The 57671-nt window shown below is 47.3% G+C and carries 57 protein-coding genes, 2 tRNA genes and 1 pseudogene (2 of these 60 running past the window's edge); 13 read left to right on the top strand and 47 right to left on the bottom strand.

The window, feature by feature from the left end; all coding sequences use genetic code 11:
* Together A4V09_RS04440 and A4V09_RS04435 are read right to left on the bottom strand one after the other, a co-directional pair.
* Positions 1–468, bottom strand: the 5' portion of a protein-coding gene (locus tag A4V09_RS04440) for an epoxyqueuosine reductase QueH (RefSeq protein WP_065541282.1). It extends 213 nt beyond the left edge of the window; the window shows 468 of its 681 coding nt (coding positions 1–468); it begins with the start codon at positions 466–468; the stop codon falls past the left edge of the window.
* A gap of 1 nt (position 469) precedes the next feature.
* Positions 470–1468, bottom strand: a complete 999-nt coding sequence (locus A4V09_RS04435; RefSeq protein WP_065541281.1) for a 2-hydroxyacid dehydrogenase — start codon at positions 1466–1468, stop codon at positions 470–472.
* 270 nt (positions 1469–1738) lie between these two features.
* On the opposite strand from A4V09_RS04435, the gene A4V09_RS04430 reads away from it, so the two are divergent.
* Together A4V09_RS04430 and A4V09_RS04425 are read left to right on the top strand one after the other, a co-directional pair.
* The gene (locus A4V09_RS04430; protein WP_065541280.1) at positions 1739–2509 is read left to right on the top strand and encodes an ABC transporter ATP-binding protein; all 771 of its coding nucleotides are present in this window, start codon (positions 1739–1741) and stop codon (positions 2507–2509) included.
* Position 2510: 1 nt separating this feature from the next.
* Positions 2511–3308, top strand: coding sequence for an ABC transporter permease (locus A4V09_RS04425; RefSeq protein WP_065544632.1), 798 nt, complete (start codon positions 2511–2513; stop codon positions 3306–3308).
* A gap of 63 nt (positions 3309–3371) precedes the next feature.
* Here the strand turns inward: A4V09_RS04425 and A4V09_RS04420 are convergent, their stop codons facing one another.
* From A4V09_RS04420 to A4V09_RS04400, 5 genes are all read right to left on the bottom strand, one after another.
* Positions 3372–3569, bottom strand: coding sequence for a type II toxin-antitoxin system antitoxin (locus tag A4V09_RS04420; protein WP_065541279.1), 198 nt, complete (start codon positions 3567–3569; stop codon positions 3372–3374).
* 35 nt (positions 3570–3604) lie between these two features.
* The gene (locus tag A4V09_RS04415; protein WP_369858343.1) at positions 3605–4591 is read right to left on the bottom strand and encodes an SPFH domain-containing protein; all 987 of its coding nucleotides are present in this window, start codon (positions 4589–4591) and stop codon (positions 3605–3607) included.
* Between the two features lie 204 nt (positions 4592–4795).
* Positions 4796–5734: a lantibiotic ABC transporter gene (locus A4V09_RS04410; RefSeq protein ID WP_065541278.1), complete on the bottom strand. Its 939-nt coding sequence runs from the start codon at positions 5732–5734 to the stop codon at positions 4796–4798.
* Positions 5735–5878: 144 nt separating this feature from the next.
* Positions 5879–6796, bottom strand: coding sequence for a SufB/SufD family protein (locus tag A4V09_RS04405; protein WP_065541277.1), 918 nt, complete (start codon positions 6794–6796; stop codon positions 5879–5881).
* Positions 6796–7536, bottom strand: a complete 741-nt coding sequence (locus A4V09_RS04400; RefSeq protein ID WP_065541276.1) for an ABC transporter ATP-binding protein — start codon at positions 7534–7536, stop codon at positions 6796–6798. The genes A4V09_RS04405 and A4V09_RS04400 overlap by 1 nt, the downstream gene beginning before the upstream one ends.
* 322 nt (positions 7537–7858) lie before the next feature.
* On the opposite strand from A4V09_RS04400, the gene A4V09_RS04395 reads away from it, so the two are divergent.
* Together A4V09_RS04395 and trpB are read left to right on the top strand one after the other, a co-directional pair.
* The gene (locus A4V09_RS04395; RefSeq protein ID WP_065541275.1) at positions 7859–8500 is read left to right on the top strand and encodes a tetratricopeptide repeat protein; all 642 of its coding nucleotides are present in this window, start codon (positions 7859–7861) and stop codon (positions 8498–8500) included.
* A gap of 33 nt (positions 8501–8533) precedes the next feature.
* Positions 8534–9757, top strand: coding sequence for a tryptophan synthase subunit beta (gene trpB, locus A4V09_RS04390; protein ID WP_065541274.1), 1224 nt, complete (start codon positions 8534–8536; stop codon positions 9755–9757).
* 112 nt (positions 9758–9869) lie between these two features.
* Here the strand turns inward: trpB and A4V09_RS04385 are convergent, their stop codons facing one another.
* The 11 genes from A4V09_RS04385 to A4V09_RS04335 all read right to left on the bottom strand — a co-directional run bounded on the left by A4V09_RS04385 (position 9870) and on the right by A4V09_RS04335 (position 20719).
* The gene (locus A4V09_RS04385) at positions 9870–10292 is read right to left on the bottom strand and encodes a DUF3887 domain-containing protein (RefSeq protein ID WP_065541273.1); all 423 of its coding nucleotides are present in this window, start codon (positions 10290–10292) and stop codon (positions 9870–9872) included.
* 2 nt (positions 10293–10294) lie between these two features.
* Positions 10295–11611 (bottom strand): sensor histidine kinase, encoded by a 1317-nt coding sequence (locus A4V09_RS04380; RefSeq protein WP_065541272.1) that lies wholly within the window; start codon positions 11609–11611, stop codon positions 10295–10297.
* 21 nt (positions 11612–11632) lie between these two features.
* The gene (locus tag A4V09_RS04375) at positions 11633–12337 is read right to left on the bottom strand and encodes a LytR/AlgR family response regulator transcription factor (protein WP_065544630.1); all 705 of its coding nucleotides are present in this window, start codon (positions 12335–12337) and stop codon (positions 11633–11635) included.
* Between the two features lie 139 nt (positions 12338–12476).
* On the bottom strand, positions 12477–13997 hold the full coding sequence (locus A4V09_RS04370; protein WP_065541271.1) for an ATP-binding protein: 1521 nt from the start codon (positions 13995–13997) through the stop codon (positions 12477–12479).
* Positions 13987–15354 carry a vWA domain-containing protein gene (locus tag A4V09_RS04365; RefSeq protein ID WP_065541270.1) on the bottom strand — a complete coding sequence of 456 codons (1368 nt, stop codon included), beginning with the start codon at positions 15352–15354 and terminating at the stop codon, positions 13987–13989. Before A4V09_RS04365 ends, A4V09_RS04370 begins: the two co-directional genes overlap by 11 nt.
* A 45-nt stretch (positions 15355–15399) precedes the next feature.
* A complete protein-coding gene (locus A4V09_RS04360; protein ID WP_242963954.1) occupies positions 15400–16257 on the bottom strand; it encodes a leucine-rich repeat protein in 858 nt (285 codons plus the stop codon).
* A 1-nt stretch (position 16258) separates the two neighbouring features.
* Positions 16259–16852, bottom strand: coding sequence for a hydrolase (locus A4V09_RS04355; RefSeq protein ID WP_065541269.1), 594 nt, complete (start codon positions 16850–16852; stop codon positions 16259–16261).
* Positions 16853–16872: 20 nt separating this feature from the next.
* Positions 16873–17913, bottom strand: coding sequence for an ABC transporter substrate-binding protein (locus A4V09_RS04350; RefSeq protein WP_065541268.1), 1041 nt, complete (start codon positions 17911–17913; stop codon positions 16873–16875).
* A gap of 9 nt (positions 17914–17922) precedes the next feature.
* Positions 17923–18723, bottom strand: coding sequence for an ABC transporter permease (locus A4V09_RS04345; protein ID WP_065541267.1), 801 nt, complete (start codon positions 18721–18723; stop codon positions 17923–17925).
* A complete protein-coding gene (locus A4V09_RS04340; protein ID WP_065541266.1) occupies positions 18720–19577 on the bottom strand; it encodes an ABC transporter permease in 858 nt (285 codons plus the stop codon). The genes A4V09_RS04345 and A4V09_RS04340 overlap by 4 nt, the downstream gene beginning before the upstream one ends.
* Before the next feature lie 2 nt (positions 19578–19579).
* The gene (locus A4V09_RS04335; protein ID WP_242963952.1) at positions 19580–20719 is read right to left on the bottom strand and encodes an ABC transporter ATP-binding protein; all 1140 of its coding nucleotides are present in this window, start codon (positions 20717–20719) and stop codon (positions 19580–19582) included.
* A gap of 233 nt (positions 20720–20952) precedes the next feature.
* Between A4V09_RS04335 and A4V09_RS04330 the strand changes: the two genes are divergently transcribed.
* The 3 genes from A4V09_RS04330 to A4V09_RS04320 all read left to right on the top strand — a co-directional run bounded on the left by A4V09_RS04330 (position 20953) and on the right by A4V09_RS04320 (position 22947).
* Positions 20953–21025: transfer RNA gene (locus A4V09_RS04330), tRNA-Thr, on the top strand.
* Positions 21026–21208: 183 nt separating this feature from the next.
* Complete coding sequence (gene ku / locus A4V09_RS04325; RefSeq protein WP_065541265.1) at positions 21209–22018, top strand: non-homologous end joining protein Ku; 810 nt, start codon at positions 21209–21211, stop codon at positions 22016–22018.
* Entirely contained in the window at positions 22015–22947 is a 933-nt protein-coding gene (locus tag A4V09_RS04320; RefSeq protein WP_065541264.1) for an ATP-dependent DNA ligase, read from the top strand. Before ku ends, A4V09_RS04320 begins: the two co-directional genes overlap by 4 nt.
* 187 nt (positions 22948–23134) lie before the next feature.
* Here the strand turns inward: A4V09_RS04320 and A4V09_RS04315 are convergent, their stop codons facing one another.
* The 9 genes from A4V09_RS04315 to A4V09_RS04275 all read right to left on the bottom strand — a co-directional run bounded on the left by A4V09_RS04315 (position 23135) and on the right by A4V09_RS04275 (position 32890).
* Positions 23135–23542 carry a zinc ribbon domain-containing protein gene (locus A4V09_RS04315; protein WP_065541263.1) on the bottom strand — a complete coding sequence of 136 codons (408 nt, stop codon included), beginning with the start codon at positions 23540–23542 and terminating at the stop codon, positions 23135–23137.
* A gap of 5 nt (positions 23543–23547) precedes the next feature.
* Positions 23548–24072 (bottom strand): flavodoxin family protein BilS, encoded by a 525-nt coding sequence (gene bilS, locus A4V09_RS04310; RefSeq protein WP_065541262.1) that lies wholly within the window; start codon positions 24070–24072, stop codon positions 23548–23550.
* Positions 24073–24153: 81 nt separating this feature from the next.
* Positions 24154–25242 carry an oxidoreductase gene (locus tag A4V09_RS04305; protein ID WP_065541261.1) on the bottom strand — a complete coding sequence of 363 codons (1089 nt, stop codon included), beginning with the start codon at positions 25240–25242 and terminating at the stop codon, positions 24154–24156.
* A 66-nt stretch (positions 25243–25308) separates the two neighbouring features.
* The gene (locus A4V09_RS04300; protein WP_065541260.1) at positions 25309–25974 is read right to left on the bottom strand and encodes a GerMN domain-containing protein; all 666 of its coding nucleotides are present in this window, start codon (positions 25972–25974) and stop codon (positions 25309–25311) included.
* On the bottom strand, positions 25971–26858 hold the full coding sequence (locus A4V09_RS04295) for a mechanosensitive ion channel family protein (RefSeq protein ID WP_065541259.1): 888 nt from the start codon (positions 26856–26858) through the stop codon (positions 25971–25973). Before A4V09_RS04295 ends, A4V09_RS04300 begins: the two co-directional genes overlap by 4 nt.
* A gap of 259 nt (positions 26859–27117) precedes the next feature.
* Positions 27118–29985 carry a 1,4-alpha-glucan branching protein GlgB gene (gene glgB / locus A4V09_RS04290; protein WP_065541258.1) on the bottom strand — a complete coding sequence of 956 codons (2868 nt, stop codon included), beginning with the start codon at positions 29983–29985 and terminating at the stop codon, positions 27118–27120.
* 117 nt (positions 29986–30102) lie between these two features.
* Positions 30103–31596, bottom strand: a complete 1494-nt coding sequence (locus A4V09_RS04285; protein WP_065541257.1) for an IMP dehydrogenase — start codon at positions 31594–31596, stop codon at positions 30103–30105.
* 162 nt (positions 31597–31758) lie between these two features.
* Positions 31759–32283: a flavodoxin domain-containing protein gene (locus A4V09_RS04280; RefSeq protein ID WP_065541256.1), complete on the bottom strand. Its 525-nt coding sequence runs from the start codon at positions 32281–32283 to the stop codon at positions 31759–31761.
* Between the two features lie 10 nt (positions 32284–32293).
* Positions 32294–32890 carry a TetR/AcrR family transcriptional regulator gene (locus tag A4V09_RS04275; protein WP_065541255.1) on the bottom strand — a complete coding sequence of 199 codons (597 nt, stop codon included), beginning with the start codon at positions 32888–32890 and terminating at the stop codon, positions 32294–32296.
* Between the two features lie 393 nt (positions 32891–33283).
* Here A4V09_RS04275 and A4V09_RS04270 point away from each other — a divergent pair, with 393 nt between their 5' ends.
* The 3 genes from A4V09_RS04270 to A4V09_RS04260 are packed head-to-tail and all read left to right on the top strand — an operon-like array spanning position 33284 to position 37335.
* The gene (locus tag A4V09_RS04270; protein WP_018596425.1) at positions 33284–33763 is read left to right on the top strand and encodes an NADH-quinone oxidoreductase subunit NuoE family protein; all 480 of its coding nucleotides are present in this window, start codon (positions 33284–33286) and stop codon (positions 33761–33763) included.
* Entirely contained in the window at positions 33760–35634 is a 1875-nt protein-coding gene (locus A4V09_RS04265) for an NADH-ubiquinone oxidoreductase-F iron-sulfur binding region domain-containing protein (protein WP_065541254.1), read from the top strand. The genes A4V09_RS04270 and A4V09_RS04265 overlap by 4 nt, the downstream gene beginning before the upstream one ends.
* Before the next feature lie 12 nt (positions 35635–35646).
* A complete protein-coding gene (locus tag A4V09_RS04260; RefSeq protein ID WP_065541253.1) occupies positions 35647–37335 on the top strand; it encodes a [FeFe] hydrogenase, group A in 1689 nt (562 codons plus the stop codon).
* Positions 37336–37756: 421 nt separating this feature from the next.
* Here the strand turns inward: A4V09_RS04260 and A4V09_RS04255 are convergent, their stop codons facing one another.
* From A4V09_RS04255 to leuB, 11 genes are all read right to left on the bottom strand, one after another.
* Positions 37757–38248, bottom strand: coding sequence for a GNAT family N-acetyltransferase (locus A4V09_RS04255; protein WP_065541252.1), 492 nt, complete (start codon positions 38246–38248; stop codon positions 37757–37759).
* Between the two features lie 51 nt (positions 38249–38299).
* On the bottom strand, positions 38300–39484 hold the full coding sequence (gene hydF, locus A4V09_RS04250) for a [FeFe] hydrogenase H-cluster maturation GTPase HydF (protein WP_065541251.1): 1185 nt from the start codon (positions 39482–39484) through the stop codon (positions 38300–38302).
* Between the two features lie 13 nt (positions 39485–39497).
* Complete coding sequence (gene hydG / locus A4V09_RS04245; RefSeq protein ID WP_065541250.1) at positions 39498–40919, bottom strand: [FeFe] hydrogenase H-cluster radical SAM maturase HydG; 1422 nt, start codon at positions 40917–40919, stop codon at positions 39498–39500.
* A 21-nt stretch (positions 40920–40940) separates the two neighbouring features.
* Positions 40941–41999: a [FeFe] hydrogenase H-cluster radical SAM maturase HydE gene (gene hydE, locus A4V09_RS04240; protein WP_065541249.1), complete on the bottom strand. Its 1059-nt coding sequence runs from the start codon at positions 41997–41999 to the stop codon at positions 40941–40943.
* A 3-nt stretch (positions 42000–42002) separates the two neighbouring features.
* Positions 42003–43238 carry a DUF1015 domain-containing protein gene (locus A4V09_RS04235; protein ID WP_065541248.1) on the bottom strand — a complete coding sequence of 412 codons (1236 nt, stop codon included), beginning with the start codon at positions 43236–43238 and terminating at the stop codon, positions 42003–42005.
* Between the two features lie 13 nt (positions 43239–43251).
* A complete protein-coding gene (locus A4V09_RS24165) occupies positions 43252–43419 on the bottom strand; it encodes a hypothetical protein (RefSeq protein ID WP_157123446.1) in 168 nt (55 codons plus the stop codon).
* Positions 43420–43657: 238 nt separating this feature from the next.
* The gene (locus tag A4V09_RS04230) at positions 43658–44821 is read right to left on the bottom strand and encodes a phosphoglycerate dehydrogenase (protein WP_065541247.1); all 1164 of its coding nucleotides are present in this window, start codon (positions 44819–44821) and stop codon (positions 43658–43660) included.
* Between the two features lie 2 nt (positions 44822–44823).
* Positions 44824–45906 carry a 3-phosphoserine/phosphohydroxythreonine transaminase gene (gene serC, locus A4V09_RS04225; RefSeq protein WP_065541246.1) on the bottom strand — a complete coding sequence of 361 codons (1083 nt, stop codon included), beginning with the start codon at positions 45904–45906 and terminating at the stop codon, positions 44824–44826.
* Positions 45907–46077: 171 nt separating this feature from the next.
* Entirely contained in the window at positions 46078–47763 is a 1686-nt protein-coding gene (gene ilvB, locus A4V09_RS04220; protein WP_065541245.1) for a biosynthetic-type acetolactate synthase large subunit, read from the bottom strand.
* Positions 47764–47798: 35 nt separating this feature from the next.
* Entirely contained in the window at positions 47799–49466 is a 1668-nt protein-coding gene (ilvD, locus tag A4V09_RS04215) for a dihydroxy-acid dehydratase (protein ID WP_065541244.1), read from the bottom strand.
* A gap of 47 nt (positions 49467–49513) precedes the next feature.
* Positions 49514–50596 (bottom strand): 3-isopropylmalate dehydrogenase, encoded by a 1083-nt coding sequence (gene leuB / locus A4V09_RS04210; protein ID WP_065541243.1) that lies wholly within the window; start codon positions 50594–50596, stop codon positions 49514–49516.
* 326 nt (positions 50597–50922) lie between these two features.
* On the opposite strand from leuB, the gene A4V09_RS04205 reads away from it, so the two are divergent.
* Positions 50923–50993: transfer RNA gene (locus tag A4V09_RS04205), tRNA-Gly, on the top strand.
* Positions 50994–51090: 97 nt separating this feature from the next.
* Here A4V09_RS04205 and A4V09_RS04200 read toward each other — a convergent pair.
* Complete coding sequence (locus A4V09_RS04200) at positions 51091–51336, bottom strand: site-specific integrase (protein ID WP_065541242.1); 246 nt, start codon at positions 51334–51336, stop codon at positions 51091–51093.
* A gap of 97 nt (positions 51337–51433) precedes the next feature.
* Here A4V09_RS04200 and A4V09_RS04195 point away from each other — a divergent pair, with 97 nt between their 5' ends.
* A complete protein-coding gene (locus A4V09_RS04195) occupies positions 51434–51652 on the top strand; it encodes a hypothetical protein (RefSeq protein ID WP_065541241.1) in 219 nt (72 codons plus the stop codon).
* 187 nt (positions 51653–51839) lie between these two features.
* On the opposite strand, the gene A4V09_RS04190 is transcribed toward A4V09_RS04195, so the two are convergent.
* Complete coding sequence (locus A4V09_RS04190) at positions 51840–52451, bottom strand: TraX family protein (protein WP_065541240.1); 612 nt, start codon at positions 52449–52451, stop codon at positions 51840–51842.
* 98 nt (positions 52452–52549) lie between these two features.
* Here A4V09_RS04190 and A4V09_RS04185 point away from each other — a divergent pair, with 98 nt between their 5' ends.
* Complete coding sequence (locus A4V09_RS04185) at positions 52550–53011, top strand: helix-turn-helix domain-containing protein (RefSeq protein WP_065541239.1); 462 nt, start codon at positions 52550–52552, stop codon at positions 53009–53011.
* A 67-nt stretch (positions 53012–53078) separates the two neighbouring features.
* On the opposite strand, the gene A4V09_RS24830 is transcribed toward A4V09_RS04185, so the two are convergent.
* The 7 genes and pseudogenes from A4V09_RS24830 to tgt form a co-directional block, all read right to left on the bottom strand.
* A complete protein-coding gene (locus A4V09_RS24830; protein ID WP_171285891.1) occupies positions 53079–53225 on the bottom strand; it encodes a hypothetical protein in 147 nt (48 codons plus the stop codon).
* Between the two features lie 94 nt (positions 53226–53319).
* Positions 53320–53490: pseudogene (locus tag A4V09_RS04180) on the bottom strand ([Fe-Fe] hydrogenase large subunit C-terminal domain-containing protein); the annotation flags it as partial.
* A gap of 187 nt (positions 53491–53677) precedes the next feature.
* On the bottom strand, positions 53678–54508 hold the full coding sequence (locus A4V09_RS04175) for an AraC family transcriptional regulator (RefSeq protein ID WP_065541237.1): 831 nt from the start codon (positions 54506–54508) through the stop codon (positions 53678–53680).
* Positions 54509–54606: 98 nt separating this feature from the next.
* Positions 54607–55482 (bottom strand): L-serine ammonia-lyase, iron-sulfur-dependent, subunit alpha, encoded by an 876-nt coding sequence (gene sdaAA / locus A4V09_RS04170; protein WP_065541236.1) that lies wholly within the window; start codon positions 55480–55482, stop codon positions 54607–54609.
* A gap of 9 nt (positions 55483–55491) precedes the next feature.
* Positions 55492–56160 carry an L-serine ammonia-lyase, iron-sulfur-dependent subunit beta gene (sdaAB, locus tag A4V09_RS04165; RefSeq protein WP_065541235.1) on the bottom strand — a complete coding sequence of 223 codons (669 nt, stop codon included), beginning with the start codon at positions 56158–56160 and terminating at the stop codon, positions 55492–55494.
* 121 nt (positions 56161–56281) lie between these two features.
* Positions 56282–56605 (bottom strand): preprotein translocase subunit YajC, encoded by a 324-nt coding sequence (gene yajC, locus A4V09_RS04160; protein ID WP_065541234.1) that lies wholly within the window; start codon positions 56603–56605, stop codon positions 56282–56284.
* Positions 56606–56720: 115 nt separating this feature from the next.
* Positions 56721–57671, bottom strand: the 3' portion of a protein-coding gene (gene tgt, locus A4V09_RS04155) for a tRNA guanosine(34) transglycosylase Tgt (RefSeq protein WP_065541233.1). Its footprint extends 186 nt past the window's final position; only the last 951 of its 1137 coding nucleotides appear in the window; the start codon falls outside the window, past its right edge; its stop codon occupies positions 56721–56723.

Here is a 57671-nt window from a genome sequence, read left to right as displayed (position 1 = left end):
TCCTATCTCATTGATCTTTGCCGCATTTTTCAGGGGACTGATGGACAGGGTTGTGGTGAAATAATCATATCCTCCCTCTGCCGCAAGTCTTGCAGCCTCCTCCATGCGCATTTCATAACAGGCAAAGCAGCGCCTGCCTCCCTCCGGGATATCTTCCATTCCTTCTGCCATGGCATAAAATTTCTCAGGGCAATACTCCCCTTTTAAAAACTTCGGCTTATGTACAAAAGGCATGGATCCTATGAGCCGCTCAAGTTCTTCCTCCCGCTTCTCATATTCCTTTTCAGGTGAAATATTGGGATTGAAGAAAAAATCGGTTATCTCAAAATACTGTGACAGATATTCCAGCACATAGCTGCTGCATGGAGCGCAGCAGCTGTGCAGGAACAAAGTGGGAACTCTTTCTTCCTTTTTTATCTGTTCCAGGACTTTTTCCAGTTCTCTCTGGTAGTTTCTTTTCCGGTCCATTTTATGATTCCCTTTTCAGAACTTCATTACTGTTTGTCTCCCCCTTTTCAAATGCAGACGCATTGTCCAGGGTAGTCTGGGAAATAGCTGCAAGGGCTTCCTGGGTAAAGAATCCCTGATGGGAGGTGATCATTACATTTGGGAAAGAGAGGAGCCTTGCCGTTGTGGAATGCTCCAGAATTTCGTCAGAACGGTCCTCAAATACGTTCTTTGTCTCCTCCTCGTACACATCCAGACCCACACCGAAGAACTTGCGGGCACGGATTCCCTCGATCAAATCTTCTGTCTTCACAAGTCCGCCTCTCGACGTGTTGACCAGTACCACTCCGTCCTTCATTTTTGCGATGGTCTCCCTGTTGATCAGGTGGTAGGTGCTGTCCATCAGCGGGCAGTGCAGGGAGATCAGGTCACTTCTTTTAAGCAGTTCATCCAAAGAGACATATTCGGCAAAATCCAGGTCCGGATTCTGGTATACATCATAGGCAATGACCTTCATACCAAAACCACGGCAGATTTTCGCCATAGCCGCACCGATCTTTCCGGTTCCCACAATACCTGCTGTCTTTTGGTAAAAGTTAAATCCCATCAGGCCGCTTAAGCTGAAATCATTTTCCCGGACTTTTACATATGCCTTATGGATCCTGCGGTTCGCTGTAAGGGCCAGCGCCATGGCATGTTCCGCTACTGCTTCCGGGGAATAGCCCGGCACGCGCATAACCCGGATGCCGTACTCTCCCGCTTTTTCCAGGTCCACATTGTTGAATCCCGCGCAGCGCATAAGGATCAGTTTTACCCCCGCCTCATGGAGCGCTGTCACAGTCTCTGCCCCCACGTCGGAGCTTACAAAGGCGCACACAGCGTCAAACCCTTTTGCCAGCGGCGCCGTCTTGGGTGCCAGATCTGTTTTCAGATAGTCGATCTCTATTCCCGGATAATTTTCCAGTTGTTTATCAAAGGATGCCCTGTCGTAGTTCTTGGTGTCAAAAAATAAAATTCTCATAGTTTTGCCTCCTGTTCTTGTCAAATCATGTTTCCGTTACCGGATAGGTTTCCCAATCCGTACTTATTTTATCAATAATCAAAGAAAAACACAAGTGCATCCCCTTCCCATATGTCAACCCCCGGCTTTTTATCATATGATACTGTATGTTACAAATTCACAGCCCTGCAATAAATGCAGTGCCGTGGACCGTAACTGCCAATTACCATCCCCAAAAACAGACAGTCTCACACCTGCCTGCCAATAGAAATAAGAAAGGAATGACAACTTATGGATACACCTCTTTTAGAAGTAAAAGATGTCAGTTATGCCTATCATACAAAGTCCGGTGAAACACCCGCTCTGTCCCATATATCTTTTTCTGTGGAAAAAGGAGAATTCCTGGCGATCGTAGGTCCGTCCGGCTGCGGAAAATCCACGCTTCTGGATATGCTCTGCGGTCTGCTCATCCCGGAAGAAGGTGAAATTCTTCTAAACAAAAAACCACTCAGTGAATCAGTGACAAATATCGGTTACATGCTGCAAAAAGACCACCTTTTTGAATGGCGCACCATTTACAGCAATGTACTTTTAGGACTGGAGATCCAGAAAAAGAACTCCCCAAATGCCAGAGACAAAGTCAATCATCTTCTGGCTGATTACGGCCTGGATAAGTTTAAAGAATCGCGCCCGTCCCAGCTTTCCGGTGGTATGCGGCAGCGTGCCGCGCTGATCCGCACGCTGGCTTTGGAACCTGATCTGCTGCTTCTGGATGAACCCTTTTCCGCCCTGGATTATCAGACACGTCTCTCTGTGGGGGACGACATTGGAAAAATCATCAAGCGGGAGGAGAAAACCGCTATTCTGGTGACTCATGATATCTCGGAAGCCATAAGCATGGCAGACCGGGTCATCATCCTCGGCAAACGTCCTGCTGCCATTAAAAGAATCATCCCCATTGTACTCACCATGGATAACCGCACGCCTTTCACCTCCCGCAGCGCTCCGGAGTTCAAGAATTATTTTAATGAAATATGGAAGGAGCTAAACCACAATGGCTGAAATGACTTCTATGTCCAGAGGACAGAGGAATTATCTGCGGAAATTAAGGCGTGATTCCCAGATCGTGCGGCTTATCCGCATCCTCATATTCCTGGCTTTTCTGGCGCTCTGGGAGGGCAGCGCAAGACTGGGCCTTATTGATTCCTTCATCTTCTCCAGCCCTTCCCAGGTGGTCCTAGCCATGTACCACATGATACTGGATGGAACACTTGCCGTACACACGGGCGTCACACTCTGGGAGACCATTGCCAGTTTCGCCCTGGTCACTGTGTTTGGTATTGCCATTGCGGTGCTTCTGTGGTGTTTTCCGAAGCTTTCCTCGATTCTGGAGCCGTATCTGGTAGTTCTGAACAGTCTGCCCAAATCAGCCCTGGCACCGCTTTTGATCGTGTGGCTGGGCAGCAACATCAAGACCATCATCGTTGCCGGTCTGTCTGTAGCCATCTTTGGGGCGATCTTGAATCTGTACACTGGCTTCTGCGGCACGGACCCGGATAAACTGAAACTGATTTCCACACTGAGGGGCACGAAAAAGGATGCCCTTTTTAAAGTGGTTCTTCCTTCCTCCGTACCACTGATCCTCAGCATTATGAAAGTCAATATCGGCCTCTGCCTGATCGGCGTGGTGATCGGAGAGATGATCGGAAGCAAACGGGGACTTGGGTATCTGATCATTTATTCCAGTCAGGTATTCAAACTGGATACCATGATCATGAGTATTGTTATTCTATGTATCATCGCTGCTGTTTTATACAGCCTGATCAACATAGCGGAAAAAAAATACAGAAAACATTTCTGAAAAAACACATGCAAAAAATCCAGGCATACACGGCTCATCAATTGGCCGCTGCCTGGATTTTCTTCATTCTGCCGCCGGTTCCTCTGTGGCGCTTTTCTGACTCCGCTTTCTGTGCTTCACGCATTCGGTCAGCAGATATTCGATCTGGCCGTTGACGGAGCGGAAGTCATCCTCCGCCCACTGGGCCAGGTCATTGTAAAGAGATGCGGAGAGCCGCAGGGGAACCTGTTTTTTTTGTTTTTCCTTCGGTTTGTTTTCCATGAAGGCATCACTCCTGTTACTGTTCACAGTCCCGCCTAATACAGGGAACCGCTGTTGACAATGGGCTGGGCATCTTTATTGCCGCAGAGGACAACCAGCAGGTTGCTGACCATGGCTGCCTTGCGCTCTTCATCCAGATCCACGATATCTTTATCGTTTAATTTCTGAAGGGCCATCTCCACCATGCTGACAGCACCTTCCACAATCTTCTGCCGCGCATCAATGATGGCTGCTGCCTGCTGTCTCTGCAGCATAGCTGATGCGATTTCCGGAGCGTATGCCAGATGTGTGATGCGCATTTCCAAGATCTCGATTCCCGCATCCACCACTTTCTGCTGCAGTTCCTCCTGCATGATACTTGCCACTTCCTGGCTGCTGCCCCGGAGAGAGCGCTCATCTCCGCCTTCGCTGGTGTCATAAGGATACCTTCTGGCTGCGTTTCTTGTGATGGCATCACACTGGATAGACAGATAGTCTTTGTAATTCTCCACATTAAATACAGCCTTTGTGGCATTTTCCACTTTCCAAATAACAACCGTGCCAATCTCAATGGGGTTTCCCAGTTCATCATTGACCTTTTGTTTTTTGTTGTCCAGTGTCATAGTTTTCAGCGAAACCTTTTTGTTGGCTTTTGCTTCCGTATTCTTCTGCTCCGCTTCAATGCCCATCCCTTTGAGAACTGTGGAACTGGCGCTGCCCACTGCTCTTACGGTTGGATTGATACCTGTCACAAAAGGATTGACCCAGTAAAATCCATTCCGGTTCAGGGTTCCGTAATACTTACCGAACAGTGCCAGAACCAGCGCCTCATTGGGGTTGATGACCTTCAGGCCCGCAAAGCCCACACAGGCCGCACAGAAAATCAGGATTGCCGCTGTTATCCCGATACCGGTAAGCGTGCCGCTGACCTCAGAAAGTACCGCTCCTGAAAGGATCATCAGCGCAACACTTCCCACAAGCGCCAGGATCAAAAGAAACAGCATCCCCATACCTGACTTGGGGTGCAGGACTTTTTCCTCCACATTCTTATTCCTTGGACTGATTCCGTCTTTTTCTTCCATGATCATTTCCTCCTCTTGAAAAGACTGCCTGCCGCAGTAATTAATTTGATATCTTTTTGATATCATCATAATACTATATTTTTCCTGCCTTGTCAATCAAAACCTTTCTCTGTGTATAAAACAAGACCATCCGCCCCGTTTCCGGTTTTCGATGGTCTTGTTTTCTTATACCTCTTCCAGTATATCAATGGTATTCAGTTTGTCACTGGCTTCCTCTTCCTTATGCCCCACCGTTCCGGCAACAATATAATAGCCGAACTTGGAATCGTAGAAAAACTCTTTTACCAATGAAAATCCCTCAATCTTCCCTGTGCTCTCCACATGCATCAGGGGGCCTGTACAGGAAATGACGTCATCTCCGATCTTCACATGCTCCTCGTCATAATATGTGATAGGCAAATCCCGGTCTATGAGCTCTTTCATCCTCTTCTCAATCTCCACCAGGTCAAAATTCTCCGGTTTTTCCGAATAATCCAGCATAAACCCATGGCGAATATCAGCCCGGACATAGCTTGGCCGCTCAATATCTCTCACTACATAGCCGAATAAATCCTCTGCACTGTGTGCCATTTTCCTGTAGATCAGGGATTTGAACACAATATCCGCAATATTCTGCGGCAGCGGGCCGAACAGGGAGGGCCGTGTCACAATGACCTCCTCGCCGATTCCGATCATCAGATCTGCATTCCTTTTCAGGATCGGATACAGGATCTCAAAATGCTCCACGATCACTCTCTTATGCTGAGAAGTCACTCTTATGACCGCCTCAGCGATCGTCTCCAGCTTCACATATTTTCTTGCTGCCCTGGCATCCACATGGAAGGTCCGGGGGGTATAGAATCCCACATCATCCGCATTCAGAAGGGGCATGTTGGTAATGTCGTATTCATCGTCCCCGTCCACAACCTGGATTCCCGGAAACATCCCCTGGATCATCATACTTTTTCCGGAGTCCTTGGCACCGATAATGCCGATGATACGGTCAAACGGGTTTAAATACATCTGGGAGATTTTTCTTCCCAGTTCCATCATTCTCCGGTTCCCTCTTGGTGCAAAGAAAAAATTATACAGATTGCACTCATGGCGTACATTGTTGTAAATCATAAAAACCTCTCCCTATAAATATGTTTTTTGTTCCCCAATGGCAATGCGCCGCTGTTACTAACCCAACTATAGCACAAAACCGGGCAGTTGTATACGGTTTTGTCCCGTATACCTGCCCGGCTGACGCTGCGGTCTTTTACTGTTTTACTTTAAGAAACCATTGATGATCTGGGCTTCCGCCTCTTCCTCTGTAAGGCCCAAAGTCATGAGTTTTACAATCTGCTCCCCTGCAATCTTTCCGATGGCTGCCTCATGGATGAGCGCCGCGTCGGAGCTGTTGGCGGTTATCTCCGGAATGGAGCTGATCTTAGCGTTCCCCACAATAATGGCATCACATTCTGTATGGCCGCTGCACGCTGCATTTCCGTTGAGCACAGACTGGAAAAGCTGGTGGGAATCATCCTTCGCCACGGAACGTGATATAATATTGGCACCTGAGTCTGCCCCATCCATATCCACAATGAACCGGCTCTCCGCATCCTGGGTCCCGTGGGTCATAAGGCGCTCCATAACCTTCAGGCTGGCGCCTTCCAGCAATTTTGCCCTGGTCATGCGCTTGGTGGAGTCCACACCTTTGATCTGCACGGTGTCCATTTCCATGACACTGTTCTCCCCAACCTCAATGATGGTCTCAGGGTTCATAATACGCTGGCCTTTGCCGTCCCCGCTGCCGTAATGTTTCTCCACATATTTCACTCTGGAATTCTTTCCGATGAAAAAGCTGTGAATTCCGTCGTGCTGGCTGGATGCATCTCCTCCGTTGTGAATGCCGCAGCCTGCAATGATGGTCACATCACAGTTGTCCCCCACATAAAAGTCATTGCAGACAACTTCCTGAAGCCCTGCCTGGCTCATAACCACCGGGATGTGGACACTCTCCTTTTTTGTACCGTCCTTGATGCGGATCGTGATCCCGTCCCCTTCTTCCCGGGTGGTGATCTCTATATGTTCCGTACTGTTTCTGCCTTCACTCTTTCCGTTTGCCCGGATGTTGTAGGCTCCCACCGGGATTTCGTGCAGCCCGGCAACTGCCTCTAATAACTGTTTCTGTATAGCGTCCATTATTTTACTCCCCCCTCCTTCCAGATTTTACAGCCGGAATAGTCATCCACACCCTCCAGCAAAGCGGGAAGCACTTCATCCCTGCTTCCCCGGCTCACCAGTTTTCCGTCCGCGATCACCAGGATTTCATCCGCAATGTTCAGGATCCTCTCCTGGTGTGAAATGATCAAAATGGAGCCGTGGATCTCTCTGTGCATATTCTCAAACACATGGATCAGGTTCTGGAAGCTCCACAGGTCAATACCGGCCTCAGGTTCGTCAAATACGGACATCCTGGTGCCCCTTGCCATAACCGTGGCGATCTCGATCCTCTTCATCTCCCCGCCGGAAAGACTTGCATTGACTTCCCTGTTAATATAGTCTTTTGCACACAATCCCACCTCCGAGAGATACTGACAGGCTCCGGAAACCGTAATGTTTTCCCCTGACGCCAGCCGGATCAAGTCAAGCACCGTTACCCCTTTAAAGCGCACTGGCTGCTGAAACGCATAACTGATGCCTTTTCTTGCTCTTTCCGTTATATTTAAATCCGTGATATCCTCACCGTCCAGATAGATCCTGCCCTCTGTTGGCTTCTCAATACCGGCAATGATCTTGGCCAGCGTTGATTTTCCGCCGCCGTTTGGCCCTGTAATGGCAATAAACTTGTTGTCTTCCAGAGTAAAGCTCACGCGCTCCAGAATCCCTTTTTCTTTTGTCTCTTCTTCCACCTTGAAGGAGACATCCTTCAGTTCCAGCATTTTTCATTTCCTCCGATGTCATCTTCATCATTTTATGTTTATAAATCCCGGTTCCTATGATATAATATCAACAATGGCCAAATGCTACAGGGTTACTGTTCACTCCGTGCCCAGTAACACGCTTCGCGATGCACAGATATGGAGCTTTCTGCTCCATATCGCGCTGGCTGCCTGGGGATTTTCAAGCTTCCAGCATGAAAATGCCTCCCGGGATAGTGGCCCGTGAACAGTAACGATACAGCCGTTTACCGTGGATTTAATTCCTACTAAAACAGTACACTATATTACAAAATTTGTCAAAAGAAAAATGGAGATATTTTCAATGGACGCAAAAAATATGGATTTTACCCTGGAAGAACTGAAAATCCTGGCTGAAAACGGTCAGAAGGATCTGCAGTATGCTGTGGGTTATTACTACGAAAACGGAATACACACCCTGGTGGATTTCGCGCAGGCAGCCCAGTGGTATGAAAAAGCCGCCGAGAAAGACCATGCGGACGCACTGCTGCATCTGGGATTTCTCTGCGCCCAGGGAAAAGGCGTGGACAAAGATGACCGAAAAGCCTTTACTTATATCAAACGTGCCGCTGAGACCGGCAGTAAAAATGCCCAGTATAACCTTGCCAGATGTTATGAGGAGGGGATCGGAACAAAACAGGATTACGAAAAGGCCTTTGGATGGTACAAAAAAGCCGGGGAACAGGGTGATTACCGGGCCATGTGCTGTATGGGCGGATATTTTTTAAGCGGTCAGGCTGTGCCCGAGAGCACACAGCGGGCATTCCAGCTTTTTGAAAAGGCGGCAAACGCCAATATCCCTGCCGCCCAGTACAATCTCTCAATCCTCTACCGGTACGGGGAGGGTGTGGAAAAAGACGAGGCGAAAGCGGATCTGTGGCTGGCCAAGGCAGCACAAAACGGCTTTAAACTGGCAAAGGACGCCCTTAACGGCCAGCAAGAATAAAAATTTATGAATGCACATAAAGGAGAAACAACAATGGAAGTAGATTACAGAACTTATCTGAGACATTACCCTGACAGAAACGGCCGCTTCGGCCCTTATGGCGGTGCTTACCTGACCGAAGAGCTGGTTCCGGCTTTTGAGGAGATCGCGGATGCGTACCAGACCATCTGCCATTCCTCCCAGTTCATCAGCGAACTGCGCCGCATCCGCAAGGAATTCCAGGGAAGGCCCACGCCGGTCTATCACTGCGAGCGCCTTTCAAGGACCATCGGCAACTGCCAGATCTATCTGAAAAGAGAGGATCTGAACCACACCGGAGCCCACAAGCTGAACCACTGCATGGGCGAGGGACTGCTGGCCAAATTCATCGGCAAAAAACGTCTGATCGCAGAGACCGGAGCCGGACAGCACGGTGTAGCCATCGCTACGGCGGCGGCCTTCTTTGGATTAGAGTGCGAGGTACACATGGGTGAGGTGGACATAGCCAAACAGGCTCCCAATGTTACCCGCATGAAAATTCTGGGCGCCAAAGTGGTTCCTGTCACACACGGAAATAAAACTCTGAAAGAGGCGGTTGACTCTGCCTTTGAATCTTATGCGAAGAATTATAAGGACTCCATCTACTGCATCGGTTCCGCAGTGGGACCGCATCCCTTCCCTCTCATGGTCAGGGATTTCCAGTACATAGTGGGCGAGGAGGCCAAAGAACAGTTTAAGGAAATGACAGGCCTGCTTCCCGACGTGGTATGCGCCAGCGTGGGCGGCGGCAGCAACTCTATCGGCATGTTCGTTCCTTTCGTGGACGACCCTGTGGACATTGTAGGTGTGGAGCCTCTGGGCAGAGGCACAACAATGGGCGACCACGCTGCCTCCATGCAGTATGGAGAAAAGGGCGTTATGCACGGATTTGAGAGTATCATGCTGAAGGACCACAAGGGCGAACCGGCTCCTGTATACTCCATTGCAAGCGGTCTTGACTATCCTTCTGTTGGACCGGAACACGCATTTCTCCGTGATCTGGGAAGAGTACAGTACGATACCGTCAGCGATGAGGAAGCCATGGATGCTTTCTTCAAGCTGTCCCGCACAGAGGGTATTATTCCTGCAATCGAGAGCGCCCACGCAGTTGCGTACGCTATGCGCAAGGCAAAAGAAATGAAACAAGGCTCTATTCTTGTCAATTTAAGCGGACGCGGTGACAAGGATATTGACTATGTGGTAGAACATTATGGTTATGGAGAACAGTTCTTTAAATAAAGACGGACTGCGTTTCCGCACAAAAACCAAAATGCCTTTATCTGTAAAATGCCGCCTGAACAGCCTCACTGAGAAGACTGTCCGGCGGCATTTGCCTCATATTCCGTATTTTCTATTTGACGTAAAATCCGATACACTTCATAGCTGAATCAAAGGTAACGGTGTACTGGGCTTTTCCATCCTCATATTTTGCCAGAAGGACTGCCAACGCGTAGGGTTCCTCTGTATCCTTGTCCTGGCCTCCCGTCACACTGACCTTTTCAAAAGATTCAAACTCCCCCAGCTTATCAAAGACATAGTCCAGATTTTCCTGGAGCTGTTTAAGGGCGATCGCCTGCCGCATGACCGGGGCAAAAGTATCTTCGTATACGCTCTCCAGTTCCCCGGAATTCACCTGGCTCACCATGGTTTCAGCGGCTTGTCTGACCTCATCCTCATCAAATCTGTCGGAAAGGCTGCTTCCGCATCCTGCCGTGAGCACTCCCAGCATACAAACCCCACAGAGCAAAAGACCCATTTTCCAGATTTTTTTCATTGTCACCCTCCCCTTTCCATTTCCTTTTGTTCATCCGGTATCATGATACTTACCTGAAACTCTTTGTCCGTCTGAGAGATTTTCATGGTTCCCTCATATTTTAAAAGAGCACTCTTCACATTCTGCAGTCCCAAGTGCTGATGCTTCTGTACCGCTTTCTCTTTCTTTTTTCCTTTTGAGTTTACCATTTTGACCACAAGAAAAGAGTGAATGTTTTGTATTTGGAGGGAAAAGTATTTCGATTCCCCATCCCCTATGGCCTCCACTGCATTATCCAGAAGATTTGCGAAAATGGTGGTAATATCAATCTCCCGGATTCTGTCCAGGCACCTGTCACAGATATCCAGCTCCAGTCTTGTATCCCGCATGGATTCCTGTCCCAGCTTCTCATTTAAAATGATATTCAGCATCCTGTTGTCCGTATACCAGGTATGTCCCGTCTGATTCAGCAGATGAAATACATCTTCCGCATAGGCCTTAGCCTTTTCGCTTTCTCCGGTTTCATAGAGACGGGCAACCGCCTGCATATGGTTTTTGGCGTCATGTATGGCCTTTCTGGAACCCTGGTAACTCTCCTCCAGGATTTTATAGTGCTGGTAAAGCAGCTCTGACTCCTGTTTGTAGAGCTTCTCATCCCTGAGTGCCCGGCTTCCTTTTCCCGTCTGCCTGAAAAGGTATAACAGCATCAGATTGATGGAAAATATCAGGATAATATTCAGTATCACCAGACCGTACCCATACCTGAGCACAAAGAAATCCGCACTCATCCAGATGATGGATACCATAAATACCACAGAAAATGCGGGAAGCAGCAGATAGATAAAATATTGGGATTTATAGAAGAAAAATCTGTTGTCCTCCTCATCTTCCTTATTTAACACTGTTATCATGAAATAGGTCCAGGAAAACTCCGTAAACCATTTGATCAGGAAAAGGATCAACTGCATATTGTCGATTTTCTCAAAGCCCACCCGTATGAGATTTACTGTGGTTATATTTGTAAAGATCCACTGCACTGCATAGACACTTGTGATCTGGCAGAGAAAATACCCGATACAATATACCAGACAATAAAAGTATGCTGGCCCATTTGGCTTAAACAGTAAGGTTTCCAAGAAAAAAACAAGCAGTATCACGGAGAAAACAACAAACCATTCACTCCGCGGGAACTGCGTCAGCAGACAGAAAAGTGCAAACACCACGTAGGCCGCCGGATAAATCCATGCTTTTTTCAGACGGCGTTCCCCGATTCGATTCATAAACCAATAAAACAAAAACCCCAGAACAGACAGATCCGCTGCTGTCAGAATATAGTTCATTACCCTGCCGCCACCTTCTTCCTACCTCATTTTATCTGCCAGATATAGACTGAGTTTTTCTTTGAACTGCACGGCCTGTTTTTGGGACAGAGGAATCCATTCACCATTCATCATAAGGATTTCATATCCCCTGATGTTTTTCACATGGTACAGGTTCACCACAAAACTTTTATGAGGAACCGAAAACCCATATTGAGCCATCCTACCGGCAATATCTGATATCTTTCCCCGCATTTCATGGATCACATCCTTTGTCTTTATAAAAATGCGCCGGTTCTGATACTCAAAATAATAGATCGCGTCCACGGGGAGCCGTACAAGTCCCTCTGCTGTGGTAAACTCCACCTGCTTTACCTCAGGCGCCTCTTCCTCCTGCCAGAGCATGGCATCTTCCACCTGCTTCCAGACCTTCTCCTGCTTCACAGGTTTTAGAAGATATCCAAAGGCATGGACAGAAAAGGCTCTGCCTGCATACTCCTTATAAGAGGTCACATATACGATCTTCACTTTCCTGTCATGGGCGCGGATCCTCCTGGCCGTTTCAATCCCGTCTATGCCCTTCATGTCAATATCCAGAAAAATCATGTCATAGATACGTCCGGCACCAAGCAGTTCCTCCCCGCTGCTGTATCCGTCCACACAGAGACCCTGCTTTGGATAGCTCTCTATCAGTTCTCTTAAAAAAGATACCGCAGTCTCATCATCATCACACACTGCTATACGCATCTTTCTCCTCCTGTTGTCTTTATCTGTTTTTTCATTATATCCCGATTCCTTGTCCCACTCAATCCATTCTGCACAGAGTATGGAAAAAGGTACATAAGATGTTACTGTTTGCAGACCAATGCCCCGGGAATTGGTCTGATCATAAATCCGTCTCAATATCATCCAGTTCTTTTAAAATACTCATCTGTTCCTCTTCAAAGAGCAGTTTTTTATTATACCTGTAATAACTGTCACATCCGTTCTCACTGATAAACTGGATGCTGTAGGGATTTGTGTTCAGTTCCGTGATGAAAATAACCATTTCCTGACTGTCCCCAAATGCCTGCTCCAGAAAATCAAAGGCATTTTGCAGCGCGCTGCCGGTCTCCTCTATAAGGTTTTCCCGCTCTTCGGATTCCTTCCTGAAATGTTCTGCTGCCCCTGAAAATATTTCTTCCCAGGCCAAGCCTTCCCTCTCATATGCTTCTGTCTCCTTTTGGCGGGCTTTTAAAAATTCCATGATCTTTACGGCCCCATGACGGGCGGGCGTTGTAATCTGGCCTGCATTTTCTTTTCTGTCATATTCCTCCTGTTCCCGCCCAAGGATGGCTGACAGGGACCCGGACGGGGATTTCCCTTCTTCCATCTCTTGTTTCCAGTCCTTTAGCTTTTCATAGAGGACCGTAACATACAAATCTCTCTCATAATATGCATAGAACCCGGTTCCCAGGCGGCCTACAAGCAAACCCACCACACTGAATCGCTCATCAAAGGATGCCTGCCTCAGCTTATCCACCGCAAATTTCTCAAAACGGCCTGCCAGCACCTCCTCGATCTGATAGTCTGTCCTGTATTTCTCAAAAAGTTCCAGATAGTTGGCAAAATCCCTGGCTGCCTTCCCGTGCTGGATATACTGTCCCACCACTTCCCTGTCAGCCCGCTTTCCCAGCTTTTCATAGGCATAGAGGAACTGGGATAAATCCTCCCAACCTCTGGCTGTGGCAAACATACGCCCGTCCACCCCGGTCTCCATGCGGTAAAAATTTTCTTTATGGATATCCAGGTAAGAGATCACGGCGGGATGGATACCTGCACTGTAGGCATACTCCTTCCACACACCGAAGTCCTCCTCCACGTCGATCCTGCGGATTCTGTCAAGAGTCACCACATCAAACTCCCGGACCGATTTATTGTACTCCGGCGGATTTCCGGCTGCCACGATCATCCACCCCTTTGGCACAGACTGGTTTCCAAAGGTCTTGCACTGCAAAAACTGCAGCATAGTGGGGGCAAGGGTCTCTGACACACAGTTGATCTCATCAATAAAGAGAATCCCTTCCCTGATTTTTGTCTCCTCCATCTTGTCATACACAGAGGCGATAATTTCGCTCATGGTGTATTCTGTCACAGAGTGGAGCTTTCCGCCATAGTCCTTCTCTTTGATAAAAGGAAGACCCACAGCGCTCTGCCTGGTGTGATGGGTAATGGTATAGGATACCAGATTGATCTCACATTCCCTGGCGATCTGCTCCATGATCTGTGTCTTTCCGATTCCCGGAGGGCCCATGAGCAGAATGGGGCGCTGCCGGATGGAGGGAATACAGTATTCCCCATATTCGTCCTTGATCAGATACGCCTCAATAGCGTCCTTAATTTCCTGTTTCGCTCGTTTAATGTTCATCCCTGATCCCCTCTTTGTATGCCTCCATTTCCTCCTGGTCCAGATAGATCTTAATGGCCCAGGCGGGCACGTCTACTTCCTCAAATTCTTTCTGTATCAGCACAAAAGCTGTCTCATACCAGGGCATTTTCCGGGGAAAAATCCCTTTCCCGTCGGTGAAATACAAAAGCCCTTTCAGGCTTGTGAACTCTCTCTTTGCCAGAAGCTCCTCCACATAGGTGAATACCGGCCTGAAATCCGTTCCTCCCTGGCCTAAAAGTTCCAGATGTTCCATGTAGGCCTCCAGTTCCTCCCCGGAGGTGATCCTGTCATCACTTCTCACAATCTCGTCACACTGGATCATGTGGATATTGATCTTCCTGAAAAAACTCTCCGTCTCCCTCAGAATGGAATACGTCTCTTTCAGAAAAGCCTTCACCAGCTCACCGGAGCAGGACATGGAGGTGTCAATGGCAATGACAAATTCCTCCACCTTTTTTACCTCCCGGCTCTCCTGCGGCTCAATGAGAGGCATATTGCCGTACAGGGAAAGCCCATAGCTGTAAAACCCATAATCAAAGGAATCCGGGTCAATCTGCTGTTCTTCTTTCAGCACGGCAAATTTCTGCAGGAATCTGCGGTAATCATAAGAATCCCTGTTCTCCACCTTGATCTGCTCCAAAAGCCCCTCCGAGGCTCCCGTGGCGCTGTCCTGTCCAAAACTCTGCAGTTCTGTCTCCATCTTATTGCGGATGTCATCCCAGTTTTCTTTTGGCCTCTGGTTTGGCGTCTTTCTTTTCCCGCCGGACCAAAAGCTGTGGTCATCCACATAAAATTCCCCTCTGAGTTGTTGAAGCCGCTCAAGGTCCGGACCTTCCTCCAAAAGAGCGGTAAAAACGCCTTCCGCGTTAAGAACCCTGCGCTTATGCCCAAGTGCCGCGTAAGTCTCCCTCCGCAAAACAGATGCGGGGCGGCGCACACAGTGCAGGGGAATACTGTCAACCATTGCCTCACTGGCAATATCACAGGAGACCTCCCACAAAAGATCCGCCAGATTTTCCCCCAGCAGCCCACAAGCCCTTTTTTTCCTACGCCGCACATCTTTCCACGGATGGGCAAATATACAGTGAAACACCATATGCAGATACGCCCGGTTGACTTCCCCGCGTCCCCGCCGGTAGAGGCCGCCCAAATACGCCGGATTATAATATAATAAAGCCCCGTCTGTTCCCAGGGTCTCCATCTCCGGATTCTGCACATAAGAAAACGCGGCAAGGGCCACATCCAGAAAACGCATGTGCAGATAAAGCTCGCTTTTGGAGGCTGCCAGTATTCTGACGCACACTTCGTTGATTCGTTTTTCCATTTCCTGTGCCATATCTCTACTCCCTCTGTAACGGTTTGGCGCCTTCACCGTTACGTGTTAAAATTCAAAGGACTTTACGATCCTGCCAAACAGTTTTCTCTTCTCATCCATCAGAAGGCTCACGGCCTCTGTCTGTCCAATCCGGGAAGCCCGGTACAAAAGCCGCTCCATCTCGTTAGATTTCTGCAATACTTCTTTTGCCAGATAAGACAGGGCGCTGTGCCAGTCCTGTTGTTTCAGGAAATAATCTCCCGTCTCCTCCAGATGCTCTCTTACATACGCGGCATACGCTAATTTCGCCTTATCCCCCAGTTCATAGGGATACCTGAGACGCCCCATGGCCATAGGGATCAGGATCTCAGATTTTTCATATACCTTTGCCACCTCAAACAAACTGTCATAGCGTTGATAATCTACGCGCTTTTCTGTAAAACACTGGCGGTAGCGGTACCCGGAACCATGAAAATGTGTCTCCAGGATCCTGGCCGGTGTGTTCTCCACACCCTCCTCATAATACTCCGGGAATACCAGTCTGGCGCTGTCCTTTGTCCCTCTGAACGTGATCACCACAAACACCTCGTGAAAGGTTTCCGCCACCACATCCGTTATGCAGCTTTTGGCTCCTTTCTCCATGAGGACCTGCAGCTCCCTCAGTGCAGAACAACCGGTAAAGGAACCGCCGCCGATGCGCTTCAGGGTATCTGTGAATGAGAGACGCCTTAAATTTCCACAGCCATAAAAGGTGTAGTTTCCAATTTCCTCCACGCCGTCCGCAATCTCCATCTCCTCTGCACCCAGCAGAAGTTCCTGCTCTTCTTTTGACCTTCCCTCTTTCCAGGGGGAATAATAGTAAGCAGGCAAAAAGGATGCTTCCGCATCCCTTTTGCCCTTATTCATCTCATATTTATCATTCATATCACTGTGCTGCCAGTTCTTCACACTCCCGGGCCACAGAAGCTTCACAGGAACGCATAGCCATGATGGTCTTGTCAAATAACTCTGTCAGTTCCCAGCCCAGCATCTCGGCACCGGTCTTGATCACGTCTCTGGAACAGCCGGCTGCAAACCTCTTGTCCTTAAATTTTTTCTTGACGCTGGACACTTCCATATCCATGACACTTTTGGAAGGACGCATTTTGGCCGCTGCCCAGATCAGGCCTGTAAGCTCATCGGAGGCAAACATGATCTTTTCCATCAGATGCTCCGGCTTCACTTCAGAACAAAGTCCGTATCCATGGCTTACAACTGCATGGATAAGCTCGTCCTCCGCATCAATCTCCGCCAGAAGCTCCGGCGCTTTCTTGCAGAGTTCCTCCGGGAACTGCTCAAAATCCACATCGTGCAGCAAGCCTGCCAAGGCCCAGAAATCAGCCTCATCCCCAAATCCCATCTCACCTGCATACCAGCGCATAACGCCTTCCACAGTCAGGGCATGGAGGATATGGAATTCCTCTTTATTGTATTTTTCCAGAAGTTCTAATGCTTTCTCTCTTGTCACTTTTGTCTGCATTGTATGTACCTCCTTTTTCCTTAGTCACATGCAGCTTTGAATTCTGTCCAGTTTTTCTCATAAGCCTCATTGGCTTCCCCGCTTACGTTCTGCACAATTTCTCCTTTTGTCACGGAATCCGGAACGACCAGGTTGGGATTCACCAAATCATCGGCTGCCCGGGTGGTACAGTAATATCCCAATGCATCAAAGCATTTAGCGGCAACTTCCGGTTCCAGAATGTAATCCAGGAATTTGTACGCATTCAGCTCATCCGGCGCATTTTTCGGGACAAACAGATTCATGATGCCAAATCCCAGGCCTTCTTCCGGGTAAACCACCTTCAGATCCGGGTTCTCTGCCAAAGCCGCCGTCACCTGGGAGGTGTAGAGATATGCAACGCCTGCCTCGCCGTTTAACAGGGCGTTCTGTGTATCACTGTCCTGGATCATACGGATATTGGGAGCCAGCTCTTTTAATTTTTCCCCGGCCTGTTCAATGACCTGTACGTCTTCCTCATTCATGGATTTTCCCATGGTCTGAAGTACAAACCCATTGACAGCACGATAGCTGCCGATCATGGCGATCTTATCTTCCAGTTTGGGATTCCACAAATCCTCGTATCCCTTGATCTCAAAGTCTATCTGTTCCGGGTCGTATACGATCAGAGGAATGCCTGCTCCGTGAGGAATGGTATATTCATTGTCCGGATCATAGAACTGGCTCTGGTACAGGGGATTGATATTTTTAAAATTACCGATTTGTGATGTGTCCAGCTTTTTAGCCAGACCGTTTTTCACGATCTGCTCAATAATGTAGTCATCACCCACAACAATATCATAGTCTTTTCCGTCTGTCTGCTGGATTTTTTCCAGCATGGTTTCATTTGTATCAAAGTTGGAGCTTATAATTTTGATCCCTGTCTCTTCCTCGAAACCATCCAGGACCTCCTGGGGGAAAAGGCCCTCCCAGGTGTAGAGGACCAGTTCCTTGTTGTCATCTTCCTCTTTCTCGCCGCATCCGGCAAGCATGGAAGCTGCCATTGCAAAACACAGTGTAAGGGCTGCTAATCTTCTCTTCATATTTTTACCTCATCTTTCTGAAAGTTCTCCCCGTCTGCGTTCCTGCCTTTTCTGCACCAAAGCAGAAATGCCCAGGACCAGTACGATGGCCACTAAAATTATGGTGCAAAGCGCGTTGATCTCCGGCGTCACCCCTGTCTTTAACTGGGTGTAAACTTTCACCGGGAGGGTGTTGAGCCTTGGACCGTTTACAAAAATACTGATGACCACATCATCAAAGGACATGGCAAATGCAAGCAGGCTTCCCGACAGAACCGCCGGCATGATCAGCGGCAGTGTTATGTCAAAAAAGGTCCGGATCTGAGATGCCCCCAAATCCCGGGCGGCCTCCTCCAAAGACCTGTCAATTCCCACAAGCCTTGCCTTCACCATCATAAATATATAGGGAATACAAAATGTAGTATGCGCAATTACCAGGGTTGTCATACCAAAAGGCAGGTTTAATAAGGAGAAAAAGGCAAGAAATACCATGCCCAGAATAATTTCCGGAATCATGATGGGAACCGTGGACAGATACTCCATCATGCCTTTTGTCTTATAATCCGCCCGCGCCATACCCACAGCGCCCAGGGTCCCGATCACTGCTGAGACCGCGCAGCTTATGACACCCAGAAGTATGCTGTTGAAAAGCGCCTCTTTGATATCCCTGTCGTGCCAGAGCGTTTCATACCATTTCAAGGAAAATCCTGTAAAGCTGGCTGTCAGCTTGGACTCATTAAAGGAAAATATCACCACCATCACAATGGGGAGATACATGATGAGCAGCAGGACCGCCAGATAAATGCCTGACAGCTTATGTTTTTTTCTCAAAAGAATCCCTCCAAATCTTTTACGTGGGTTATTTTCCGGTACAGGTAGATCATTATGGAAGTAAGTGCCATGAGCACCACTGCCAGGGCTGCTGCAAAGGGCCAGTTGCTGCCTCTTGTGAGCTGGTCCTGAATGACGCTTCCCACCAGAACGATTTTATTGCCTCCTAAAATATCCGCAATAAAAAACAGTCCCATGGACGGCACAAAGGACAGGATCACACCTGTCAGAAGTCCCGGCAGCGTCGGCTTCAGCGTAACCGTCATAAATGCCTTCGCACGGCTGGCGCCCAAATCCCTTGCGGCTTCCACCAAAGACCAGTCCATTTTTTCCACGCTGGAATACACGGACAGGACCATAAAGGGCAGCAGGGCATAAATCATACCAATGACCACTGCAGGGTAGGAATATAGGATTTTCAGAGGCTCCTGGATTATGCCCAGCTTCATTAACAGCGTGTTAAAAACACCTTTCGCCTGGAGCAGGATGATCCATCCGTACATACGGATCAGGGAACTGGTCCAGAAAGGCACCATGATCAGCAGCATGATCCTCTTCTTCCATTTTGCGGACTGCTTTGCCATAAAGTATCCGAAGGGATATCCCAGAAGCGTAATGCAGATGGTACTGGTAAAAGCAAGCTGGAAGGACTGGGTAAAACTCTTTAGATAAACCGGGTCTGCTATCTTTTTATAATTTTCCAGGGTGAATTTCCACACGGTTCCCCACCCGTCGCTGTTTGTGGCAAAGCTCAGTGCTATCATATAGAGCAGGGGACCTGCCACAAAGACCAGGGTGAAGATATAGAGGGGCGCAACCGTTAGAAACAGTCCTGATTTTTTCTTTTTTTCCATGTTCATGCCCCCTGTGCTGCTTCATCCATATCCACAAAGACAGCGTGTTCCGGTTCCCATCCCACACAGACTTTCTGATCCACGGTCAAATCTGTATCTATACCGTAATGGCTGGCAACCACTTCCTTGCCGTCCTCCAGTTTAAAGACCATGTGAAGCTGTCCGGCATTAAAGGATTTATCTGTGATCACTGCCGGAAGGCCCTTTTTGCACTGGCGGCAGACTTTGATATTTTCCCTTCTCACAGCCACTACTGCCCGGCCGCCCTCTTTCAGGCCGTCCACCGTTTTGGCTGTAATGAGGCGGCTGTTCACACGGATGTCTGTCAGCTCCCCATCTATACGCTCCACAACACCGGAGATAATATTGGCGTTGCCCACAAAATCAGCCACATAACTGGTCTTTGGGCGGTTGTAGATCTCATCCGGGGTTCCGATCTGCTCAAACTGCCCGTCCCGCATGACCACAATACGGTCTGACATATTGATCGCCTCCTCCTGGTCATGGGTTATGTACAGGAAGGTGATACCCAGCTTTTTCTGCAGCCGTTTCAATTCCGTCTGCATGGCTCTTCGCAGTTTTAAGTCCAGGGCGCCCAAAGGCTCGTCCAGAAGCAAAAGCCTGGGACTGTTGATCAGGGAGCGGGCAATGGCAACTCTCTGTTTCTGCCCCCCTGACAGTTCTGAGGGCATACGCTTTTCATAACCGGAGAGCTGGACTAGATCCAGCATTTTTCTCACTTTTTCTTTGATCTCATTCTTGGGAACCCTGCGGATTTTCAGACCATAGCCAATGTTTGCCTCCACGTTCATATGGGGAAACAGGGCATAATTCTGGAACACGGTATTTACATCTCTCTGATGGGGTTCCAGCAGGGTCACATCTCTGCCTTCCAGAATCACCTGACCTTTATCCGGCATCTCCAGCCCGGCGATGATGCGCAGGGTTGTGGTTTTTCCGCAGCCGGATGCGCCTAAAAACGTGATAAATTCCCCTCTTTCAATGGAGAGGTCAATGTCCCGGAGCACATCTGTGGTACCGAAACTCTTACTGATTCCTTTTAATTCCAATAACTTATCTTTTCCCGCACTTGTCCGGTCCAAATCTGCGGGGTTTTCTTGCGGGTGTCGTATATCGTTCATGTAGTGTCCTTCTTTATCTTAATAAACTATCTCTGGTATATAATGGCACAAATGTTCGGAGTTGTCAATTACCGACAAGTAATTCAGAGAGAATTCATCCATTTTACGAACAGATTTTCCTTTTGACCACCAGCTTAAAATAATGCCCTGTGCAAAATATAGGACAAAATTTGTAAAAAATAGTTGAAATTTTCCCAAAATCGTGTATAATATCATTTGTATGTAAAACACAAGCTGGAATAGCTCAGTCGGTAGAGCACTTCACTCGTAATGAAGGGGTCGTGAGTTCGAGTCTCATTTCCAGCTTTCGAGAATCCTGTATTTATGCAGGGTTCTTTTATTTTTATAGTGATTTATCCTCTGCCTGTTATATGTATTTACTTAAATGACTAACATTTGTGCCGTCACTGCCATAGTGCCGGCCATTTTTAACCAGTTTTAATTTTTCTGTATACAGTAAATACTAAAAAGAAAAAGGATGTGGATAAAATGGCAGCACAAAAAGCAGCAATCTCATTTGGGTTGGTTCATATTCCCGTGGCGCTCTATACAGCGACGCAGGATAGTGATATACACTTTAATCAGCTATGTAAGGAAGATGGATCAAGGGTCAAATACAAGAAGGTTTGTGCCAATTGCGGTAAAGAAGTGGGGACACAGGATATCATAAAGGGGTTCGAGTTTGCCCCGGGGCAATACGTGACCATGACAGATGCCGATTTTGAGAAAGCCAAAACCGAAAAAGACCGTACCGTACAAATTATTCATTTTGCAAATCTGAGCAGCATACCTCCGGTATTCTATGACAAGACTTATCATGCAGTGCCGGAGCTTGGTGGTGATAAGGCATATGAATTACTTCGGCGGGCAATGTATGAGGAAAAAAAGGTAGCGATCGCAAAAGCAGTATTAGGACAATCTGAAAAGCTTCTTGCGCTGATACCCACCGGAGAAGAAATTTTAATTGAGACTATGTTCTTTGCGGATGAAATAAAGGAAATGCCAAAGGACATTGCTCATCCGGATCTAACTGAGCCGGAAATGAACATGGCAAAAACCTTAGTAAATTCTATGGTACAGAATTTCCAGCCTGAGCAGTATCATAATGAATATCAAAAAAGATTAAGAGAAATTATAGAAGCTAAGATCAATGGTGAGGAAATAACTGCTGCCCCGGAAGAGAGACCCTCAAATGTGATCGATCTCATGGAGGCATTACAAAAATCACTTAATCAGGTAAGTACAAACGGAGACAACACCCCGCCTAAAAAACCCAGAACCAGGAAAGCCACAGCATGATTGATTTTGAAACAAAAAACATCAAACCAATGCTCATTGGACAAGAGGGAAATCCGTTTGATGATGATAGGTATATTTATGAATTGAAATGGGACGGGGAAAGATGCATTGCCTATTTGGACCCAAGCGGCAAAACAGAGTTGAGAAATAAGCGTAATGAAAAAATGTTACCAAAAGTACCGGAATTAAAAGAATTATGGAGACAGGCCGGAGAAAAATGCATTCTCGACGGCGAACTGATGGTACTGAAAAATGGCAGGCCTGACTTCTTTGAGATCCAACGCCGCAGTCTTACAGCGAATAAATTTAAAATTGAACTTGCGTCAAAGCAGTTTCCTGCTACATTCGTTGCGTTTGATATCTTATATTATAAGGACAGGGATGTAACAGCTCTGCCATTACTGGAGAGAAAGGTTCTTTTACAGAAAACCTTTTCGGAATCCGAACGGTTGGTCTTATCAAGATATGTGGAAGGCAATGGAACCGCCTTTTATCAGATGGCAGAACAGCAGGAATTAGAAGGCATAGTTGCCAAAAAAAAGGACAGTCTCTATATACAGGATAAACGCACGAAGGACTGGATAAAAATAAAACGGATGCTGGATGATGATTTTATTATCTGTGGTTATATCCAAAAGCAAAATAATATGATCAGTCTTGTTCTGGGGAAATATAAAGATCATGTGATCGTCTATGAAGGACATGTGACAATGGGGGTAGGAGCCGATACGTTAGAACAGCTGCTAAAATTGCCATCCGGTTATCCCCCCGCCAATACACCAAGCGGTCATGGAAATAAGGAGGCAGTCTGGGTGCAGCCAAAATTAGTAGGTGTAGTGAAATATATGCCCAGAGTAGGGAGTGACGGAAGACATCAATCTGTCTTCAAAGGGCTGAGATATGATAAACGTCCGGAAGAATGTCTGTAACTGAATCCCCGGCCGGTATTCCTTCCGGTCAGGAACTATAGCAGTGCTGCATATTTTGTCAGTCCGCAAGGCGGAGGAGGGAAGCGGGGTGAATCCCCCAAAAGTCAGACCAAAAATCGAACAATCGGAGGCCGGTACAGAGCCGGGGCCATATGATGCTGTCCGGTAAAAAAATCCCCATTCAATTCTAACTGTTTTTCACAAATTCCGTCCCGCATTTTGGACAGCGCACACTCACCTTGCCTTTTCCCTTGGGAATACGAATCTTTTGTTTGCAGTTTGGGCAGGTATAAATGTGGTGGTCCTTTCTCTGCTGCTGAATATACTTTTTCTGGCCGAAGAAATGGCGTACTTTATTTTCAACAGTAAGGTACTTCTGGTTCTCCGCATAGCGCTTTGTGATATTTCTGGAAAACATTCTGATGTATATAAAAACAATCAGAAGAATCTCCCAGGAAGTCAGCAGTATGGAAACATATCCGTTTCTGATGAACATATTGATGACAGCGCAGACCAGAAGCACGATCAGCATAAACTGGTTCAGTCTGTCCGTGCCGTAGCGTCCTGCCATAAACTTTGCAAATTTTTCTTTCATGATCGTCAAATCCCATCCTTCTCTAATGATTCATATATTTTGTTCACAAACTGCCGGGCATGTTCCAGGTCATCCATATCGGGATGAAGCATAGCCATATCAAAATTTCTTATCATGGTGTCAATCTGCCTGCCGTTGCTGCTGTTTCTCATGTTGTTATATTTTTCCCTGACCCGGATAGGCATCTTGCCCTGGCAGATAAAGGCACCCAGATATTCATTGTCATCCTCTATGAAAACCCGGATATTTTCCTCTATTTTCTTAAAATATTCAGGGCTTTCACCCATTCCGCAGGTGCCGAACAACGCTATCTTCTTTCCCTGCAGGGACCCCAGGTAATCCAGCACTTCCACGCTGGCACTCCCTCTGTCCGTCCAGAAGCCGATAAAATAAATGTCCGCCATATCATAGTCTGTCTGCCCGTCCAGCCGGGCTATATCCTTGTCCGAACCCGGCACGGCTGCAAATATGGCCTTTGCCAGTTTCTCCGTATTGCCTGTTCTGCTTTTATACAATACCTGCGTCTTCATGTGGTATCATCCTCTCTCATTTTGCGATATATTCATAATAGCACGATGACAGACAAATAGATATTTCCTGACTCTTAAAAATTATAAATTGTCTATAAATTCCTTTTTCCTCTGAAGATTTTTCTCAAGGATTTTTCTTCCGGTGCAGGTATCCGGGTTTTCACACCACAGACAACGCCTGCAGTGCAGGCATTTTCCCGTATCCCTGCCTTCCATGGCATCCCTGGCCCAATTATGATTCACGATGATGCCTCTGGCAATATCAATCATATCCACATCGGTGCGCTCCAGAATATCCTGTGCCATTTCAGGGTCCGTGATCCCGTTCACCGCAAAAACCGGAACGGAAACCGCGCGTTTGATCTGGGCTGCCGCGTAGATACATTTTTCATAGGGAAAATCCGCAGGAGCTTTCGGGTCATCCTCGCCGGAAAATCCATAGGACACATCTATAAAATCTATGCCCTCCTTTTCCAATACCCGGGCGTGTCTCACACCATCCTCAAGCCTCGGTTCAAATCCTCCCAGACGGATTCCCACCACAAAATCCTCCGGCACTTTCTCCTTTATGGCCCGCAGGATCTCCACAGCAAACCGTTCCCTGTGTTCCCCGTATGCATCCTGCCTGCGGTTCACCCAGCGGTTAAAAAATTCGCACATGAGATACTGGTGGCATCCGTGCAGTTCCACTCCGTCATACCCTGCTTTCCAGGCGCGGACTGCTGCATCCGTAAATTCCTGCTGCACTTTATGTATTTCTTCTATTGTCATCTCTTTCCCTGTTTTTTTGACACCGTCCTTGTAAAAACTGTAATCACTGGGACAGGCCAGTTCTCCATCCAGTCCCGAGACGCCGGCATGATGGATCTGGATAAAGATGGGGCATCCTTCTTTATGGACTGCATCTGCGATTTCAGACAGTCCTTTTATCTGGCCGTCCTCCCAGATACCAAGCTGGTTTGCGGCAAGTTTTCCGTTTCGGTCCACACATGTGGCTTCTTGTATGATCAGCCCGGTCTGCCCCTTTGCCACCTTTCTGTAATGCTCCACATTTTCCTGTGTCACATAGCCATCCTCTGTGCCCCAGGCATAACAGACTACCGGCGGAAAACAAATTCTGTTTTTTATTTTCACCGTTTTTATCTGCCATGGTTCAAATAGTTTTTTCATAGTCAACCACTCCCGTCTAATCTGAAAATGCAGCAGCCGGAATACACTCCGGCGCTGCATCTTTCGTTACTGATAATCCATATGTGTCATAAATCCTTCATATACCTCGTGGCCGGTCTCCAACGTGCTGCCGTCCACTGTGATCTGGATAGCCTCCGCCTGATAGGTATCCAGAAATGAATTGACAACAGCCCCAATAGTGAGAATCTCACCTGCCGTTCCCATGGAACGGATACTGTCTTTAAAATTTGAGGACAGATCCAGTTTCAGCACATACTGCCCTTCTTCCTCTGTCTCCTCAAAATTCTGTACGGTTATACTGTCTGTCAGAACACCAGCACCCACAAGCTGCCCGATCAACGCGTCAGCAGTCACCTGGGCGATTTCCACCTGGTTCACATCCCATCCCTCGGCATTTTCATCGGGGACATAGATAAATGCCTGTCCGGTCTGTACCGGTGCACTTTCTTTCTGGGATTCCTGTATCTCTGCATGGCTCTTTACTGCATCTTTTGATTCATCCTTTGGCACGGTCTCCTCTTTAGACGCTGCACTTTCTTTCTCACTTTCCTTATCCGGGGTTTCTTTGCTTTTCTCTTCTGTGTCCTTTTTATCCTCTTTTGACTCTGTCTGGGTTTTCACATCTGTATCCTGGGTATTGCTGCATCCTGCCGTGCCAAATATCATTGCGGCGCAAAGCAGGACAGCAATACATAATGTTCTGTGCTTCATAGGCTGCGCTCCTCTCTGCCAAAAGCCTCAGGCAATCCGGACTTGATATGCACATCAAGCTGCGGATATGGAATATCAATGTTTTCCTCGTCAAATGTCAGTTTGATCTCCTCGTTCAGTCTCCATTTTGCAGGCCAGTAATCTTCTGTTTTCACCCATGCCCTCAGCCCAAGGATCACGCCGTCATCTGCCAGTTCATCCACGAATACCAGCATTTCCTGTTCAGACATGATGGCAGGGTCCGCATGAAGCAGTGTTTCCAGAATCCCTTTTGCCTTTTTTAAATCCGACTGGTAGCCAATCATCACTTTAATTTCCAGCTTACGCTTGTCCTGGGATGTGACGTTGACAATGCTGGAGTTGGTGATATTTCCGTTTGGTATGGTGATCCGCCTGTTGTCCACAGTGGAGAGGGTTGTGTAAAACAGATCAATCTTCACTACAGTCCCCTCCTGGCTGTTTGTGTTCTCTATAATGTAGTCTCCCACTGTGAAGGGCCGTAAAAGCATGATGATCACTCCGCCTGCCAGATTTGACAGACCGCCCTGCAGTGCCAGGCCGATGGCCACACCACCGGACGCCAGCAATGCCGCTATAGAGGATTCCTTAATTCCAAAACGGACTGCAATACTTACGATCACCAGGAAGTAGAGGGCAGTCTTTACAAAGGAGGTCAAAAACTGGATGACACCAGTGTCCGCCCCTGCCTTATTCATGGCTGCCTTTATAATGGCGCAAATCTTGACGATCACCTTGCTGGCTATAAAATAGATGATGATCGCCAGGATCACCTTCCACGCAAAGGCTTCCACGGCAGGTATCTGGGCACTGAAACGGTTCCAGATTTTTTCTAGTTTTATGCTGCTTGCCAATATTCCTGTCATTTAGTTCATCCTTACTTTTTCCTTGTTGTCTTTCTCGTTGTTCTCTTTTGGGAAGTTGTCTGACCGGTCTCTGGATCGGCTGTTTTCGCCGCTGCCGAAGACTCTTTCTCTGCCTTTGTCTCTGTCTTCTCTGCCTCCGGCTTTGATACTGTCTTTTCCGCTTCCGTTTTCGCCTCTATCTTCTCTGCTTCTGGCTTTGCGTTTATCTTCTTCGCTCCGCCTTTGCTTCTATCTTCCCGGCTTCCGGCTTCGATGCTGTCTATTTCGCCTCCGGCTTTGCCTCTATCTTCCCGGCTTCCGGCTTTGATGCGATCTTTTTCGCCTCCGGCTTTGCCTCTATCTTCCCGGCTTCCGGCTTTGATACGATCTTTTTCGCCTCCGGCTTTGCCTCTATCTTCCCGGCTTCCGGCTTTGATGCGATCTTTTTCGCCTCCGGCTTTGCCTCTATCTTCCCGGCTTCCGGCTTTGCGGTTATCTTTTTCGCCTCCGGCTTTGCCTCTATCTTCTCCGCCTCCGGTTTTGATGCTAACTTTTTCGCTTCCGGTTTCACCGCTGCCAGCTTTTCGGCTGGATTTTTCGCTTCCGCCTTTACCTCTGCCTTTTTCTTCGTTTTCCCGGTGCCGGACGTTCCTGTGGTTTTGCCTGCTTCAGCAGCAGGAGCATTCTTCTTTTCGGATGCTTCTTCGGTTTTAACAGCCGCTGATGCGGCAGCTATATTTAATGCCTGCTGTTCCAGCTCCTTTTTCCGCTCATCCTCAATTTTCTTTTCCAGCTCTGCGCGGACTTTTGAAACCGCAGATTTTTGCTTATCCTCCGCATTCTTTGCTGCCGCGGCCTTTGCCTTGCCTTTTGCAGGTGCTTTTGCAGCCGCAGTATCTTTCACTGTCTTCCTGGTACCCGTCTTTGTTGTTGTCTTTCTCTCCTCTTTTGTAAAGGAAAAAATCTGTACAGAAAGCGGTGCAACATCTATCACGACCGAGTTCTTTCTCTCATCATACTCTGCCCGCTTGGAGGATTTGACTCTGGCGTTCTTCACACCGGTTCCGCCGAACTCCACGGCATCACTGTTAAAGATTTCTTTGTATTTACCCGGATACGGAACTCCCATCTGGTACTTTTCATACACAAGGGGCGAGAAGTTGCACACCACCAACAGCAGCTCCTCTTTCTTTTTCGTTTTCCTGATAAATGTCAGCATATTTTTCTCGGAATCCATATGGTTGATCCACTCAAATCCCTCGGTATCATAATCCAGCTCAAACAGTGCAGGCTGCTCCTTATAGAAATTCCAGAGTGCTTTCACATAATTTTTAAACTGCTGGTGTTCCGGCTGCTCCAGAAGCTCCCAGTCAAGGCTTCTCTCCTCAGACCACTCTCTCTCCTGGGCAAATTCCTGTCCCATGAACAGCAGCTTCTTGCCGGGATGTACCGCCATAAATCCATATGCCGCACGCAGATTTGCGAACTTTTCTTTCTTCTCCCCCGGCATCTTCATGAGTAAGGAGCCTTTTAAATGTACTACCTCATCATGTGACAGGCTTAAAAGAAACTTTTCGCTGTATGCATAGACCATACTGAATGTCAGTTCATCGTGGGCACCGCCTCGAAACAGAGGATCTTTTTTCATGTAGTCAATAAAGTCATTCATCCAGCCCATATTCCACTTCATATCGAATCCCAGGCCGTCATCCTCTATGCTGCCGGTAATCTTTGGCCAGGCTGTGGATTCCTCCGCGATCAGAAGCGCGTCCGGATGCTTTTTCTTAAAGACGGAATTCAGATGCTTCAGGAATTCAATGGCTTCCAGATTCTCATTGCCTCCGTAGATGTTCGGAACCCACTCCCCGTCATTCTTACCGTAGTCCAGATACAGCATGGAAGCAACCGCATCCATACGGATACCATCTGCATGGAATTTCTCCACCCAGAAAAGCGCGTTGGATATGAGGAAATTCCTCACCTGCGGTCTTCCGTAATTGTAGATCAGAGTTCCCCAATGGGGATGCATGCCCTGCCTGGGGTCCAGATGCTCATACAGACAGGTCCCGTCGAAGTTTGGAAGGCCCGGTGTGTCTTTCGGGAAATGGGCAGGCACCCAGTCCAGGATCACACCGATTCCCTGCTGGTGCAGATAGTCCATGAAATACATAAAATCCTCACAGGTTCCATATCTGCTGGTAGGCGCATAATATCCCGTCACCTGATATCCCCAGGAAGCATCAAAGGGATGCTCCATAACCGGCATAAGCTCTACGTGTGTGTACCCCATATCTTTTAAATATCCTGCAAGCTTCGGAGCAATATCCCGGTAATTACAGAACAGTTTTCCCTCTTCCTCCGGTTTTATCCAGGAGCCTAAATGCATCTCATAGACCAGCATGGGTTTTTTCTCGTCATTGATATGTTTTCTGTCCTTCATCCACTGGTCATCCTGCCACTGGTAATGGTTCAGATCCGCTACAATAGAGGCTGTTTTCGGACGCAGCTCCGCCTGGTTTCCGTAGGGGTCTGCTTTTAAGTATACAAGGGAGCCTTTTGCCTTGATCTCATATTTGTACAGGGCGCCCGGTTTGATCCCGGGTATAAATAATTCAAAAATCCCGGATACAGCCAGACGGTTCATCTGATGTGTCCTGCCGTCCCAGTGGTTAAAATCACCAACCACGGAAACACGAAGGGCATTCGGTGCCCAGACTGCAAAATACACACCGGATACACCATTTATGGTCATGGTATGCGCGCCCAGTTTCTCATAAATTTCATAACAGATGCCTGCGCAGAACTGCTGTTCCTCATCCAGGCTGATTTTGGTGTCAAAGGCATAGGGGTCATAGAACTGCTTTTTATTTCCTTCCCAGTCCTGCATCTCCACTTTATATTTCGGTATTTTATTTCCCGGAATCAGAACAGCGAAAAAACCTGCTTCATCTTCCATCACCATATCATACGTTTGTTTTTCTTTTGTAAGCAGAATTTTCGCCTGCACAGCACCGGGTAAAAAGCACTGGATCAGGATGCCCTCCTCCGTCACACGTGGACCCAGAACGCGGCGCGGTTCACTTTCCTCAGAATATACAATAGCCTCTATTTCGGGCCAATCCATCAATTCATATAATTTGTCAGACATAAAACACCCTCCTTTTGTTACATTTTATCATTAAAGCGTTAAAAAGTAAACCTTGGATGAAAACGGGTCAGTCTGTACATTTCCGATGCCGGCCACTGGGTATCCGTTCATACACCCTTATCTTTGGTCACGCAGCATAACGTCATGGGCGCCGCCTTCCACAATACTTGTAGAGGATACCAGCGTGATCTTGGCCTTTTCCTGCAGTTCCGGAATCGTAAGTGCGCCGCAGTTGCACATGGTGGAACGCACCTTGCTCAGAGTCAGGCTCACATTATCCTTTAAACTTCCCGCATAAGGCACCAGGGAGTCCACACCTTCCTCAAAAGAAAGCTTTTTCTCTCCTCCCATATCATACCGCTGCCAGTTTCTGGCTCTGGCGCTGCCCTCACCCCAGTATTCCTTCATATAGCTTCCGTTGATATTGACTTTTTTCGTAGGGCTTTCATCAAATCTGGCAAAATATCTTCCAAGCATGATAAAGTCAGCGCCCATGGCCAATGCCAGGGTAATGTGATAATCATGCACAATGCCTCCGTCAGAGCAGATAGGAATGTAAATCCCGGTCTCCTCAAAATATTCATCCCTGGCCTTTGCCACCTCGATCACTGCAGTTGCCTGGCCTCTTCCGATGCCTTTCTGTTCCCGGGTAATACAGATCGCGCCGCCGCCGATTCCCACTTTCACAAAATCAGCGCCTGCATCGGCAAGAAAACGGAAGCCTTCCGCATCCACCACATTTCCGGCTCCTACCTTTACATCATTCCCATAGTTTTTTCTGATATAGTCAATGGTGATCTTCTGCCACTCTGAAAAGCCTTCAGAGCTGTCAATACAGAGCACATCCGCACCTGCATTTATAAGAGCCGGAACACGGGTTTCATAATCCCTGGTGTTGATCCCTGCCCCTACCATATAACGTTTGTGGCTGTCTATCAGCTCATGTTCATTCTTTTTATGAGTATCATAATCCTTTCTGAAGACCAGATACACCAGTTCCCGGTTCTTGTTCACCAGAGGCAGACAGTTTATTTTATGTTCCCAGATAATGTCATTTGCTTCCTTCAGAGTCGTCTCCTCCTCTGCGTATACAAGGTCGTCCAGTTTTGTCATGAATTCTTTTACTTTTAGATCGAGGTCCATGCGGCTTACCCGGTAATCCTTGTTGGTGACAATACCAAGCAGTTTCCCGCCGGGTCCGCCGTCCTCTGTCACCGCAATAGTGGAATGGCCCGTCTGCTCTGTCAGGCGAAGAACATCCTGAAGAGTCATTTCAGGAGACACATTGGAATCGCTCACCACAAATCCGGCGCGGTACCGTTTCACTTTTTTCACCATCTCCGCCTGTTTTTCCACCGGCTGGGAACCATAGATAAAGGAAATCCCGCCTTCCTGGGCAAGGGCCACCGCCAGATTATCATCTGAAACAGACTGCATCACTGCAGAAACCATAGGAATGTTAATAGACAGCGCCGGGTCCTCCCCTTTTCTGAATTTGACCAAAGGGGTTTTCAGATTCACCTGGGACGGCACGCAATGCGCGGATGAATAACCCGGGATCAAAAGGTACTCGCTAAATGTTCTGGACGGCTCATCAAAATAAAATGCCATGTCAATTCTCCTTTTCGTATTCAATACGTTTCTGGTTTTGTTTGATACTAGCACAGGCAGTTCTTCTTTGTCAATGAAAACACCTGTGTTTCAGCCATGCCATCCCAGTGCTTTGGCTACGGTTTGCCCTGTGTCCCACAACCTGCTCTGTCCCCCTTTGCCTTACTGTTCCATGATCCAATGGAGCAGCGGTTCCAGGTTGTTTTTATCCGCCACGTCAAAAGAAGTTTTCAGACGGGCTGCCATCATCTTTTCCTGTTCGGTTTTGTCCTTTTTCTTTTCCATCATCTTTGTGAAAAGCTTCATCATCATCCGGAGTTTCCAATCCATTTGTTCATAATTCAGTCCGCTCTGCAGATAAAAACAGGGAATTGCCTGCCGCTCCTCCTCTGTTAAATTTTGAGCAAAAGCCTTTTCAACCTCCGGGGAATCCTTCGGGGTGGCGCCTGTGGCAAAAACGGCTGTCCTCTTCCCTTTCAACCGGGGAATCCTGTTTTTCAGCCATGCGATCCCCTGGATCTGCCCTCCGTAAAAACCTCCGCCATATAGGATCACGTCATACTTTTCAATATCTATTTCATCCGCTTCCTTTGCTTTCACACAGGTGCAGGGTATCCTTTCCCCAATCCAGTCCGCATATCGCTCTGTAAATCCTGTCTTTGAACTGTAAACCACTAATATATTCATATTTTATCCTCTACTTTCCATAAACTTTTATAAATTGTCTCAAATGTTTCTCAAATTCAGGTTCCGCCTCCTTAAGCCCTTCACAAGTGTGCAGCAGTAAAAAAACAGGCCCGTAAAATTCCAGTGCAAGTATCCGCGCATCTCTTCTTTCCAGCACCCCTGCATCCATAAGGGCTGAAAACAGACTGCTTTGAAACTCCAGCATATAGTCCCTGTAGAATTGAATATAAATCCCCTTTGCCCTGGGGTTTTCGTATTGACTTAAGATCAGAAGCCGCCTAAACCTCACATTCTCCTCATCCTCAAAGAAAAAGGCAAACACAGACAATACCTTTTCTATAAGCCTGTCCATATCCCGTTCCTCAAACATGTCTGTGTTATCTCCCTGGGCAAAGGGCAGTTCCTTTTCTCGGAAATATGCCTTGGCATTCTCCCACTGGACATCCACGATACGATCAAAAATATCCTGTTTGTTTTTGAAATGGTTATAAAGAGAGCTCTCTTTAATCCCCACAGCCCTGGCTATATCCCTGACAGAAACCGCATGAAACCCCTGTTCTGAAAACAGATAAAAGGCCTCCTTTAAAATCTTGTCTTTTGTTTTCATATCTCCTGCCTCCTTTAAAACTAACAGTTGTTAGTTTTATTATACTAACAACTGTTAGTATAGTCAATACCGGATTCCTGCTCCGGAAGGCAGTTTCCGGGGAGATGCTGGCCGAAAAGTGTTACTGCATTAGAATCGTGGCTTGCGGAAGCCGTGAGCAGTATCAGTGCATAAACGCATAAATAGAAATTTTATGGCCCCAATCATGAATTTGTATATTTTTATGTTTTTTTCAAAATATTTATTGTTTATTTCCGCTTAACATTATATAATTAGAAGACAGGTATATGTGCAAAAATACCCAAACGCACATGCGGAAGTGTACTGTAATACAGTAGAGAGCACATTCACTCTCTATTGTCATGAATGATTAAATCTAAAGGAGGTATCTGAATGCTTGACAAGAGCTACTACCAGAAGACGGACGAAATCATTAGCCATTATGGCCGCAGGCCAAGTGCACTGATTCCCATCATGCAGGACATTCAGGCAGAATACCGTTATCTGCCAGGCGAACTGTTGACTTACGTGGCAAAAGAAATTGGGGTGAAAGAGGCCAAAGCCTACAGTGTTGCCACATTTTACGAAAACTTTTCCTTTGAACCCAAGGGAAAATACATCATCAAAGTCTGTGACGGAACTGCCTGTCATGTCCGCAAATCCATGCCCATTCTGGAAGCCCTTCAAAAAGAGCTGGGCCTGAGCAAGAAAAAACACACTACAGACGATATGCTTTTTACTGTGGAGACTGTTTCCTGCCTGGGTGCCTGCGGGCTGGCTCCTACACTCACCGTGAACAATGAAGTACACCCGACCATGACGCCGGAAAAAGCATTGGAATTACTCACAGAATTGAGAGGTGATAGCGTATGATGATTGAAAACAGAGAAGCTCTGAAAAAAGAGCAGGAGGCCGCCCAGAAACAGATTGATTCTTTTGAATGCCGTATCTTAATCTGCGCCGGAACCGGCTGTGTTGCTACCGGCTCACAGAAAATCTATGAAAAAATGCAGGAGCTCTGCAAAGACATGCCTGGTGTTTCCGTAGAATTTGAAGGCCATGTCCCACACATCGGAGTGGTGAAGACCGGCTGTCAGGGAATCTGTGAACTCGGACCCCTGATGCGGATTGAACCCCTGCATTATCAATATGTAAAAGTACGGATGGATGACTGTGAAGAAATCTTCAAACGCACAGTCCTGAACAAAGAACCTGTGGAACGCCTGTTCTACAAAAAAGGGGAAGATTCCTTCCCAACACCGGATGATATCCCCTTCATTGCCAAACAGACCAGGATCACTCTGGAAAACTGCGGACGCTTTGACGCGGAATCCCTGGATGAATACATAGCTTCCGGCGGTTACAACGCCCTGTCAAAGGCTCTTTTTGACATGTCTCCAAGAGATGTCATTGATGAAGTGGACAAATCCGGTCTGCGCGGAAGAGGCGGCGGCGGATTCCCCACCGGAAAAAAATGGAAACAGGTGGCTGCCCACACAGACGTAAAGGAACACTATGTTGTCTGTAATGGCGACGAGGGTGACCCGGGCGCATTCATGGATGGAAGCGTTATGGAAGGTGACCCCTACCGTCTCATCGAAGGAATGACCATTGCCGCCTATGCAGTCAGTGCACAGGACGGTTACATCTATGTGCGTGCAGAATATCCGCTCTCAGTAGAGCGGCTCACACACGCCATGGCACAGGCCGAGGAAAAGGGCCTGCTGGGTGACAATATTCTCGGAACTGATTTCTGTTTCCATATGCATATCAACCGCGGCGCCGGAGCCTTTGTCTGCGGCGAAGGTTCTGCTCTGACCGCTTCCATCGAAGGCGACAGAGGTATGCCCCGAGTAAAACCGCCCAGAACGGTTGACCAGGGACTTTGGGCGAAACCTACCGTTTTGAACAACGTGGAAACATTCGCCAATGTTCCCGGTATTGTCATGAAAGGATCTGACTGGTTCCGCACCATAGGAACAGAAGGCAGCCCCGGAACAAAGACATTCTCCATCACCGGCTCCATTGAGAACACAGGTCTGATCGAAGTTCCCATGGGAACCTCACTGCGTGAGATGATTTATGATATCGGCGGCGGCATCAAAGGCGGCGGAGAATTTAAAGCCGTACAGATTGGCGGTCCCTCCGGCGGATGTCTTACAGCTGAACACCTGGATGTAGGTCTGGACTTTGACAGTGTAAAAAAATACGATGCCATTATGGGTTCCGGCGGACTTGTTGTTATGGACGAGAACACCTGTATGGTTGAGGTTGCCCGGTTCTTCATGAGCTTTACCCAGAGGGAATCCTGCGGAAAATGTGTTCCCTGCCGTGAAGGGACCAAACGTATGCTGGAGATCCTGGAGCGCATCGTAGACGGAAAAGGGGTCATCGAGGACCTGGATACCCTGGAAGAGCTGGCAGCCATGGTTAAAAATATGGCTCTGTGCGGACTCGGAAAGAGTGCCCCGCTTCCTGTCATCAGCACCTTAAAAACCTTCCGCAATGAGTACGAGGAGCACATTCTGGAACACAAGTGTGCTGCCAAATGCTGTACTGCCATGCGCCGCTTCCTCATCAATCCAGAGTTCTGTAAAGGCTGCGGAAAATGTGCGAAGAACTGTCCGGTTGGAGCGATCACCGGTGTGCGCAAGCAAGCTTATAATATTGACAACGAATTGTGTATCAAGTGCGGTGCCTGCAAAGACAACTGTGCCTTTGATGCCATTTACGTGGAAGCATAGGAGGGTTTTAATATGGGATATATGACGATTGACGGTAGAAAAGTAGAATTTACCGATGAAAAAAATGTGCTTTCCGTCATCCGGAAAGCCGGAATCAATCTTCCGACACTCTGCTATCACTCTGAGGTTTCCACCTTCGGCGCCTGCCGGCTCTGTACTGTGGAGGATGACAGGGGACGTACCTTTGCCTCCTGCTCAGAGGTTCCCAGAGATGGAATGGTCATCTACACCAATTCCGGAAGAATCAAAAAATATAGAAAACTGATCGTGGAGCTGCTGCTCTCCGCCCACTGCCGTGACTGTACCACCTGTGTAAAGAGCGGCGAATGCGTACTGCAGGACCTGGCCCACAGAATGAATATCACGGATGTGCGTTTCCAGAACACAAGGGAAATCCGTCCGCTGGATACCAGCTCTCCCTCTATTGTCAGGGACCCCAACAAATGTATTCTCTGCGGCGACTGCGTACGTGCCTGTTCCGAGATCCAGGGTCTGGGCGTACTGGGATTCGCGTTCCGCGGAACCGATGCCATGGCAATGCCGGCATTCAATAAGACCCTGGCTGAGACTGACTGCGTAAGCTGCGGCCAGTGCCGTATCTACTGTCCGACCGGAGCCATCAGCGTCAAGACCCATATGGACGAAGTGTGGGAGGCCATTGCTGATCCGGATACAAGGGTTGTGGCCCAGGTAGCCCCGGCCGTACGTGTTGCAGTAGGGGATGCCTTTGGCCTTGACAAAGGAAACAGTGTCATGGGCAAGCTGGTAGCTGTCCTGCACCGTATGGGATTTGATGAAGTTTATGATACTGCGTTCAGCGCGGATTTGACAATTATGGAAGAGTCCAAGGAATTTCTGGAGCGTCTGGGTGACAGCTCAAAACTTCCGCTGTTCACCTCCTGCTGCCCCGCATGGGTGAAATTCCTCTGTGACCAGTATCCGGAGTATAAGAACAACCTCTCCACCTGCCGTTCTCCTCAGGAAATGTTCTCTGCAGTCATCAAAGAGTATTACCGGGGTTATGAAAAGAATCAAGGCAAGAAAACAGTGGTTGTTTCCATTATGCCATGTACAGCCAAGAAAATGGAAGCTGTCCGTCCAAACAGTTTTACCCACGGAGAGCAGAACACAGATATTGTTATCACTACCACAGAATTAATCCGAATGATCAAAAACTCCGGTATTGAGTTCCCGACTCTGATTCCGGAAGCTTGTGATATGCCGTTCGGTTTTGGTTCCGGTGCCGGTGTTATCTTTGGCGTTACGGGTGGTGTGACAGAAGCTATGCTCCGCCGTTTTGCAGACAAGCATGACAAGGCAACCATGGATACCGTTGCGGAAACAGGCGCCCGGGGGGAAGAGGGGATCAAAGAATTCTCCGTCACTTACAAAGGCATTCCGCTGAATGTCTGTGTGGCCAGCGGCCTGGCTAACGCCCAGACTGTCATGGAGAGGATCAAGAGCGGTGAAGCCCACTACCACATCGTGGAGATCATGGCCTGCCGCCGCGGCTGTATCATGGGAGGCGGCCAGCCGCCGAGAGCCGGAGACCGCACAAAAGCAGCCAGAAAAGACGGTCTCTACAAAGCGGACAATGTTACCAGTATCCGTAAGGCTGACGAAAACCCGCTGATCATGTCACTGTATGATACTCTGTTAAAGGGCAAAGAGCATGAGCTGCTGCATAATGACAGTTACTAAAGCGGATTTGTAAATAGCAGTATATGAAAAATAGTGCAGCGGGAATCAGTACCCCCCGCTGCAAAAAAAGAACTTTCTGCCTGGCCGTCTTACAGCAGGACAGAAAGTTCTTTTTTTGTATAAGTATTTATTTTTATGGCCTTTCCACCACGATAAGGGGAACCATCATCTCCTGCACTGTCATACCCGCTGATCAGAACGGAACATAGGAAGATTTCCGGAATAGGCAAACCCCTTATTGGAAATCCCCACAGCCAGATGATCACCTGACAGCTCCCGGAATTCTATCGTGCTGTTTGAAGAATCCATCTTGTTTCAGATGAAACTCCAGTGCATCGCAGTCCATCCAACAGAACCACTCCCATATTCTTATACTCTTTTTTCATCCACGCAGGGTAAAGCCCTATTGGAGCATTTTTTCCTATTTATTTCTCAGCGGTTCCAAATCCATTACAAATTCTATCTCATGCATCAGAGGAATTCCGTTTGCCCCTATAAGAGGGATCTCCGGTTTTAGCTTTCTTGAAAAGTTCAGGGCATTGTGATACAGATGGGCCATATCAAACCCGCAGCGCTGGTAAAACCGTATGGCCTGGATGTTGTCATTTGTAGTGATCACCACAAGCCTTCTGCATTTTTTCCTTCTTGCAGTCTCTTTTATCCTCTCAATTAAGGTTCTTCCGATACCTCTTCCCTCCTGGCGGCTGTCCAGGGATATGATTTCACAGATGCCGTCCCTGATCAAATACGTCAGAAGTCCCACAATATTTCCCTTTTCCCAGACAACAATGCCCTCTGTCCTGGTCATATCCACAACACTGCCGCGAATGACCATCTCCGCTGCATGCCATTGGCTTTCTATAAATTCATTGACGCATTCCCGGTTTGTCTCATCAATCGCAACAAACTCCATAAAGATATCCTCCCGCCCGGTACAGTGATCTGTCCCTGTATCCGTTACTCATCACCGGAATATTTCCAGGCTCCGCTGCAAAATACCGTTCATATGCGCAATGGCTATGCCGTAATTTGTCATGGGTACCCCCTGTGAGCCAGCCTGATTTCTGCGCCACTGCATTTCACGCTCATTGAGCATACAGCCTCCACAGTGCACCACCAGCCGGTACGGTGTCAAATCTTCCGGAAATCCGGTTCCGGAGGTAAATACAAACTCCGGCGTCTTTTTGGTATGCGTTTCAATCCAGCGAGGCATCTTCACAGTGCCGATATCATTGCACTGCCGGTGATGGGTACAGCCTTCACTGATCAGCACTTTATCTCCGTCCTTCAGATCATCAAGCGTATAAGCGCCTTTCAGTGCACCGTCCAAAATTCCTTTGTACCGAGCAAACAAAATAGAGAAAGAAGTGAGCGGTATAGCCGCCGGAACTGCTCTGCTCATTTTGCCGAACACCTGACTGTCCGTAATCACAAGCCGCGGTTTTACCCCAAGACGCCCGAGCACATCCTCCACTCTGTCATCCTGCACGGCAAGAGGCACTGCCCCGGTATCCAAAAGTTCTCTGATGACCTGCTGCTGCGGTAAGATCAGTCTGCCTTTCGGCGCTGCTTTATCAATGGGAATCACCAGGAGCACAAAGTCCCCCGGTGATACCAAATCCTTTACAAGGGGATGCTCCTGCCCCTCTCCTGCAAGGCTTCCCAGTTTCTCCTTCAGCTCAAAGATGTGGATGCCTTTCTGGGCGCTCACATAGATTTCATGGTCTGTCTCCGGTATTTTTTCCTCCGACAGTAAATCCATCTTGTTATAGACCAGCAGATAAGGCAGCTCTCTCTTCTCAAAGAGTTCTATCAACTGCTGTTCCATGGGGGTCAATTCTTTCCCGGCCTCTGCAACCAGGACTGCAACATCGGTTTTGTGGAGCACCTGCTCTGCTTTCTTTACTCTGAGGACGCCAAGGCCTTCCTGGTCATCATCCATACCCGGCGTATCAATCAGTAAAACAGGGCCTATTGGCAGAAGCTCCATAGCTTTTTGCACCGGGTCGGTGGTTGTCCCCTTAACATCAGATACCACTGCCATATCCTGTCCCGTAACCGCATTGAGCAGGCTGGACTTTCCGGTGTTACGGCGTCCGAAAAAGCTGATATGTACCCGGTTTGCGGAGGGTGCTGCATTCAGACTCATGTGTATCCTCCTCTCAGAAACGGAAATCCCTCTCTCCATTCTCAATCTTTGCCAGGCGCTCTACTACGATCTCTCTTGTCCTCTCTCTTGGAATGTTTACAAGCTCAGATTGGATCAGCTCTTCCCCGATTTTTCTTGTCTCCGGGCCTGCATAATCCATGAGGAACTCTTTCAGGGTCATCAGCGCATTGGGATGACAGCAGTTCTGGATCTGTCCTGTTTTACACAGACTCATAAACCGGTCACCCGTTCTGCCTTCCCTGTAACATGCGGTACAGAAGCTGGGAATATATTTCATATCCATCAGCCAGTGCACCACCTCGTCCAGGGTTCTCTTATCAGACACGTCGAACTGTTGGGAATTCTCCTCTTCCGGCTCCGGTTCGCTGTAACCGCCCACACTTGTTCTGGAAGCGCCGCTGATCTGGGAGATTCCCAGGTGAAGCACTCTCTCCCTGCACTCTTTGCTTTCCCTTGTGGAAATGATCATACCTGTATACGGCACTGCAATTCGGATACAGGCAACCAGTTTAGCGAAGATGTCATCATCAATGCCGTTATCAAACGCAGAGGGGTCTATATCGTCCGCATGTTTCACTCTCGGAACACTGATGGTGTGAGGTCCCACACCATGGACAGCTTCCAGATGCTCTGCATGCATAAGAAGCCCCGCAAATTCATAGCGGTACATCTCCAGCCCGAACAGTACCCCAAGACCTACATCGTCGATACCGCCTTCCATAGCTCTGTCCATGGCCTCTGTGTGATAATCGTAATTGCTCTTGGGGCCTGTGGGATGAAGCTTTTTGTAGCTCTCTTTGTGGTAGGTTTCCTGGAAGAGAATGTAGGTGCCAATGCCGGCATCTTTCAGTTTTCTGTAATCCTCCACTGTGGTGGCGGCAATATTTACGTTTACACGGCGGATCGCCCCGTTTTTATGTTTGATGCTGTAAATGGTTTTGATGCTCTCCAGTATGTATTCAATGGGATTGTTCTGAGGATCCTCGCCCGCTTCCAGGGCTAGGCGCTTATGGCCCATATCCTGCAGAGCTGTTACCTCTTTTACAATCTCCTCCTGTGTCAGTTTCTTTCTGGCTATATGTTTGTTTTTCCTGTGATAGGGACAGTACACACAGCCGTTGATACAGTAATTGGACAGATAAAGGGGCGCAAACATAACAATCCGGTTTCCGTAGAAATCCTTTTTAATCTGTTCAGCCAGTTTATAAATCTCCTGGTTTTTCTCCTCGATGTCGCAGTTCAGCAGTACAGAAGCTTCCCTGTGGGTCAGGCCCTTACGAAGCTTTGCCTTCTCGATGATCTGGTCAATAAGCGCCTCATTGTGCTTATTTGCCTCAGCATAGGCAAGTGTCTCCTGGATTTCTTCGTGAGAAATAAATTCCTCTGCTTTCAGTGATTTCGGATCGTAACTCATTTTTACCCTCTCCTTTTCTCTTTACCGGGTATCCATTTTAGTGTCTCCCCGGTCTACGGTCACTTCACAGCCAATTTTCTTCATACAGCTGCGAAGAAGTTCCAGTTCGGCGGCATTTTCTGCGCCTGTGTAAATCTTATGGTCGTACAGTTCGTATTTTCCCTGTACCAGTGAAGCCGATAAGTTTGGCATCACCACATTGGCCCCTGCCAGTATCCCCCGCTCCCTCCCGTCATGGGAAATGGTTCCAAGGGCAGTTGTGGCAGGTAGAAGGACTTTGGGAAGCAGCAGGCGGATCAATCCCAGTAGATACAGGGTAAGCTCTGCGCTTCCCGGTGCCTGATTCCCCAAAGGAGTGTCCCTGTGCGGAATAAAAGGCCCGATCCCCACCATGGCTGGCTGGAATTCTTTTAAAAAGAGCAGTTCATCTGCCAGATTTTCCGCTGTCTGTCCCGGTGTTCCCACCATGAAGCCGCATCCTGTCTGAAATCCAATGTCCTTTAGATTTTTCAGGCATTCCTGCCTGTGAGCATAGGACATGGAAGGCGGATGCAGGGTTTTATAGTGTTCCTCGCAGACCGTCTCATGTCTGAGCAGATACCGGTCCGCCCCAGCTTCAAAATATCTTTCATAACTTTCCCTCTCCTTTTCCCCAATGGAGAGAGTCACAGCACAGTCGCTGTATTTTTTCTTTATGGTACCGACCAGTTCTGTGATTCTGTCATCCGTATACCAGGGATCCTCACCGCCCTGCAGCACAAAAGTTCGGAAGCCAAGGGAATAGCCCTTTTTGCAGCACTCTAAAATTTCTTCCCTCCCAAGGCGGTAACGCTCTGCCCTGCGGTTCCCTTTTCGGATCCCGCAGTAATAACAGTCGTTTCTGCAGTAATCGGTAAACTCGATCAGTCCTCTTATGTAAATGCGGTTTCCGTAAAATTTCTCCCGCATCTGTACTGCCTTTTCAAACAGATAACCGGCAAGGTCTTCATTCCGCTTTTCGATCAGCTCCGTATAGGTTTCCCTGTCCAGGGATTCCCCTGCTTCCAGACGGTCGATTTTATCATATAAATGCTCTCTCATATTCTATATCCTGTGGATAAACAGTCCGCTTCTGAGTTTCGGCTCAAACCAGGTGGATTTTGGCGGCATGAGCTTTCCGGCGTCTGCAACAGCAAAAAGCTCTGCCATGGAAGTGGGATACATGGAAAAAGCTGCTTTACAGTCTGTCAAAACACGTTTTTCCAGCTCACCCAGCCCCCGGATCCCTCCAATAAAATCAATGCGCGGGTCTTTTGCCGGCTCCCGGATTCCCAATACAGGCTCCAGCAGATTATTCTGCAGCAATGCCACATCAAGTCCGTCCACCACATCCGGGGAACGATATTCGTCCTTTATGTTGAGTGTATACCACCTGCCACCCAGAAACATGCCGAATTCACCCTTTTGCCGGGGAGATACCGCTTCTGTTCCGGGTTCTGATACAAAGAATCGTTCTCTTACTTTTTCCAGGAACTCCTCCTCGGAACAGCCATTTAAATCTTTCACCACCCGGTTATAATCCAGGATCTCCAGCTCCTCATCCGCAAACAGGGTACACAGGAAATAATTGAAAGGCTCCCTGCCCGTATAATTGGGATTCTCCTGGCGCCGTTTCAGCCCCGCTTTGATGGCTGAGGCTGCCCTGTGATGGCCGTCTGCAATATAAATGCCGTCCATGGCCCGGAAGGTTTTTTCTATCTTGTGGGTCATGGCCGACTCATAAATCATCCATCCCCTGTGCCGGATCCCATCCTCTGATACAAAGTTAAAAATAGGAAAATCTTTCTTTTTCACCTCTATCAGGTGTCTGAAATCCGCATTTGCACGGTACGCCAGGAAAATAGGACCTGTCTGTGCCTCCAGTACATCCACGTGGCGAATGCGGTCCAGCTCTTTCTCTACCCTGGTATTCTCATGCTTTTTGATGATACCGTTCATGTAATCATCAATGGAAGCACAAGCCACGATCCCTGTCTGTACATGTCCGTTTCTGGTCAGCTCATAGAGATAAAAATTCGGGTCCACATCCTGAAGAAAATCTCCGTCTTCCATCATGTTCCAGAATATCTTTCTGGCCTTTTTGTAAACCTCAGGCGCATACATATCCACATCATCCGGAAACTGTGTCTCCGGCCGGTCAATTTTCAAAAAGGAATATGGATTTTTTTCGGTTACCTCTTTCGCCTCTTTTCTGTTATATACATCATAAGGCAGTGCGGCGATCTGTGATGCCAGGTTTTCCTGGGGACGCACTGCACAAAATGGTTTTACTACCGCCATTATCTGCTCTCCTTTATAATTTTTTCTCCATAACATGGGCAGCAACTTCGCAGACACCATTGAATACCTTCCCAAGCCGCTTATGGTTTCTTCTAAGCGCACCGCAAAAAGATTTTATCCGCTTTGCGCTGCGGACTCTCTTCTGTATGAATGTTTCCGGTTTTTTCTTTTTTCTGCTCATTTTCACACCCCAAATAGATTGATGTCTTTTTATAACGCTATAGTAAAATTATACCGTATATAGTCTTAAAATACAATGAAATAGGCACAATTATTGTTGCTATTCACAGGCCACTGTCCCGGGAGGCGTTTTCCCCAAGGGGACGCTGCGCGATGCATAGCAAAAGGCCTGCCCTGAAACCGAAGTCTCAGGTCAGGCCCAACGATAACTCATTCTGCCATAAATAATATCACAGCTATTATTTTACAATACGGACACGATAAACACCGTGTATATTTTTCAGCTCTTTTGCCACCTCACCGGATATAGGGGTGGACACATCTATGAGCGTATAGGCAAAGTCACCTTTACTCTTATTGGTCATGTTGGAGATATTCACGCCCGCATCACCCAGCACCCTGGTGAACTGGCTGATCATGTTTGGAATATTTTTGTGGTTGATGGCAATTCTTCCCACATCCACACAGGCACCTGTATCACAGTCCGGATAGTTTACGGAATTCTTGATATTTCCGTTTTCCAGAAAGTCCATAAGCTGTTTCACTGCCATCACTGCACAGTTATCTTCTGATTCCTCTGTGGATGCTCCCAGATGAGGAGTTACCAGAGTATTGGGCGTGCTGGTCACCAGCGGATTGGCAAAGTCTGTCACATATTTTTTTACTTTGCCCTCTTTCAGTGCCTCCGCCAGAGCTTCCTCATCTACCAGCAAATCTCTTGCAAAGTTCAGGAGAACCACACCCTCTTTCATCTGGGCGATCTCATCCGCGCCGATCATCTTTCTTGTAGATTCGATCAGCGGTACATGAATAGTGATATAATCACATTCTTTGTAGATCACATTCAGGTCATTGATGTGGTGAATACTTCTGGAAAGATTCCATGCTGCATCTACAGAGATAAACGGGTCATAACCGTATACTTCCATTCCAAGATGTACGGCTGCATTTGCCACCTTTACACCGATGGCGCCAAGGCCGATAATACCCAGCTTTCTGCCGCTGATCTCACAGCCGGCAAACTGTTTTTTCTTTTTCTCAGCCAGTTTTCCGATATCTTCTGTGGCATCCTGATGCTCCAGCCATTCAATACCGCCCACAATATCTCTGGATGCCAGCAGCATTCCGGCAATGACCATCTCTTTTACACCGTTGGCGTTGGCTCCGGGTGTGTTGAAGACTACAACACCGTCCTTTGCGCACTCCTCCAGCGGAATATTGTTGACGCCAGCACCTGCCCTGGCGATAGCAACCACATTCTTCGGAAGCTCCATCTCATGCATGTTTGCACTTCTTACCAGAACGGCGTCGGCATCTGATATATTGTCTGTGCTCTCGTATTTGGCCGGGAAATACTCCAGTCCTACACTGGAAATTGGATTTAAGCAGTGATATCTGTACATGATCAAGCGTTCTCCTTTTCAAATTTTTTCATGAAAGCAACCAGCGCCTCCACACCTTGTATCGGCATGGCATTGTAAATGCTGGCACGCATACCGCCTACACTTCTGTGGCCTTTCAGATTTACAAATCCTGCCTCTGTGGCCTCTTTTATAAATTTTGCATCCAAATTTTTATCCCCTGTGACAAAAGGCACATTCATCAGCGAACGGGAAGCCGGTTCCACTGTTCCTCTAAACATTGCGCTCTCATCCAGGTAATCATAAAGGATTTTGGCCTTTTTCTCATTATGCTCTTTCATGGCTCCCAGACCACCCTGTTTCTTCAGCCACTGGAATACCTTGCCGCACATATAGATCCCGTAGCAGTTAGGTGTATTGTACAAGGACTCTGCATCTGCATGTGTCTTGTATGTCAGCATGGTTGGTGTGCCGGGAAGAACATCCTCTGTGATCAAATCCTCGCGGATAATGGCGATCACCACACCGGCAGGACCAATATTCTTCTGTGCGCCGCCGTAAATAACACCGTATTTTTCCACATCCATAGGTTCGGAGAGAAAGCAGGAGGAAACATCAGCTACCAGAGTTTTACCCTTTGTATTCGGCAGTGTTTTAAATTTTGTTCCGTAGATCGTATTGTTTTCGCAGATGTACACGTAATCCGCATCCGGGCTTATGGGAAGATCAGAGCAATCCGGAATATAGGAATATGTCTTATCCTCAGAGGATGCAGCCTTGTTTGCTGTCCCGTACTTCTGTGCCTCCTGCCATGCCTTTTTCGCCCACTGGCCTGTGACAATGTAGTCAGCCACTTTATTTTTCATCAGGTTCATAGGAATCATGGCGAACTGCTGATGGGCACCGCCCTGCAGAAATAATACTTTATAGTTGTCAGGAATGTGCAGCAGTTCTCGCAAATCTGCCTCTGCAGTATGTATAATATCCTCGAATGCTTTGGAACGGTGGCTCATCTCCATCACGGACATGCCTGTTCCCTTATAATCCAGCATCTCTGCTGCTGCTTCCTGCAGCACTTCCTCCGGCAGAACCGCCGGCCCTGCTGAAAAGTTATAAACTCTGCTCACTTGTTGTTTCCTCCTCTATCATCTTACTCTTGTATCACTCTAAAGCATTTCTAATAGTAACGCCACATGCCCTTTTTGAGGACACGTGGCATAAATTGCTTGACAAGAAGTATTCTACCTCTTTGTTATATTATTGTCAATAAAAACATTTGTCTTTCTGTAAAAGACATGCTATTTCTGTTTTGCTTTCAGGTCTTCCTCATCAAACGCATCCTCAATGTTGGCGCCTGCCGGCACCATTGGAAACACCTTGTCGTCGCTGTCGATCATACAGTCCATAACAACCGTTGTATTTAACTCAATGGCTTTTGCCAAAGCTTCCCTGAGTTCTTCCTTTGTGGTCACGCGGATCCCCACTGCCCCCATAGCTTCCGCCAGTTTTACAAAATCAACTTTATCCTTTAATACTGTATTGGAATATCTGCCTTCATAGAACAAAGTTTGCCACTGCCGAACCATTCCAAGGACCTGGTTGTTGATGACCACCTGAATGAGAGGAACATCATTTCTTGTGGCGGTTGCAATCTCATTCATATTCATGCGGAAACAGCCGTCTCCTGCCACATTGATAACTACCTTGTCAGGATTGCCCATCTTGGCACCTATGGCTGCACCCAGGCCGTAGCCCATGGTTCCCAATCCGCCTGAGGACAAAAATGTGCGGGGTGTTTTATATTTGTAATACTGGGCAGCCCACATCTGATGCTGCCCCACCTCTGTAACGATTATGGCATCGCCTTTTGTCTGATGGTAGATTTCCTCAATAATAGCCGGACCGCTTAGGCCCTCCTCATTGTAGCGCAGAGGATATTTTTCTTTCAGCTCCTCAACGTATTCCAGCCACTCCTTATGTTCTTTCTGCTCCAGCATGTCATTGAGGCGTTTCAGCACTTCCCTGGCATCTCCCACAACACTGCAGTCAACCAGCACATTTTTATTGATTTCTGCAGCATCCACATCAATCTGGATCACTTTTGCGTTCCTGGCAAAGTTCCTGGTATTGCCGGTTACACGGTCGCTGAATCTGGCGCCAACAGTAATAAGCAAATCACATTTTGTCACGCCCAGATTGGAAGCCTTGGTTCCATGCATACCCAGCATACCTGTGTACAGCTCATCTTCTCCGGAGAACGCGCCCTTTCCCATAAGGGAATCTGTTACAGGTGCCTGGATCTTATGGGCAAAAATGCGCAGCTCCTCCCAGGCATTTGCTGCGATGGCTCCGCCGCCCACAAAAATGAAGGGACGCTTTGCCTCCTGGATCATGTCCGCAGCCTTCGCCAGATCTGCCTCTTCGATCTCGGCCACAGAGGGTTTCACCGGCTTCGGCACTATATTTTCAAAGTCTGTCTTGGCCGCAGTTACATCCTTGGTAATATCCACTAGAACCGGGCCGGGACGTCCGCTCTTCGCAATGACAAAAGCACGGCGGATTGTTTTTGCCAGCTTCTTCACGTCTTTTACAATAAAACTGTGTTTTGTAATAGGCATAACGACGCCTGCTATGTCCACCTCCTGGAAACTGTCTTTTCCAAGAAGGGGAACCCCCACATTACAGGTAATGGCAACGACGGGGACGGAGTCCATGTGCGCCGTTGCGATCCCTGTCACAAGGTTGGTGGCACCTGGGCCGCTGGTTGCAAAACATACTCCCACTTTTCCTGTGGAACGGGCAAAGCCGTCCGCTGCATGGGCTGCGCCCTGCTCGTGGGAAGTGAGTACGTGATGAATCTCATGGCTGTGTTTGTATAGCTCATCATAAATATTCAGAATCGTTCCGCCCGGATAACCAAAAACGGTATCTACACCCTGCTCTTTTAAACATTCGATTACTATTTCTGCTCCTGTCAACTGCATATTGAAATCCTCCCAACCGTTATCTTTTTTTGTTTTTATTTCTGGATTTCCAGAACGGCGCCCCTGTTTCCGCTGGTTACCATAGCCGCATAGCGTGCCAGGTATCCCGTGTTCACTTTCGGCTCTCTTGGCTGCCACTCAGCTTTTCTCTTGTCCATTTCCTCCTCTGAAACTGCCAGTTCCAGCTTATTTTCCGGAATATTGATGCGGATGATATCTCCCTCTTTCACAAGGGCAATAGGACCGCCTACGGCTGCCTCCGGAGAAATATGGCCAATAGAAGCCCCACGGGAAGCGCCTGAGAACCGTCCGTCCGTGATCAGAGCCACGCTGGAACCAAGTCCCATACCTGCAATAGCGGATGTTGGGTTCAGCATCTCTCTCATGCCCGGACCGCCTTTTGGTCCCTCATAACGGATCACCACAACATCCCCTGCTACGATTTTGCCGCCTTTGATGGCATCAATGGCATCTTCCTCGCAGTCAAAGACTCTCGCGGGACCTTCGTGCATCATCATCTCCTCACAGACTGCAGAGCGTTTTACCACCCCGCCGTCCGGTGCCAGATTGCCGGTCAGGACCGCAAGACCGCCTGTCTGGCTGTAAGGGTTCTCTACAGGACGGATAACTTCCGGGTTCCTGTTTTCGCAATCCTTAATATTTTCACCTACTGTTTTTCCTGTCACTGTCATACAGTCTAAATTCAGCAGGTCTTTTTTCGTAAGCTCGTTCATGACTGCATATACACCGCCGGCCTCATTTAAGTCTTCTATGTAGGTGGGCCCTGCAGGTGCCAGATGGCACAGGTTGGGCGTCTTCGCACTCACTTCATTAGCGAAGGTAATATCAAAATCCCATCCGATCTCATGGGCGATCGCCGGCAGATGCAGCATACTGTTGGTGGAACATCCAAGAGCCATGTCAACAGTCAGAGCATTCATAATAGCGTCTTTTGTCATAATGTCCCGGGGCCGGATATTCTGTCTGTACATTTCCATTACCTGCATCCCTGCATGTTTTGCCAGTTTGATCCTCTCGGAATATACAGCCGGAATGGTTCCGTTTCCATTTAATCCCATACCCAGCACCTCTGTCAGGCAGTTCATGCTGTTTGCAGTGTACATACCGGAACAGGAGCCGCAGGTGGGGCATACTTTATTTTCAAACTCTTCCACTTCCTCTGCTGTCATGGTTCCCGCACTGTAGGAACCCACAGCCTCGAACATGGAGGAAAGACTTCTCTTCTGACCATGCACACGGCCTGCCAGCATGGGGCCGCCGCTTACAAATACGGTGGGTACATTGATTCTGGCTGCTGCCATCAAAAGGCCCGGCACATTCTTGTCACAGTTGGGCACCATAACCAGAGCGTCAAACTGATGTGCCATAGCCATAGCCTCTGTGGAATCTGCGATCAAATCTCTGGTCACCAGAGAATATTTCATTCCTGTATGTCCCATGGCAATACCATCGCAAACAGCAATAGCCGGAAACATGATAGGGGTTCCCCCTGCCATAGCAACACCTAATTTTACGGCATCCACAATTTTATCCAGGTTCATGTGGCCCGGTACAATCTCATTGTAGGAGCTGACAATACCTACCAGCGGCCTCTCCAGCTCCTCTTTTGTCATTCCCAGGGCATTGAACAGGGAACGGTGCGGTGCCTGCTGCATGCCTGTTTTTACTGCATCACTTCTCATACTCATTCACAATCCTTTCTGTTATCCGATTTTATCTCATTCAAATCTCAGATTCTCTCTGCGATCAAATCTCCCATCTCTTTGGTACCCACCTGTTTCATACCATCTGCCATAATATCCACTGTGCGGTATCCCTCAGTAAGGACTTTCTGTACAGCTGCTTCCACAGCATCTGCCTCTTTGTCCAGGTCCAGAGAGTAGCGCAGCATCATGGCTGCTGATAAGATAGTTGCAAGAGGATTGGCAATTCCTTTTCCTGCAATATCGGGAGCAGAACCGTGGCTCGGCTCATAAAGCCCGAATTTTGTCTCATTTAAGCTGGCTGAGGAGAGCATTCCGATGGAACCTGTCACCATGCTGGCTTCGTCAGACAAAATATCACCGAACATGTTCTCTGTGAGAATGACATCAAACTGACCCGGATCATGGACAAGCTGCATAGCACAATTATCCACCAGCATGTGTTCCAGTGCCACCTCCGGATAGTCCTTTGCCACCTCTTCCACTACCCTTCTCCAGAGTCTTGATGAATCCAGTACATTGGCTTTGTCCACGCTTGTGACCTTTTTATTTCTTTTCATGGCAATATCAAATGCCTTGACAGCAATCCTGCGAATTTCATTTTCATTGTATGTAAGGGTATCAACGGCTGTTGTCACACCGTTTTCCACCACGGTTTTTCTCTCACCAAAATACAGGCCGCCGGTCAGCTCTCTGACAATGATCATGTCAAATCCATCACCGATCACTTCCTCCTTAAGAGGGCAGGCACCTTTCAGTTCATCGTACAGATAGGCCGGACGTAGATTAGCAAACAGATTCAGGGCTTTTCTGATCGCTAAAAGTCCTGCCTCCGGACGTTTTGAAGGCTCCAGCTGATACCAGGGAGAGGTTTTGGCATCTCCTCCAATGGACCCCATAAGCACAGCATCCGAAGCTTTTGCAGTCTCCACAGCCTCATCTGTCAGCGGCACACCGTGCACATCAATGGAAGCCCCGCCCAGCAGCACCTCCTCATAAGAAAAGCTGTGACCATAGACTCCGCATACCTGATCCAGTACCTTTTTAGCCTCTGTCACAATCTCGGGTCCGATTCCATCACCTGGGATCAATGCAATTTTATAGTTCATGAGATTCTCCTCCTGTCGTACAATTGTCGTATATTATCGCAATATAGTATTTTAATTATGATAATCCTTTTTCACTTATATTTCAAGGCATAATAAGGCAGTCTGCTATTCTTTTTCGTTATATAAGCTATAACAGTTCAAAAATACTCTTGCAAATAGAAATATTTTGGATTATAATATTCTCAACGCATCAGTTCCGGGAGGAGTGCGGTCAGCGTTTACGCCCGTATCTGCGGTGTCTCGGTTCACACATATGAATATCCCGGAGGAACACGCGCAGGCTGGTGCATGTCAGGGAATTTCATTTTCCTTAATTATACTTGTATGCAGATATAGTTCATCGGTAGAACGCCAGCTTCCCAAGCTGGAGAGGCGGGTTCGATTCCCGTTATCTGCTGTTGAGTGCTTGCAGTAAAAAGCTTGAATTTAAAGGCTTTTTACTGCTTTTTCTTTGCTTCTTCATCCCCGATTTTTTGATTACTTTGATTACCTTTTTACAATGAAGTAACCTTTTCATCCATTTGCGCTAAAACTCTTCGTTTTTCTTCCATACTTGCAATATCATATGTGTAATTATTTTCATTCACTATAGATGTTTGGCCGAGCATTGAAGATACAACTACCGTAGGTACTCCCATATTTTTTAGATTGGATGAAACTGTACGTCTTAATGCATGTACGCCCTTATAGGGTATCCCCACCTGCTTGCATTTTCGTAAAGCGCAGGATGCGATCGCCATAGAATGTATCCTGCCTAAACTCTTTACATTTCCAATAATACCCTGTATATTTATCTGTATAAATATATAGAGGTATGTATAGAGAGAGGTATGTTAAATGGCAAGAGGAAGAAAAAGTTATACTACGGAACAAAAGATTGAATTAATAGAAGCTCAGATTGCTGAATATAGTGATAAATTAAAACAGGCAAAAGCTGAATTGAAGGAACTGGAATCTATAAAAGAACAGGAAGATTTAATTGCTTTAAAGACACTGATTGATGAATCCGGAAAAAGTATTGATGAAGTGAAGGAAATGCTTAATGTAAGTGAATAAATTCATATAATAAAAAGACCGCAATACAAATCTTAAGTGCTGCATTGCGGTCTTTATAATAAAATCCTCTAAAGGAGTTTTTTACTGTAAAACCTCAAAATACAGTTACTCCATCTTTTTCATATATCAAGACTTCAAGTTTACCCAAACTATAAGTATTTGCTTTTTTATGTACAAAACTTTCTCATTATGATACAGAAAACTTAAATGAAATAATACTTAATATAATTAAATGAAGTGGATAATAGAGATAAAAAAAATACCTCATCCCAATACCCCTTTTTCCATTATATGAAAGAATGAATGGAATAGACAATAACATCATCCAGACATAATTATCATATAATAGAGAATGTTCATAAATATTCATTGGTGCAATATTTAATATGGTAACAGATATAAAAAAAAATATTTCACCAAGAATATGCCCTGATATGCGGTCCAAATAATTTCTAGTTCTTTCTAATATGTTAAATTGAAACAATGCTGTATATGTTACTGCAAATCCAGTGAATGATAAAGATAATAGTAGTTTGCGATTATGAAAAATATAAAATAACAAAGACAGAATTATAAATAACAATCCACCTTCGACATAAAATACACTTCCCAGTAATGGTGCTACAACACGTACGATAAATTCTTCGTTAAAATTGGAGATGGAAATCCCCGCGATCTCTGCCAGTTTCTTCTGCGTCATATCCCTTTTGGCCAGTTCCGTCACCAGTTTCACTCTGTCAATTCGCATTTTCTCACCTCCGTTATAAAGCATTTGCTTAACTACCTTTTCATCATACATTAATCTTATGCTTTAGTCAATGTCCATTTTTAATCTTTTGCTTTATTTTCTATTTATACCATGTTATTATATAAAGAAGATTGGGAGGTGAAGTTAAAATGACAATCGGTGAAAAAATCCGTAACGCAAGGAAAACAGCAAAAATGACGCAAAAGGCATTGGGCAGTTCTCTTGGAGTATCTCCTCAAATGATCGCTCAATATGAATCCGGAAAACGCCAGCCCAAAATAGAGCAGCTACAAAAAATCGCGGCTGCTTTAAATATCCATATTTCTGTTTTTTTAGAAGAAATGTCAGAATCGGAAAAAATAAAAAGCACTTGGGAACGGATCAAAGATAATGATACGAAAAGAAAAGAACTTCTTATTGAGATATTAAAAACTCATAATTATAAAATAGAAAATAAAGATATTCACTGCTTAATGATAACTGACAGCCAAGGATTTGGTTTCTATGTGAATCCATCAGATTTTCAGGATATGGCGCTGCGCTGTGACAAAGACATATGTTATAATATTGAAAAGCTATTATGTAGTTCAAGAGAAATACCAACTTTCTAAGCACAAAAACCTGCTAAAAAAGTATTGACTTTTGTTAGCAGGTTTTTGTGCTTTTTGCGGCACTATTTTAAACCTGCCTGATTTTCGGCTCCACAGCCTCAGATCTGGCATTATGCTGCTGGTTCTGATTCTCGGGTTTCACCTTCTGGGTAATACTGTTGAAGGTTTCATTTGTTTTTTTTCTGTTTAACGCTTCCTGTTGTTTTTTATCCATTTTGTCACCTCGGCATTAGAATGTTTTTCACACACAGTATCCCCAAAGGCTATGTATTTTATGTATTATTCTGAACGCTCACTCCTGCGTTCCGCATGGTGGGAAGTGCACATTCCTGTTTCTTCGCCACGCACGGCATAATGGACAGACAGAAAATCCTCTCCGGGTCCACATCCAGTAATTTAGCATAATAGATCTTCGCAACAGCACCGAGCATCTGCTGCGGTGATTTGGCTGTAGAAAGCTGCTCCACCAGATCCGGGTACTGCTCATATCTACCTCCAATTGAGCCGCCGTGCAGCTAACACAGCAGTATATTTACATATGCTGCTATCGTAATTTCTTATATCTCAAAACTATCATTCAAGCGCAAAACAGCCAATATACTTTGTTACCAGACTTTTTTATACAAAAATGTCTCATACCTTGTTATAGATATGAGACATCCTTAATTAATATTTCACTGGTATCCAGACTTCCACTTCCCCTGCATCCTCAGCTTCATTCCAAAAAATGTATCTTTCAATAGTGGGGAGTCCGCATTTGTCATACTGGCTCTGGGGCAGAAATTCCTGATTGATCTGCCGCCATAAATTCCCCAGTATATTATCTGAAATCTTTCCCTTTGTCTGGAAAATAAGCCACGTTGCCGGCGGGTACTGATATGTCACAAATCCCTCTACCTTTGGCCCATCCCAAAGGACAGCGCACATATAATCATTGCTGCCGTCTTTCTGAAATCCAAAACACAGCCCCAGGTCAAAAAAATCTCCGCTGACATCTTTCATCTTTTCATTGGTACCGTCGCTCTTCACCACTGCCCAGGTACCACCTCCGTACGGCGTGGTCATTCTTGTTCCAAGTACCTGAAATGCCTTCTTGTCTTCAATCGTATACCTCATAGACTCTACACCCTTTACAGTTATCTGAAATTCAAGCCTACAGTAAAACATCAGCGGAACAGCATTCTGTCTCACCTCCGTGGGATTGACACCGTGCATTTTGCGGAATGCCACACGGAAAGCATCTCCTGACTGATATCCATATTTCAGTGCAATATCCAACACTTTCTCATCGGTATTCTGCAAATCATATGCCGCCATAGTCAGCTTGCGTCTTCTGATATATTCGGAAAAACTTATGTTTGTCACCTGTCCGAACAGACTCTGAAAGTTCTGATACGGACACGCCATAATCTTACTGATCTCTTCCTCATGAATCTCATCCCGAAGATGCTCCTCCACATAATCCATCACTCGATTTATCCGCTGCATCCACTCCATATTTCCACCTGCCTTATATATATAATAAATCTTTCGCTGCTTATCTGTCCGATAAATTTTCTACGGAAAATGTCGGTGTGAAAATGCTCTCTCAATCCTCAGCTTCCAAAAATCTCGCAAGTACGTCTGCATGCAGCAGGGGTTGCCGCACAACCGCCCAGTGCGCTTTCCCGCAGTTCAAAAGGAAGACTTCTGCCCACATGATACATGGCCTGGGCCATCTCGTCAAAAGGAATCACTGCCTGGATTCCCGCAAGGGTCTGCTCCGCACAGATCAGCGCATTCGCTGCCCCCACACTGTTCCTGTTCTGACATGGGTACTCCACAAGGCCTGCAATGGGATCACAGACCAGACCAAGCAGGTTGGATATTGCCACAGAGGCCGCATCCAGACACTGCTTTGGTGTGCCTCCCATCATCTCCACCGCAGCCGCGGCTGCCATGGCTGAAGCTGCGCCCACCTCCGCCTGACACCCCGCTTCCGCACCTGCCACAGAGGCATTCCGCATAAGCAGGTATCCAATGGCTCCTGCTGTGTAAAGTCCGTTTAAAACTTCCTTTTCCGCCAAATCATATTCTTCCTGCAGAGCCAGAAGCACTCCCGGTACCACACCGGAAGAGCCCGCTGTAGGCGCGGCCACGATCACACCCATGGAGGCATTGACCTCCAGAACTGCCATGGCATAAGTGATTGCACGCTGAAGCACCGTCCCGCAGACAGACCTTCCCGCCAAAGCATGCTGATGAAGCTTGCGGGATTCTCCGCCGATCAGACCGCCTACGGAGGGCTTGGGATTGGTCAAAGGCTCTTTTGCGGAACGTCGCATGATCTTCAGGGATTTTTTCATTTTCTGCTCCACTTCCTCCTCTGAAATCCGGGAAAATTCCGTCTCCCTAAGCTTCATAGCCCTGGAGATGGGTATGTCCTGCTCCCTGCATAGATCTAAAAGTTCACTGCCCTGATTGAATTCCATCCTATCCTCCTATATCTGTACCAGAATCACGTTGGAGACACAGGGATTTTCCCTGATTATATCTGTCACGTCTTCCGGTATTTTTTCATCAGACTCCACAATGGTATAGGCCCTGGCACCTCTTTCCTCCCGGTAAAGGCGCATAAACGCAATATTTACATTCTTCTCGCTCAGAGCCTTGGTAATATGTGCCACCACACCCGGCTTGTCTGTCTGACTGACAACCAGAGTGCTGTACTCCCCTGTAAAATCCACTTCTATCTGATTCAGCCGGACAATTTTCACCTTGCCGCCGCCCAGGGAAACACCACGCACAAAAAGATGTTCCCCGCCGGTACCCTCCATATCCATATCCGCAGTATTTGGGTGTTCATCTCCCAGTTCACCGCTGGTTATAAATTCATAGCAAAGCCCCTGCTCTTGGGCCAGTGTCAGGGAATCCCTGATTCGCAGATCATCTGTCTGAAATCCCATGATGCCTCCCAGAAGTGCCCGGTCTGTACCATGCCCCCGGTATGTCTGGGCAAAAGAACCATACAGGGTAAAGCGCACTTTTTTTATCCTGCCCGGAAAAAGCCTCCGCGCAAGAAGGGCCATGGATGCCGCACCTGCGGTGTGAGAGCTGGAAGGTCCCACCATATTTGGCCCGATCACATCAAATAAACTGATAAATGCCATGTTCGTATTTCTCCATATTCTGTCCCTGTTTCTATCAAGAGGCCGTTTCTCATTCACGAAAAAACAGGCGCCGCAGAACCATTTTTCCTGCAACACCTGTCTTACTTTTCAATCTTCTAAATTACTCTTTTTCTGCGATTCCGTCTCCGGCTTTCTCAACTTCTGCGATAGCCGCTTTTCTCATAGGGATTCTGCAGTTTCTATTGTTTCCGAATTCTACGATAACATCTTCATCTGTAATATCAATTAAGATTCCGTAAAAACCGCTTGTGGTTACCACACTGTCGCCTACTTCCATAGAAGATAACATGGATTTTACTCTCTGCTGTTCCTTTTTCTGCGGTCTCATGATCATGAAATACATTAAAAGAAAAAATACAACCAGAGGCAGTAACATGGTTGCCCATGCACCGGCGCCGCCTGCGCTTGCCTGTCCTAATAACATTTTTGTTCCTCCTGCAAATTATATTTTTGAACGTTATTACAATAATACACAATTTTTCTTATTTCTTCAAGTGTTTTTCAGGTTTTTTTATATATTTTACACGTTTTTTCTGTTTTTATGCCTTAGGACCTGCTGCCATGCGCTCCAGCTTCTGCTGTTTATAATCCTCATAGTGCCCTTCATCAAGAGCCTGGCGTATTTCCGTCATCATGGTATTGTAGAAATACAGGTTGTGCAGTACACACAGACGCATTCCCAGCATTTCCTTAGCTTTCAGAAGATGACGGATATAGGCCCTGCTGTAACTTCTGCAGGCCGGGCACTGGCATCCCTCCTCGATCGGGCGGGAATCCAGTTCATATTTAGCGTTGAACAGATTGAGTTTTCCAAAATTCGTGTACACATGGCCGTGGCGTCCATTCCGGCTTGGGTATACACAGTCAAAGAAATCCACACCTCTGGAGACTCCTTCCAAAATGTTGGCCGGTGTTCCCACTCCCATCAGATATGTGGGTTTATCTGCCGGAAGATAAGGCACCACACTGTCCAGGATCCGGTACATTTCTTCATGACTCTCCCCCACTGCAAGGCCCCCAACCGCATAACCGTCAAGGTCCATTTTGGCAATCTCTTTTGCATGTGCGATACGGATATCATCATATACTGCGCCCTGATTAATGCCGAACAACATCTGCTGGGGATTGAGAGTATCTTCTTTTTCATTCAGCCGTGCCATCTCATCCTTGCATCGGGCAAGCCATCTTGTGGTCCTGTCCACAGAATCCTGAACGTATTTTCGGTCTGCCACAGAGGATGGACATTCATCAAACGCCATGGCGATGGTGGAGGCCAGGTTTGACTGTATCTGCATACTTTCCTCTGGTCCCATAAAAATCTTATGCCCGTCAATGTGGGAGTTAAAATAAACGCCTTCCTCTTTGATCTTCCGCAGCTTTGACAGGGAAAACACCTGGAATCCGCCGGAATCCGTGAGTATGGGTCTGTCCCAGTTCATAAATTTATGGAGTCCGCCCAGTTTTTTCACTACCTGGTCACCCGGGCGAAC

This window comes from Blautia pseudococcoides (assembly GCF_001689125.2).
Classification (GTDB): Bacteria; Bacillota; Clostridia; order Lachnospirales; family Lachnospiraceae; genus Blautia; species Blautia pseudococcoides.
This window is presented reverse-complemented; position numbering and strand designations above follow the sequence as displayed.

Bases quoted from the DNA above. Each gene is read 5' to 3' on its own strand.
- A4V09_RS04200 (WP_065541242.1), bottom strand. From the start codon at position 51,336: ATGGCGATCGCATCCTGCGCTTTACGAAAATGCAAGCAGGTGGGGATA.
- A4V09_RS04335 (WP_242963952.1), bottom strand. From the start codon at position 20,719: ATGAACGATATACGACACCCGCAAGAAAACCCCGCAGATTTGGACCGG.
- A4V09_RS04175 (WP_065541237.1), bottom strand. From the start codon at position 54,508: ATGGAGTGGATGCAGCGGATAAATCGAGTGATGGATTATGTGGAGGAG.
- A4V09_RS04375 (WP_065544630.1), bottom strand. From the start codon at position 12,337: ATGCGTATAGCAGTGTGTGATGATGATGAGACTGCGGTATCTTTTTTA.
- hydG (WP_065541250.1), bottom strand. From the start codon at position 40,919: ATGAGTTACGATCCGAAATCACTGAAAGCAGAGGAATTTATTTCTCAC.
- trpB (WP_065541274.1), top strand. From the start codon at position 8,534: ATGGAAGTAGATTACAGAACTTATCTGAGACATTACCCTGACAGAAAC.
- A4V09_RS04350 (WP_065541268.1), bottom strand. From the start codon at position 17,913: ATGAAGAGAAGATTAGCAGCCCTTACACTGTGTTTTGCAATGGCAGCT.
- A4V09_RS24830 (WP_171285891.1), bottom strand. From the start codon at position 53,225: ATGGATAAAAAACAACAGGAAGCGTTAAACAGAAAAAAAACAAATGAA.
- A4V09_RS04265 (WP_065541254.1), top strand. From the start codon at position 33,760: ATGATGATTGAAAACAGAGAAGCTCTGAAAAAAGAGCAGGAGGCCGCC.
- A4V09_RS24165 (WP_157123446.1), bottom strand. From the start codon at position 43,419: ATGAGCAGAAAAAAGAAAAAACCGGAAACATTCATACAGAAGAGAGTC.
- ku (WP_065541265.1), top strand. From the start codon at position 21,209: ATGGCAGCACAAAAAGCAGCAATCTCATTTGGGTTGGTTCATATTCCC.
- A4V09_RS04285 (WP_065541257.1), bottom strand. From the start codon at position 31,596: ATGGCATTTTATTTTGATGAGCCGTCCAGAACATTTAGCGAGTACCTT.
- A4V09_RS04305 (WP_065541261.1), bottom strand. From the start codon at position 25,242: ATGAAAAAACTATTTGAACCATGGCAGATAAAAACGGTGAAAATAAAA.
- A4V09_RS04195 (WP_065541241.1), top strand. From the start codon at position 51,434: ATGGCAAGAGGAAGAAAAAGTTATACTACGGAACAAAAGATTGAATTA.
- A4V09_RS04400 (WP_065541276.1), bottom strand. From the start codon at position 7,536: ATGCTGGAACTGAAGGATGTCTCCTTCAAGGTGGAAGAAGAGACAAAA.
- A4V09_RS04365 (WP_065541270.1), bottom strand. From the start codon at position 15,354: ATGGCACAGGAAATGGAAAAACGAATCAACGAAGTGTGCGTCAGAATA.
- sdaAA (WP_065541236.1), bottom strand. From the start codon at position 55,482: ATGGAATTCAATCAGGGCAGTGAACTTTTAGATCTATGCAGGGAGCAG.
- A4V09_RS04395 (WP_065541275.1), top strand. From the start codon at position 7,859: ATGGACGCAAAAAATATGGATTTTACCCTGGAAGAACTGAAAATCCTG.
- yajC (WP_065541234.1), bottom strand. From the start codon at position 56,605: ATGTTATTAGGACAGGCAAGCGCAGGCGGCGCCGGTGCATGGGCAACC.
- A4V09_RS04355 (WP_065541269.1), bottom strand. From the start codon at position 16,852: ATGCAGACAAAAGTGACAAGAGAGAAAGCATTAGAACTTCTGGAAAAA.
- A4V09_RS04410 (WP_065541278.1), bottom strand. From the start codon at position 5,734: ATGATTTACAACAATGTACGCCATGAGTGCAATCTGTATAATTTTTTC.
- A4V09_RS04380 (WP_065541272.1), bottom strand. From the start codon at position 11,611: ATGAACTATATTCTGACAGCAGCGGATCTGTCTGTTCTGGGGTTTTTG.
- leuB (WP_065541243.1), bottom strand. From the start codon at position 50,596: ATGAACTATAAAATTGCATTGATCCCAGGTGATGGAATCGGACCCGAG.
- A4V09_RS04300 (WP_065541260.1), bottom strand. From the start codon at position 25,974: ATGAAGCACAGAACATTATGTATTGCTGTCCTGCTTTGCGCCGCAATG.
- A4V09_RS04295 (WP_065541259.1), bottom strand. From the start codon at position 26,858: ATGACAGGAATATTGGCAAGCAGCATAAAACTAGAAAAAATCTGGAAC.
- A4V09_RS04255 (WP_065541252.1), bottom strand. From the start codon at position 38,248: ATGGAGTTTGTTGCGATTGATGAGACAAACCGGGAATGCGTCAATGAA.
- ilvB (WP_065541245.1), bottom strand. From the start codon at position 47,763: ATGCAGTTGACAGGAGCAGAAATAGTAATCGAATGTTTAAAAGAGCAG.
- A4V09_RS04320 (WP_065541264.1), top strand. From the start codon at position 22,015: ATGATTGATTTTGAAACAAAAAACATCAAACCAATGCTCATTGGACAA.
- A4V09_RS04230 (WP_065541247.1), bottom strand. From the start codon at position 44,821: ATGTACAGATATCACTGCTTAAATCCAATTTCCAGTGTAGGACTGGAG.
- bilS (WP_065541262.1), bottom strand. From the start codon at position 24,072: ATGAAGACGCAGGTATTGTATAAAAGCAGAACAGGCAATACGGAGAAA.
- A4V09_RS04235 (WP_065541248.1), bottom strand. From the start codon at position 43,238: ATGGCGGTAGTAAAACCATTTTGTGCAGTGCGTCCCCAGGAAAACCTG.
- A4V09_RS04385 (WP_065541273.1), bottom strand. From the start codon at position 10,292: ATGAAAAAAATCTGGAAAATGGGTCTTTTGCTCTGTGGGGTTTGTATG.
- A4V09_RS04275 (WP_065541255.1), bottom strand. From the start codon at position 32,890: ATGAAAACAAAAGACAAGATTTTAAAGGAGGCCTTTTATCTGTTTTCA.
- A4V09_RS04430 (WP_065541280.1), top strand. From the start codon at position 1,739: ATGGATACACCTCTTTTAGAAGTAAAAGATGTCAGTTATGCCTATCAT.
- A4V09_RS04435 (WP_065541281.1), bottom strand. From the start codon at position 1,468: ATGAGAATTTTATTTTTTGACACCAAGAACTACGACAGGGCATCCTTT.
- A4V09_RS04260 (WP_065541253.1), top strand. From the start codon at position 35,647: ATGGGATATATGACGATTGACGGTAGAAAAGTAGAATTTACCGATGAA.
- A4V09_RS04340 (WP_065541266.1), bottom strand. From the start codon at position 19,577: ATGGAAAAAAAGAAAAAATCAGGACTGTTTCTAACGGTTGCGCCCCTC.
- A4V09_RS04185 (WP_065541239.1), top strand. From the start codon at position 52,550: ATGACAATCGGTGAAAAAATCCGTAACGCAAGGAAAACAGCAAAAATG.
- sdaAB (WP_065541235.1), bottom strand. From the start codon at position 56,160: ATGGCATTTATCAGTTTATTTGATGTGATCGGGCCAAATATGGTGGGA.
- A4V09_RS04280 (WP_065541256.1), bottom strand. From the start codon at position 32,283: ATGAATATATTAGTGGTTTACAGTTCAAAGACAGGATTTACAGAGCGA.
- A4V09_RS04270 (WP_018596425.1), top strand. From the start codon at position 33,284: ATGCTTGACAAGAGCTACTACCAGAAGACGGACGAAATCATTAGCCAT.
- A4V09_RS04315 (WP_065541263.1), bottom strand. From the start codon at position 23,542: ATGAAAGAAAAATTTGCAAAGTTTATGGCAGGACGCTACGGCACGGAC.
- A4V09_RS04405 (WP_065541277.1), bottom strand. From the start codon at position 6,796: ATGGACGCTATACAGAAACAGTTATTAGAGGCAGTTGCCGGGCTGCAC.
- ilvD (WP_065541244.1), bottom strand. From the start codon at position 49,466: ATGAGAAGTGATGCAGTAAAAACAGGCATGCAGCAGGCACCGCACCGT.
- hydF (WP_065541251.1), bottom strand. From the start codon at position 39,484: ATGAGTCTGAATGCAGCACCCTCCGCAAACCGGGTACATATCAGCTTT.
- A4V09_RS04420 (WP_065541279.1), bottom strand. From the start codon at position 3,569: ATGGAAAACAAACCGAAGGAAAAACAAAAAAAACAGGTTCCCCTGCGG.
- A4V09_RS04360 (WP_242963954.1), bottom strand. From the start codon at position 16,257: ATGAATGATAAATATGAGATGAATAAGGGCAAAAGGGATGCGGAAGCA.
- A4V09_RS04425 (WP_065544632.1), top strand. From the start codon at position 2,511: ATGACTTCTATGTCCAGAGGACAGAGGAATTATCTGCGGAAATTAAGG.
- hydE (WP_065541249.1), bottom strand. From the start codon at position 41,999: ATGAGAGAGCATTTATATGATAAAATCGACCGTCTGGAAGCAGGGGAA.
- A4V09_RS04190 (WP_065541240.1), bottom strand. From the start codon at position 52,451: ATGTATGATGAAAAGGTAGTTAAGCAAATGCTTTATAACGGAGGTGAG.
- glgB (WP_065541258.1), bottom strand. From the start codon at position 29,985: ATGTCTGACAAATTATATGAATTGATGGATTGGCCCGAAATAGAGGCT.
- A4V09_RS04370 (WP_065541271.1), bottom strand. From the start codon at position 13,997: ATGAACATTAAACGAGCGAAACAGGAAATTAAGGACGCTATTGAGGCG.